At 63.7% G+C, this 56,294-nt stretch carries 57 protein-coding genes and 2 tRNA genes (1 of these 59 only partly in view); 21 read left to right on the top strand and 38 right to left on the bottom strand.

Annotated elements, in window-relative coordinates; translation table 11 throughout:
* The 5 genes from apaG to RSO41_RS10145 all read right to left on the bottom strand — a co-directional run.
* Positions 1-101, bottom strand: partial view of a Co2+/Mg2+ efflux protein ApaG gene (apaG, locus tag RSO41_RS10165; RefSeq protein WP_315618980.1) — the beginning only. 289 nt of this gene lie to the left of the window's left edge; the window shows 101 of its 390 coding nt (coding positions 1-101); its start codon is at positions 99-101; its stop codon lies off the left edge, out of view.
* Complete coding sequence (gene rsmA, locus RSO41_RS10160; protein ID WP_315618979.1) at positions 98-907, bottom strand: 16S rRNA (adenine(1518)-N(6)/adenine(1519)-N(6))-dimethyltransferase RsmA; 810 nt, start codon at positions 905-907, stop codon at positions 98-100. The genes apaG and rsmA overlap by 4 nt, the downstream gene beginning before the upstream one ends.
* A 20-nt stretch (positions 908-927) precedes the next feature.
* Positions 928-1,989 carry a 4-hydroxythreonine-4-phosphate dehydrogenase PdxA gene (gene pdxA, locus RSO41_RS10155; RefSeq protein ID WP_315618978.1) on the bottom strand — a complete coding sequence of 354 codons (1,062 nt, stop codon included), beginning with the start codon at positions 1,987-1,989 and terminating at the stop codon, positions 928-930.
* Positions 1,986-2,627, bottom strand: coding sequence for a SurA N-terminal domain-containing protein (locus tag RSO41_RS10150; protein WP_315618977.1), 642 nt, complete (start codon positions 2,625-2,627; stop codon positions 1,986-1,988). The genes pdxA and RSO41_RS10150 overlap by 4 nt, the downstream gene beginning before the upstream one ends.
* A gap of 75 nt (positions 2,628-2,702) precedes the next feature.
* On the bottom strand, positions 2,703-5,168 hold the full coding sequence (locus tag RSO41_RS10145) for an LPS-assembly protein LptD (protein WP_315618976.1): 2,466 nt from the start codon (positions 5,166-5,168) through the stop codon (positions 2,703-2,705).
* A gap of 167 nt (positions 5,169-5,335) precedes the next feature.
* Here RSO41_RS10145 and RSO41_RS10140 point away from each other — a divergent pair, with 167 nt between their 5' ends.
* The 4 genes from RSO41_RS10140 (at position 5,336) to speD (ending at position 8,591) form a co-directional block, all read left to right on the top strand.
* Positions 5,336-6,379, top strand: coding sequence for an aminoglycoside phosphotransferase family protein (locus tag RSO41_RS10140; protein WP_315618975.1), 1,044 nt, complete (start codon positions 5,336-5,338; stop codon positions 6,377-6,379).
* The gene (murU, locus tag RSO41_RS10135; RefSeq protein WP_315618974.1) at positions 6,376-7,041 is read left to right on the top strand and encodes an N-acetylmuramate alpha-1-phosphate uridylyltransferase MurU; all 666 of its coding nucleotides are present in this window, start codon (positions 6,376-6,378) and stop codon (positions 7,039-7,041) included. Before RSO41_RS10140 ends, murU begins: the two co-directional genes overlap by 4 nt.
* A 181-nt stretch (positions 7,042-7,222) precedes the next feature.
* Positions 7,223-7,642 (top strand): OsmC family protein, encoded by a 420-nt coding sequence (locus RSO41_RS10130; protein WP_315618973.1) that lies wholly within the window; start codon positions 7,223-7,225, stop codon positions 7,640-7,642.
* A gap of 154 nt (positions 7,643-7,796) precedes the next feature.
* Positions 7,797-8,591, top strand: a complete 795-nt coding sequence (gene speD / locus RSO41_RS10125) for an adenosylmethionine decarboxylase (protein ID WP_315618972.1) — start codon at positions 7,797-7,799, stop codon at positions 8,589-8,591.
* A 135-nt stretch (positions 8,592-8,726) separates the two neighbouring features.
* On the opposite strand, the gene coq7 is transcribed toward speD, so the two are convergent.
* On the bottom strand, positions 8,727-9,371 hold the full coding sequence (gene coq7, locus RSO41_RS10120) for a 2-polyprenyl-3-methyl-6-methoxy-1,4-benzoquinone monooxygenase (protein WP_315618971.1): 645 nt from the start codon (positions 9,369-9,371) through the stop codon (positions 8,727-8,729).
* Between the two features lie 153 nt (positions 9,372-9,524).
* Complete coding sequence (locus tag RSO41_RS10115; protein ID WP_315618970.1) at positions 9,525-9,866, bottom strand: histidine triad nucleotide-binding protein; 342 nt, start codon at positions 9,864-9,866, stop codon at positions 9,525-9,527.
* A gap of 404 nt (positions 9,867-10,270) precedes the next feature.
* Between RSO41_RS10115 and RSO41_RS10110 the strand changes: the two genes are divergently transcribed.
* The 7 genes from RSO41_RS10110 (at position 10,271) to tal (ending at position 18,210) form a co-directional block, all read left to right on the top strand.
* Positions 10,271-10,999 carry an SDR family oxidoreductase gene (locus RSO41_RS10110; protein ID WP_315618969.1) on the top strand — a complete coding sequence of 243 codons (729 nt, stop codon included), beginning with the start codon at positions 10,271-10,273 and terminating at the stop codon, positions 10,997-10,999.
* 425 nt (positions 11,000-11,424) lie between these two features.
* A complete protein-coding gene (locus tag RSO41_RS10105) occupies positions 11,425-12,363 on the top strand; it encodes an ABC transporter substrate-binding protein (protein ID WP_315618968.1) in 939 nt (312 codons plus the stop codon).
* A 59-nt stretch (positions 12,364-12,422) separates the two neighbouring features.
* Positions 12,423-13,925, top strand: coding sequence for a sugar ABC transporter ATP-binding protein (locus RSO41_RS10100; RefSeq protein ID WP_315618967.1), 1,503 nt, complete (start codon positions 12,423-12,425; stop codon positions 13,923-13,925).
* Positions 13,922-14,902, top strand: a complete 981-nt coding sequence (locus RSO41_RS10095; protein ID WP_315618966.1) for an ABC transporter permease subunit — start codon at positions 13,922-13,924, stop codon at positions 14,900-14,902. The genes RSO41_RS10100 and RSO41_RS10095 overlap by 4 nt, the downstream gene beginning before the upstream one ends.
* Before the next feature lie 47 nt (positions 14,903-14,949).
* Positions 14,950-16,500 carry an FGGY-family carbohydrate kinase gene (locus RSO41_RS10090; protein ID WP_315618965.1) on the top strand — a complete coding sequence of 517 codons (1,551 nt, stop codon included), beginning with the start codon at positions 14,950-14,952 and terminating at the stop codon, positions 16,498-16,500.
* Positions 16,497-17,228 (top strand): SDR family oxidoreductase, encoded by a 732-nt coding sequence (locus RSO41_RS10085; RefSeq protein WP_315618964.1) that lies wholly within the window; start codon positions 16,497-16,499, stop codon positions 17,226-17,228. Before RSO41_RS10090 ends, RSO41_RS10085 begins: the two co-directional genes overlap by 4 nt.
* Before the next feature lie 28 nt (positions 17,229-17,256).
* A complete protein-coding gene (gene tal, locus RSO41_RS10080) occupies positions 17,257-18,210 on the top strand; it encodes a transaldolase (protein ID WP_315618963.1) in 954 nt (317 codons plus the stop codon).
* A 17-nt stretch (positions 18,211-18,227) separates the two neighbouring features.
* Here the strand turns inward: tal and RSO41_RS10075 are convergent, their stop codons facing one another.
* The 5 genes from RSO41_RS10075 to phaR all read right to left on the bottom strand — a co-directional run bounded on the left by RSO41_RS10075 (position 18,228) and on the right by phaR (position 22,452).
* Positions 18,228-19,226 carry a LacI family DNA-binding transcriptional regulator gene (locus RSO41_RS10075; RefSeq protein ID WP_315618962.1) on the bottom strand — a complete coding sequence of 333 codons (999 nt, stop codon included), beginning with the start codon at positions 19,224-19,226 and terminating at the stop codon, positions 18,228-18,230.
* 33 nt (positions 19,227-19,259) lie between these two features.
* Positions 19,260-20,132 (bottom strand): phosphoribulokinase, encoded by an 873-nt coding sequence (locus RSO41_RS10070; protein WP_275288766.1) that lies wholly within the window; start codon positions 20,130-20,132, stop codon positions 19,260-19,262.
* Complete coding sequence (locus tag RSO41_RS10065; RefSeq protein WP_315618961.1) at positions 20,132-20,566, bottom strand: thioesterase family protein; 435 nt, start codon at positions 20,564-20,566, stop codon at positions 20,132-20,134. The genes RSO41_RS10070 and RSO41_RS10065 overlap by 1 nt, the downstream gene beginning before the upstream one ends.
* Positions 20,567-20,624: 58 nt before the next feature.
* On the bottom strand, positions 20,625-21,914 hold the full coding sequence (purD, locus tag RSO41_RS10060; protein ID WP_315618960.1) for a phosphoribosylamine--glycine ligase: 1,290 nt from the start codon (positions 21,912-21,914) through the stop codon (positions 20,625-20,627).
* A gap of 73 nt (positions 21,915-21,987) precedes the next feature.
* Complete coding sequence (gene phaR, locus RSO41_RS10055; RefSeq protein WP_315618959.1) at positions 21,988-22,452, bottom strand: polyhydroxyalkanoate synthesis repressor PhaR; 465 nt, start codon at positions 22,450-22,452, stop codon at positions 21,988-21,990.
* Between the two features lie 146 nt (positions 22,453-22,598).
* Between phaR and RSO41_RS10050 the strand changes: the two genes are divergently transcribed.
* A complete protein-coding gene (locus tag RSO41_RS10050; RefSeq protein ID WP_315618958.1) occupies positions 22,599-23,312 on the top strand; it encodes a 16S rRNA (uracil(1498)-N(3))-methyltransferase in 714 nt (237 codons plus the stop codon).
* 14 nt (positions 23,313-23,326) lie between these two features.
* Here RSO41_RS10050 and RSO41_RS10045 read toward each other — a convergent pair whose 3' ends face one another.
* The 9 genes from RSO41_RS10045 to RSO41_RS10005 all read right to left on the bottom strand — a co-directional run bounded on the left by RSO41_RS10045 (position 23,327) and on the right by RSO41_RS10005 (position 31,375).
* On the bottom strand, positions 23,327-23,875 hold the full coding sequence (locus tag RSO41_RS10045) for an ATP-dependent zinc protease (RefSeq protein WP_315618957.1): 549 nt from the start codon (positions 23,873-23,875) through the stop codon (positions 23,327-23,329).
* Positions 23,876-24,158: 283 nt separating this feature from the next.
* Positions 24,159-25,424, bottom strand: a complete 1,266-nt coding sequence (locus RSO41_RS10040; RefSeq protein ID WP_315618956.1) for a lytic murein transglycosylase — start codon at positions 25,422-25,424, stop codon at positions 24,159-24,161.
* 70 nt (positions 25,425-25,494) lie between these two features.
* Positions 25,495-25,896, bottom strand: coding sequence for a monovalent cation/H(+) antiporter subunit G (mnhG, locus tag RSO41_RS10035; RefSeq protein WP_315618955.1), 402 nt, complete (start codon positions 25,894-25,896; stop codon positions 25,495-25,497).
* On the bottom strand, positions 25,889-26,158 hold the full coding sequence (locus RSO41_RS10030; protein WP_315618954.1) for a monovalent cation/H+ antiporter complex subunit F: 270 nt from the start codon (positions 26,156-26,158) through the stop codon (positions 25,889-25,891). Before RSO41_RS10030 ends, mnhG begins: the two co-directional genes overlap by 8 nt.
* 111 nt (positions 26,159-26,269) lie before the next feature.
* Complete coding sequence (locus tag RSO41_RS10025; protein WP_315618953.1) at positions 26,270-26,746, bottom strand: Na+/H+ antiporter subunit E; 477 nt, start codon at positions 26,744-26,746, stop codon at positions 26,270-26,272.
* Complete coding sequence (locus RSO41_RS10020; protein ID WP_315618952.1) at positions 26,743-28,260, bottom strand: Na+/H+ antiporter subunit D; 1,518 nt, start codon at positions 28,258-28,260, stop codon at positions 26,743-26,745. Before RSO41_RS10020 ends, RSO41_RS10025 begins: the two co-directional genes overlap by 4 nt.
* Positions 28,257-28,604 carry a Na+/H+ antiporter subunit C gene (locus RSO41_RS10015; protein WP_315618951.1) on the bottom strand — a complete coding sequence of 116 codons (348 nt, stop codon included), beginning with the start codon at positions 28,602-28,604 and terminating at the stop codon, positions 28,257-28,259. Before RSO41_RS10015 ends, RSO41_RS10020 begins: the two co-directional genes overlap by 4 nt.
* A 10-nt stretch (positions 28,605-28,614) precedes the next feature.
* Positions 28,615-29,052 (bottom strand): Na+/H+ antiporter subunit B, encoded by a 438-nt coding sequence (locus RSO41_RS10010; RefSeq protein ID WP_315618950.1) that lies wholly within the window; start codon positions 29,050-29,052, stop codon positions 28,615-28,617.
* Positions 29,045-31,375: a putative monovalent cation/H+ antiporter subunit A gene (locus RSO41_RS10005; RefSeq protein ID WP_315618949.1), complete on the bottom strand. Its 2,331-nt coding sequence runs from the start codon at positions 31,373-31,375 to the stop codon at positions 29,045-29,047. Before RSO41_RS10005 ends, RSO41_RS10010 begins: the two co-directional genes overlap by 8 nt.
* Before the next feature lie 239 nt (positions 31,376-31,614).
* Here RSO41_RS10005 and RSO41_RS10000 point away from each other — a divergent pair, with 239 nt between their 5' ends.
* Genes RSO41_RS10000 through RSO41_RS09975 form a run of 6 tightly spaced genes read left to right on the top strand, consistent with a single transcriptional unit; the run spans position 31,615 to position 37,454 of the window.
* The gene (locus RSO41_RS10000) at positions 31,615-34,431 is read left to right on the top strand and encodes a monovalent cation/H+ antiporter subunit A (RefSeq protein WP_315618948.1); all 2,817 of its coding nucleotides are present in this window, start codon (positions 31,615-31,617) and stop codon (positions 34,429-34,431) included.
* Positions 34,431-34,778: a Na+/H+ antiporter subunit C gene (locus RSO41_RS09995; protein WP_315618947.1), complete on the top strand. Its 348-nt coding sequence runs from the start codon at positions 34,431-34,433 to the stop codon at positions 34,776-34,778. Before RSO41_RS10000 ends, RSO41_RS09995 begins: the two co-directional genes overlap by 1 nt.
* A complete protein-coding gene (locus RSO41_RS09990; RefSeq protein ID WP_315618946.1) occupies positions 34,775-36,286 on the top strand; it encodes a monovalent cation/H+ antiporter subunit D in 1,512 nt (503 codons plus the stop codon). The genes RSO41_RS09995 and RSO41_RS09990 overlap by 4 nt, the downstream gene beginning before the upstream one ends.
* Complete coding sequence (locus tag RSO41_RS09985; RefSeq protein WP_315618945.1) at positions 36,283-36,780, top strand: Na+/H+ antiporter subunit E; 498 nt, start codon at positions 36,283-36,285, stop codon at positions 36,778-36,780. The genes RSO41_RS09990 and RSO41_RS09985 overlap by 4 nt, the downstream gene beginning before the upstream one ends.
* Positions 36,774-37,043 carry a K+/H+ antiporter subunit F gene (locus RSO41_RS09980; RefSeq protein WP_275288748.1) on the top strand — a complete coding sequence of 90 codons (270 nt, stop codon included), beginning with the start codon at positions 36,774-36,776 and terminating at the stop codon, positions 37,041-37,043. The genes RSO41_RS09985 and RSO41_RS09980 overlap by 7 nt, the downstream gene beginning before the upstream one ends.
* Positions 37,044-37,058: 15 nt before the next feature.
* Positions 37,059-37,454 (top strand): Na+/H+ antiporter subunit G, encoded by a 396-nt coding sequence (locus RSO41_RS09975; protein WP_315618944.1) that lies wholly within the window; start codon positions 37,059-37,061, stop codon positions 37,452-37,454.
* Between the two features lie 149 nt (positions 37,455-37,603).
* On the opposite strand, the gene hemH is transcribed toward RSO41_RS09975, so the two are convergent.
* The 13 genes from hemH to yrfG all read right to left on the bottom strand — a co-directional run bounded on the left by hemH (position 37,604) and on the right by yrfG (position 48,148).
* Positions 37,604-38,641: a ferrochelatase gene (gene hemH, locus RSO41_RS09970; protein ID WP_315618988.1), complete on the bottom strand. Its 1,038-nt coding sequence runs from the start codon at positions 38,639-38,641 to the stop codon at positions 37,604-37,606.
* 320 nt (positions 38,642-38,961) lie between these two features.
* A complete protein-coding gene (locus RSO41_RS09965) occupies positions 38,962-39,264 on the bottom strand; it encodes a DUF6482 family protein (RefSeq protein WP_315618942.1) in 303 nt (100 codons plus the stop codon).
* Between the two features lie 118 nt (positions 39,265-39,382).
* Entirely contained in the window at positions 39,383-39,676 is a 294-nt protein-coding gene (locus tag RSO41_RS09960; protein WP_315618941.1) for a hypothetical protein, read from the bottom strand.
* A 70-nt stretch (positions 39,677-39,746) separates the two neighbouring features.
* Positions 39,747-41,135, bottom strand: a complete 1,389-nt coding sequence (gene dnaB, locus RSO41_RS09955) for a replicative DNA helicase (protein ID WP_315618940.1) — start codon at positions 41,133-41,135, stop codon at positions 39,747-39,749.
* Positions 41,136-41,288: 153 nt separating this feature from the next.
* Positions 41,289-41,735: a 50S ribosomal protein L9 gene (gene rplI / locus RSO41_RS09950; RefSeq protein ID WP_275288743.1), complete on the bottom strand. Its 447-nt coding sequence runs from the start codon at positions 41,733-41,735 to the stop codon at positions 41,289-41,291.
* 15 nt (positions 41,736-41,750) lie between these two features.
* Complete coding sequence (locus RSO41_RS09945; protein WP_315618939.1) at positions 41,751-42,602, bottom strand: hypothetical protein; 852 nt, start codon at positions 42,600-42,602, stop codon at positions 41,751-41,753.
* 12 nt (positions 42,603-42,614) lie between these two features.
* Positions 42,615-42,842, bottom strand: coding sequence for a 30S ribosomal protein S18 (gene rpsR / locus RSO41_RS09940; RefSeq protein WP_013333281.1), 228 nt, complete (start codon positions 42,840-42,842; stop codon positions 42,615-42,617).
* Positions 42,843-42,875: 33 nt separating this feature from the next.
* The gene (rpsF, locus tag RSO41_RS09935) at positions 42,876-43,247 is read right to left on the bottom strand and encodes a 30S ribosomal protein S6 (RefSeq protein WP_275288741.1); all 372 of its coding nucleotides are present in this window, start codon (positions 43,245-43,247) and stop codon (positions 42,876-42,878) included.
* A 256-nt stretch (positions 43,248-43,503) separates the two neighbouring features.
* Positions 43,504-44,001 carry a peptide-methionine (R)-S-oxide reductase MsrB gene (gene msrB / locus RSO41_RS09930; protein WP_315618938.1) on the bottom strand — a complete coding sequence of 166 codons (498 nt, stop codon included), beginning with the start codon at positions 43,999-44,001 and terminating at the stop codon, positions 43,504-43,506.
* Between the two features lie 156 nt (positions 44,002-44,157).
* Positions 44,158-45,738 (bottom strand): phosphoenolpyruvate carboxykinase, encoded by a 1,581-nt coding sequence (locus RSO41_RS09925; protein WP_315618937.1) that lies wholly within the window; start codon positions 45,736-45,738, stop codon positions 44,158-44,160.
* Positions 45,739-45,993: 255 nt separating this feature from the next.
* On the bottom strand, positions 45,994-46,869 hold the full coding sequence (gene hslO, locus RSO41_RS09920; protein WP_315618936.1) for an Hsp33 family molecular chaperone HslO: 876 nt from the start codon (positions 46,867-46,869) through the stop codon (positions 45,994-45,996).
* Between the two features lie 216 nt (positions 46,870-47,085).
* Positions 47,086-47,475 carry an RNA-binding S4 domain-containing protein gene (locus RSO41_RS09915; protein WP_315618935.1) on the bottom strand — a complete coding sequence of 130 codons (390 nt, stop codon included), beginning with the start codon at positions 47,473-47,475 and terminating at the stop codon, positions 47,086-47,088.
* Positions 47,468-48,148, bottom strand: coding sequence for a GMP/IMP nucleotidase (yrfG, locus tag RSO41_RS09910; protein WP_315618934.1), 681 nt, complete (start codon positions 48,146-48,148; stop codon positions 47,468-47,470). The genes RSO41_RS09915 and yrfG overlap by 8 nt, the downstream gene beginning before the upstream one ends.
* Positions 48,149-48,254: 106 nt before the next feature.
* Between yrfG and nudE the strand changes: the two genes are divergently transcribed.
* Positions 48,255-48,839, top strand: coding sequence for an ADP compounds hydrolase NudE (gene nudE / locus RSO41_RS09905; RefSeq protein ID WP_315618933.1), 585 nt, complete (start codon positions 48,255-48,257; stop codon positions 48,837-48,839).
* Between the two features lie 227 nt (positions 48,840-49,066).
* Here the strand turns inward: nudE and RSO41_RS09900 are convergent, their stop codons facing one another.
* The 4 genes from RSO41_RS09900 to rnr form a co-directional block, all read right to left on the bottom strand.
* Positions 49,067-50,176 carry an oxidoreductase gene (locus tag RSO41_RS09900; protein ID WP_315618932.1) on the bottom strand — a complete coding sequence of 370 codons (1,110 nt, stop codon included), beginning with the start codon at positions 50,174-50,176 and terminating at the stop codon, positions 49,067-49,069.
* Positions 50,177-50,248: 72 nt separating this feature from the next.
* Positions 50,249-52,093: a dihydroxy-acid dehydratase gene (gene ilvD, locus RSO41_RS09895; protein ID WP_315618931.1), complete on the bottom strand. Its 1,845-nt coding sequence runs from the start codon at positions 52,091-52,093 to the stop codon at positions 50,249-50,251.
* Between the two features lie 361 nt (positions 52,094-52,454).
* Positions 52,455-53,246 carry a 23S rRNA (guanosine(2251)-2'-O)-methyltransferase RlmB gene (rlmB, locus tag RSO41_RS09890; RefSeq protein ID WP_315618930.1) on the bottom strand — a complete coding sequence of 264 codons (792 nt, stop codon included), beginning with the start codon at positions 53,244-53,246 and terminating at the stop codon, positions 52,455-52,457.
* A gap of 35 nt (positions 53,247-53,281) precedes the next feature.
* Complete coding sequence (gene rnr / locus RSO41_RS09885; RefSeq protein WP_315618929.1) at positions 53,282-55,717, bottom strand: ribonuclease R; 2,436 nt, start codon at positions 55,715-55,717, stop codon at positions 53,282-53,284.
* 222 nt (positions 55,718-55,939) lie between these two features.
* On the opposite strand from rnr, the gene RSO41_RS09880 reads away from it, so the two are divergent.
* Both RSO41_RS09880 and RSO41_RS09875 read left to right on the top strand, forming a co-directional pair.
* A tRNA-Leu gene (locus RSO41_RS09880) sits at positions 55,940-56,026 on the top strand.
* A 63-nt stretch (positions 56,027-56,089) separates the two neighbouring features.
* Positions 56,090-56,176: transfer RNA gene (locus RSO41_RS09875), tRNA-Leu, on the top strand.
* Positions 56,177-56,294 lie beyond the last annotated feature (118 nt).

Genomic DNA, 56,294 nt, shown 5'->3' with positions numbered 1-56,294 from the left:
TAGCTGAACACATAACGCCGCTCCGCCGGTGCCGACTCGTCGGCGCAGAAGGCCGGTTCGACATCGACATGTACCTGCTCGCTCTGAGGTGCGGCATTCATCGGCTCCCCTCCTTCGTCAAGCAATCGGCGATACGCACGAATTCGGCCACCGAAAGGGTCTGGGGACGGCGTCCCGGATCGATGTCCAGCGCCGACAGCGCCTCCCCCGACAGGCGAGGCTTGAGATTGTTGCGCAGCGTCTTGCGCCGCTGGGCGAAGGCCTCGCGTACCACCTCGAACAGCAAGGCCTCGTCCAGGGCGCGATGCGGTGGCGTCTCGTGCGGCGTGAGTCGCACGATGGCCGATTCCACCCTGGGGCGAGGCACGAAGGCCTCCGGCGGCACGGTGAACAACGATTCGACACGACAGTAATACTGGGCCAGTACCGAAAGACGGCCGCGCTCGGCGCCACCGGGTTCGGCCGAAAGACGCTCGACGACCTCCTTCTGCAGCATGAAGTGCATGTCCGCCACGGCATCGCCGGCCGACAGGAGATGAGAGATCAACGGCGTGGAAATATTGTAGGGCAGGTTCCCCACCACACGCAGCGCGGGTCCGTCGCCGCGCAGCTCGCGGAAATCGAACTTGAGGGCATCGCCCTCGTGGATGATGAAGCCTGGCTTGTCGAAGAACTGCACGCGCAGCCCCGGTATCAGGTCGCGATCCAGCTCGATGACCTCGAGTCGCCCGTCCGCCGCGTCGAGCAGCGGTTCGGTCAGCGCTCCCTGGCCAGGGCCGACTTCCACGATCCGTTGACCGGCCCCGGGGCCGATAGCCCGCACAAGCCGGGAAATGATGCCGGGGTCACGCAGGAAATTCTGGCCGAAGCGCTTGCGTGCGCGATGACCCGTGGGGCGGGATGACATTCGGGGGAGTCCTTCTATCGCTATGGTCGTCTCTGCACCGCATCGCCACGCCGGACCATCTCGATGGCCAGCCTGACGGCGGTGGTCAGACTGCCCGGGTCGGCTTCGCCGCGACCGGCGAGATCCAGCGCCGTACCATGATCCACCGAGGTACGCACCAGCGGCAGTCCCAGGGTGACATTGGCGGCGCGCCCGAAACCGGCATACTTGAGCACGGGCAGGCCCTGATCATGATACATCGCCAGGACGGCGTCGGCCCGGGCCAGATGGCGCGGGGTGAACAGGGTATCCGCCGGCAGCGGACCGTCGAGCGTCAGCCCTTCGCCACGCAATGCCTCGAGGGTCGGAATGATGACATCGAGTTCCTCGCGCCCGAGGTGCCCCCCCTCGCCGGCATGGGGATTGAGCCCGCAGACCAGGAGGCGCGGTGACGGGATGCCGAAGCGGTGCCGCAACTCGGCGTCGAGGATACGCAGGATACGCGTCAGCCGCGGCCCGGTCACGGCATCGCTCACCTCACGCAATGGCAGGTGGGTGGTGGCCAGGGCGACACGCAACGCCGTCTCGCCGTGCCATGAGGGCGATGCGGCATGCAGGGCAGGGTCGGTAGCGAGCATCATCACCACCTCGTCGACCCCGCAGGCGTCACGCAGGTATTCGGTATGGCCCTGAAAACCGGCATGGCCGGCCTCGATGATCACTCCCTTGTGCAGAGGGGCCGTGACCATCCCCGCCGCCTCGCCGGCCCGGCAGGCGGCAACCGCCCGAGTCAGGGTCTCCAGCACATAAGCCGCATTGCGCGTGTCCAGCGTCCCGGGACAGCATGGTGCCCGCAGTGACACCGGCCATACCGGCAGCACACCGGCGCGTGGAGCCGGTGGCGCCTCGCCAGGCGAGAGGGCATGAACCGTGACGGAACGACCGATGGCACGGGCACGCTCCTCGAGCAACGCCGGATCGCCCACCGCCACCACCCGGGCGGGAGGCGGCGACCCGCTCGCCACCATCACGGCGAGCTCGGGGCCGATGCCGGCCGGCTCGCCGGTGGTCAGAGCTAGAACGGGTAAATCGGTGCCGCTCACGACTCCGGTCCGAGACGCTCTTCGACGAAGGCCTGGGAACGAATTTCCTGCACCCAGGCTTCCATTTCATCGCTGGCCTTGCGCTGGAACAACGCCCGACGCGCCCGCTGGGCCGTCATGCCACCGCCCTGCTGTTCGATGAAGCGGTTGACCTCGGACTCGGAAATGCTGACCCGGCTGCCGACACTGCGCTGCTGGAGCTGGCGCATCAGGAGTTCGCGGCGCACCTGGTCACGCACCACGCCGAGCGACAGGCCATCGGCCTCCAGGGCGTCGGCGAACTGCTCCAGGGTCATGTCATTGTTCTGGGCGATGGCCCGCACCTGGCGATTGAGTTCGGTGTCATCCACGCTGAGGTTGGCTTCCCGTGCCATCTGCAGCTGGATTTCCTCGACGATCAACCGATCGAGCACTTGCTGGCGCAGCGTATCGTCCGGCGGCATCTGCACGCCCTGGGCTTCCAGCTGAGCACGTGTGCGCGCGACCCTATCCTCGAGTTGAGTGTTCATGATCGCGCCCTCATTGACCACCGCCACGATGCGGTCCAGGGGCTGACGTACATCCTGGGCCATGGCGCCCAACGGTGCCAGGCCGAGGCACAGGGCCAATGTCAGGGTGGCGAGTTGTCGGCTGCGCATGTCTATCCTTCCTTTCGTCATGAATGTTGCGAGAACGTCTGAAAATGGCTGCCTGTCGACGCTTTCAGGCGCTACTCAGGGCCGACCGAGATCGGTACCGCGGTAGCCGGGAACCGATGACTCGAAAAAGCGACCGGCCTCACCGCCGACGCCACCGAGCCCCTTGAACACGAAGCGCAGGAAGAGCCCGCGATCGGTGGTGTCGTCCTCGATGGTGTTGGCGGTGTCTTCGTCGTCGATCCACTCACGCCACACCAGCTGCAGACCATAGCAGCAGTCATTCCACTGCACACCCGCCAGTTGCTCGAGCATCCGGTCGTTGGTGTTGTCGTAACGCACCCCGCCGATCAGATCCAGGCGATTCATCGCCTTGTAGGCGAAGGAAGCGGAGAATTCTTCCCGATCGTAGGTACGTGTGTCCTCGATATCCTCGGTGGGCTCGAAACCTTCGAGTTGCCAGCGATAGCCGAGGTTCACCACATGCCCGGCATCCGCCCGGTATTGCACATCGACCCCCGTGCTCTCGGTACGGCTCTTGCGGTCGTCGTAGAGCCACTCCCAGCGGGTACGCCAGTGATCGTCGATCCGCCAGTCGAGCTGCGTCACCCAGGGCGAACGTTGACGGGTGGCGCGATAGCGCTCGTCCGGGTCGGACGGCAGGGTGTCGGCATCCCCCTGCATGTCGATGTGGCGATCCTCGAAGTAGGCCGCCTGACCCAGCCCGAAGGATAGCCGTTCGCGACCGCTTCGATCCTCGAGAAACCGGCTTTTCACCCCGTAGGAAAGACGGTTGAGATCACCGACGCGGTCACCACCGCTGAAGCGATAGGGCGACCACAGCTGGTTCCAGGAAAAGGCCAGCTCCGAAGTGTCGAAATCGGGGAATTCGCCCTGGTCCCGGGCCGGTACATAGGCATAGTTGAGCCGGGGTTCCAGCGTCTGGCGATAGGCGTTGCCGCCGACGTCGAGATTCCGCTCGAAGACCAGGCCGGCATCCACGGAAGCCACCAGCAGCGTACGCGTCAGACTCTCGTCACGCTCGGTGAGGCGGTCGCCATAATCCAGCTCATAGTGGGTATGGTGCAGCTGCAGCCGCGGCTCGAGAAACCCCCAGGTCGTATCGGCCCGCCAGCCGACGGCCGGGGTCAGTTGCAAACGGGCCCCGTTGGCCGCTTCACGCAACGGTACCTGCCGCTGCCGGTCCTTGAAGTCGTAGAAGCCCTGCTCATCGCCCTCGATATCGCGCCAGAAGTAGGTGGCATTGGCATTCCACTCCTCGTAGAAGCCGACATCCTGCTCCCAGCGTGCCGCGGCGGTTAGGCTCGGCAGCCGATAGAAGGGCTTGTCGTTCTCGTTCAGAGGGTCATCCAGAACCTGGTAGCCCTGGGCCTTGCCCTCCAGGCGCCAAGTGTCGCCACGGTACTCGAGCTGAGCCAAACGTTTCATGCTCTGGGTATCGGTTTCGCCGAACGTCTGGCCGAAGTCGTCGAAATAGCGGCCATCGCTGGCAGCGCCATAGCGCAGCCGATAGCGGGTACGCTCATCGAAACGGCCGGCATGGCGGTAATCGAGATACCAGCGGGCATCGCCGTTTTCCAGCGTCGAATGACGCGAGGCTTCATCGCCGGCACGACGATCGTCGGCGATGTAGGCCCCCTCGATGGCACCGGCATCGGAGGGCAGCAGGTAACGGTACTCCCCCCCGAACAGCAGGCCTCGGTCGCTGATCACGCGCGGGGTGATGGTCGCATCCTGGTCCGGCGCGATATTCCAGTAGAACGGCTGCGCATAGTCGAGACCATCGCCGGAGACACCGAGCGTCGGCCACAGGAAGCCGGTCTGGCGGCGCTCGTCGATGGGGAAGCGTACCCAGGGCCAATAGAAGACGGGCACCTTGCCAACCTCGAGCCGGGCGTGCCGAGCGGTGCCGAAACCGCTCTGCCGATCCAGGACGATGTCATTGCCGACCAGGCGCCACAGGTCGTTTCCGGGCTCGCAGGTCGTGAAGCTGGCCTCGGTCAGCTGGTAGCGGCCTTCGGCGACACGTGCCAACTGCACGGCATCGCCACGCAACCGCTGCTCGTGGGCCACATAGTGAGCCTGGTCGATGCTCGCCGCCTCGCTGTCCAGCGAGAAGGAGGCGGCATCGCCACGCACCAGCAGATTGCGATCACGCAGTGCCAGCGGGCCCTCGGCCAGCACGCGCTCGCGGGAGGCAGGCACACGCACCTGTGGCGCTTCGAGTTGCGTATCACCACGACGCAACAGTACTTCACCACTGAGGGTCGTCTCGCCGTCCTCACCGTACTGGCCATCATCGGCTTCACTGGCGACCTTGCCTTCGGACGGCGCCGACAACCGATATGCCGGCATCCGGTAGACCCCTCGGCACACGGCACCTGCGGGGCGGTCCTCGCCCCAAGGGTGCCAGTCCAGCTGCTCGGCCGGCAACGACTCGGGGGGTGCCGCCCATAACGGGGCGGTCACCATGCTCGAGGTCACGAGGCCGGCCAGGGCCGTCCAGGAGGATCGATTGCCCATGTTCAACGATGTCCTTGGCGGAATGAATCGGTATTATACAGTCACTGTTCTACCTGTCCCGCCGACGAGCCCTCTCATCGCCGACGACATCGGGCCTCAGCATGCGGCGACGCCCCGGGGGCGTCAACCGAAGGACGCCCCGAACCCAGACGAAACATGAGGTGAAGATGCCAGAGGCCGACATGACCTCGCGCCAGACTGCCCTCCGCCATTGGGCCGCCGAACGCCATGGGGTCGCACCCGATACGTTCGACCTGCACCTGGCCGCCGACGATGCCAGCTTCCGCCGCTACTTTCGGCTGGTCCTCGCCGACGGCACCCGACGTATCCTGATGGATGCGCCGCCGGACAAGGAGGACAGCGTCCCCTTCGTGACCATCGCGCGTCGTTGGGCGGATGCCGGCCTGCCGGTCCCTCGCCTCCATGCAGCGGATCTGGACGCCGGCTTCCTGGAGCTCGAGGATCTCGGCGACACCCCGCTACAGCACTGTTTCGAGGCCTCGGAGAACTCGACCACCCTGGCCTGGCACGACCGAGCCCTGACGTTGCTCGACACGCTGCAGAACCGTGTCGAACCGGCGGGGCTACCGGCCTATGACACCGACCTGCTTGGACGAGAGCTGGATCTCTTCCCGGCCTGGTGCCTCGACCGCTGGCTGACGCTGACACCACCGCCGAGCTGGCCCACGCTGCGCCGACGACTGATCGATAACGCCCTGGCGCAGCCGGTCGTCACCGTGCATCGCGATTTCGACGCCATGAATCTGATGGTCGTCGGCGACGCGCTGCACCTGATCGACTTCCAGGACGCCGTGGCCGGTCCACTGAGCTATGACGTGATCTCGCTGCTCCACGGCCGCTACTGCCGTTTCTCGGCGCACCGGCGCCACGCCTGGATCGAAGCGTTTCGCCAGCGAGCCGTGGCCGATGGCCGCCTGAACGACACCGACCCGTCGTCCTTCCAGCGTCAGGCCGCCGGCATGGCCGTGCAACGCGCCCTCAAGGTCATCGGCATCTTCTGCCGCCTGACCCTGCGCGACGGGCGTCAGGGCTATCTGGCTCGCGTGCCCCATTTCCTCGATCACCTCGAGGATGCACTGGCGGAGCTGGACGAGCTCGCCGACTTCCGCGATTGGGTCGCCTGCACCCTCCGCCCTGCCCTGCTGGCGAAACTAGAGGCCCAGGGCATCGTCCGGGAGCGCGTGGCATGAAGGCGATGATCCTGGCGGCGGGACTCGGCACGCGCATGCGCCCGCTGACCGACCACTGCCCCAAGCCGCTGCTGGACGTGGGCGGCAAGCCGCTGATCGTCCATCACCTGGAGCGGCTCGCCCGAGCCGGCATTCGGGACCTGGTGATCAATGTCAGCTACCGCGCCGAACAGATCGTCGACGCTCTGGGCGACGGCAGCGCCTACGGCGTTTCCATCGCCTGGAGCCATGAAACGACGCCCCTGGAGACCGGTGGCGGTATCCGCCGGGCCCTGCCATTGCTGGGCGATATGCCCTTCCTGCTCATCAACGGCGATGTCTGGTGCGACCTGGACCCCGCCACGCTACCGTCATCGCTGGGCAGCGACCTGGCACGGCTGGTGCTGGTCGACAACCCCGTCCACCACCCCGAGGGCGATTTCCTCCTCGACGCCGATGGTCGCGTTCAAGAAGGACCAGGCCCTCGCCTGACGTATTCCGGCATCGCCCAGATCGACCCTTCACTGGTGGCCGAGCATACCGAGACCACCTTCGCCCTGGCACCGCTGCTGCGCTCGGCCATCGCCCATGGTCGTGTTGCCGGCCACCACCATCAGGGGCAATGGGTCGACGTGGGCACCCCGGAACGACTCGCCGCCCTGGATCAGGCCTTGCGGGGCTGAGTCGGAGACGGGCAGCTGCTATGCTGTCCACCCTCTATACGTCCTCTGAACAAGGATACCTTGCCCCATGAAAGCCAGCGTCAAGTGGACAGACGGTCGCCAGTTCGTCACCTGGGATGTGGAAAGCCGGTAGCGGCCACAGTGGAGCCGCACGTTTAATCAACAGGAAGGAATTCAGTTCATGAAAGCCAGCGTCAAGTGGACCGATGGTCGCCAGTTCGTCGCCGAGGCCGGTAGCGGCCACAGCGTGGTCATCGACGGCCCCCCCGATCACGGCGGTCGCAACACGGGGCCTCGCCCGATGGAAATGCTGCTGATGGGACTCGGCGCCTGCACCTCCTTCGACGTGCTGGAAATCCTCGAGAAATCCCGTGCCCCCGTATCGGACTGCGTGGCCAGCATCGAGGCCGAACGCGCCGACAGTGTGCCCAGTGTCTTCACCAGGATCCACGTGCACTTCACCGTCAGCGGCCAGGGCCTCAAGGAAAAACAGGTCAAGCGTGCGGTGGAGCTGTCCGCCGACAAGTACTGCAGCGCCTCGATCATGCTGGCCAACGGCGGTGTCGAGGTGACGCACTCCTTCACGATCGTCGAGCAGTGAGACACGCCACCCGGGCCATGTGGAAAAAAACATGGCGGGCCGGGTGCGCGGTCACCGGCGGCTGTGCATAATACGCGCCTTCCCATCGCCCACGCGGGTTCCGGCGCCGCACGTCGGGATGCACACCATCAGCCATATCGAAGGAGGCTCGGACGTGACCGGCAATCTCCGACTCCACGGGTTCAACAACCTGACCAGCTCCCTGAGCTTCAACATCTACGATATCTGCTACGCCAAGACCGAAGAGCAGCGGCGCGCCTATATCGAATACATCGACGAGCTCTACAACGCCGAGCGCCTCACCCAGATCCTCAAGGATGTCACCAACATCATCGGCGCTCAGGTGCTCAATATTTCCCGCCAGGACTATGAGCCCCATGGCGCCAGCGTGACCATCCTGATCGCCGAGCACGAACTGGAAGAGACCGCCCCCGAGCAGATGGAACCCGGCCCCGGGCCACTACCGGAGACCGTCGTGGCGCATCTGGACAAGAGCCACGTCACGGTCCACAGCTATCCGGAATCACACCCCGACAACGGCATCAGCACCTTTCGCCTGGACATCGACGTCTCCACCTGCGGCCATATCAGTCCGCTGAAGGCACTCAACTACCTGATCCACAGCTTCGACTCCGACATCGTGACCATGGACTACCGGGTCCGCGGCTTCACTCGGGACGTGGATGGCAAGAAGCTGTTCATCGACCACGACATCACCTCCATCCAGGACTATCTGGCCGAGGACACCAAACGGGCTTACCAGATGATCGACGTCAACGTGTATCAGGAGAACATGTTCCACACCAAGATGCTGCTCAAGGACTTCGCGCTGGACAACTACTTGTTCGGCACCTCGCGGCGCGACATCTCCTTCGAGGAAGCCCGCGACATCGAGGGACGGCTGCGCAAGGAGATGCTGGAGATCTTCTACTCGCGCAACATGGACTAGCCCGCGCGGAGCGCGGGAGCTATAAGCTGTAAGCCGTAAGCTGTAAGAACCCCGCAAAAACCGGTGCTGACCGATGGGGGGCGGGTTTTCTTACAGCTTATAGCTTACGGCTTATGGCTCGCCCCGAAGGGTCGCTTACAGTTTATAGACGGACTCGGTCATCACCTTCGACATCAGCGTCATGCCCGCCTTGACCGGGGCCGGGAAACGGGCCCCGCCGGCCTCCAGCGCCTGCTGGGCATGGTGGGCCTCGTCGATGGCCATCTGGCGGAGGACGGCCCTGGAACGACGGTCGCCTGACGGCAGCTTTTCCATATGCTCGTCGAGGTGGCGTCCCACCTGTTCTTCGGTGGCGGCCACGAAGCCCAGGCTGACACGATCGCCCACGGCACCCGCCACGGCACCGATACCGAAGGAGGCCGCATAGAACAGTGGATTCAGCAAGCTGGTACGGCCATCGAGCTCCTGCAGGCGGGCATCGCACCAGGCCAGATGGTCGACTTCCTCCTGGGCGGCTTCCTCCATCTGGCCACGGATCTCGGGCAGCTTGGCGGTCAACCCCTGGCCCTGGTACAGCGCCTGAGCACAGACCTCACCCGTGTGGTTGATTCGCATCAACCCCACGGCATGTTGACGCTCCTGCTCGTCGAGCGCCTCGTCTTCCACGTCGTCGGTGGCGGGTGAAGGACGCGAGGGCTGAGCCGCCCTGGGCACCAGGGTGCGCAATACGGTATCGAACTGGTGGATCAGATCGTCGGCGCGGGAATATTGGCGAGTCATGGCACCCCCTTATGCGGTCGGTGATGCCATTGTAACCGAGCTCCCCGCCAGGCACAGCGCCCGCGAAGCAAAACGCCGCCTCACGGGCGACGCAGATGCACCCGATGCGTCGAACGCTTGCGGTAGCACGGCCTGGTGCCGCGCGGGTTCCGGCTATCCAGCCGGCCAAGTGAAGCGACGACCGCCCATCAGGTGCATATGAATATGATAGACCGTCTGGCCGCCCTGGTCATTGCAGTTCATCACCACGCGATAGCCGTCGTCGGCGAACCCCTGCTCCCTGGCCAGGTGCGCGGCGGTGTATTGGAGGCGTCCCACCAGGGACAGGTCGTCCTCCTCGATATCGTTCAGCGTCGCGATGTGCTTCTTCGGTATCACCAGCATATGGGTCGGCGCCTTGGGGTCGATATCGTTGAAGGCCAGGACATCATCGTCCTCATAGACGATATCGGAGGGAATCTCGCGATTGATGATCTTGCAGAACAGGCAATCCATGTCGGGCTCCGATCGGGTTGAGTACTGAATGCGGCTGCCAGGTCATGAGGTTACCCCGCGTTTCTTCTCCTGTCAGTCATCATGGATGACTTGGGGGAAACACTGCACAAATGCCTGCGCGGGCAAATCACTGCGTTGCGCGGTGCTCGGAATCCTCACCTATACCCTATAGGCTCCGGTTCCTGTGCTCCGTGCGCCTTGCGATTCGCTCCGCTCGTCGATTTGTTCAGCGTTTCCTTAGACATTGGTCTTGTCTCTATTGCCCCCAGGGGAATGGCTGCCTAGCCTCTTTATGTTGACGTTAACATTAAATCCCGAATTGTCGCGCCGGGGCTCGCGACGCCTGACCCGAAGGCCCAGGCGATACCTCGCTCGGCGAAACACCATGAAAAGGAGACTACGAAATGGCGAATGAATTGACCGGCAAGGTGGCCGCGGTGACCGGCGCGGCATCAGGCATTGGACTGGCCAGTGTCGAGGCGATGATTGCCTCGGGCGCCCGGGTGGTCATGATCGACCGTGACGAAGCGGCCCTGAGAAAAGTCCACGAGACGCTGGGCGATGCCGCGATTCCACTGGTCATCGACCTGCTCGACCCGGAGGACTGCGCGACGCTGTTATCACGAGTCCTGGAAAAGACCGGGCAGCTCGACATCTTCCATGCCAATGCCGGCAGCTACATCGGCGGTGACCTGCTCGATACCGACCCGGACGCCATCGACCGGATGATCAGCCTGAACGTCAGCGTGGTGATGAAGAATGTCCATAATATCCTGCCGCACATGATCGAGCGCGGTACGGGAGACATCATGGTGACAAGCTCGGTGGCGGGGCACTTCCCCGTTCCCTGGGAGCCTGTCTATGCCTCGTCCAAGTGGGCCATGACCAACTTTGTACAGACGGTCCGGCGTCAGGTCCTGAAACACGGTATCCGAGTCGCCTCCGTCTCGCCGGGCCCCGTCAACAGCGCCCTGCTGGCCGACTGGCCCGAAGAGAACCTGCGCAAGGCGAAGGAATCCGGCAGCATCATCGAGCCCGCCGAGGTGGCCGATGCCATCATGTACATGCTGACCCGTCCTCGACATGTGACCATTCGGGACATGGTGGTCCTGCCGAGCAACTTCGATCTTTGACCCAACGTCCGACGGCATGATGCCCGGAGCAGCCTGTCGGCTGAAAGCCGCGTCATCATCGCCGGCCCGACAGTGCCCCATGGCGATGGCCCGAAGGCGTATCGGGTTCTACCGGCGAATGATCGACAGACACTAGACATTGGTCGCACGTCCATTGACCCGCTCGACAGGGCTTTCTAGTCTTCAAAATGTTGACGTTAACATTACAGCACATCAACACCGCATCATCCCTAAGGAAATGCTGAATAAATTGCCGAGCATAGTGAAGCGCAAGGCGAACGGAGCACAGAAAGCGAGACATAACAGATAGTTAGGCGAGCTTTCGACCGGGCTGGCGCACCAGCACCGCGTAACGCAGCGATTTGCATGCGCAGGCATTTATACAGTGTTTCCATAACGAGACAAGAACAAATCTGGAGCCCAACATGAAGATCAGCGAGATCGCAGCACGCTGCCGCAAGACCGCCCTCATTACCGCCTGTGCGTTCCCTCTTGGCGCAGGCACCGCCTCGGCCGACGCGTCGGACTTGACCATCGGCATGTCCTTTCAGGAGCTCAACAACGAATACTTCGTGACCATGCAGGAGGCGCTCGAAAGCGCCGCCGACAGCCTCGGCGCCGATGTCATCACGACCGATGCCCGCCATGACGTCGCCAAGCAGGTCAGCGATGTCGAAGACATGATTCAGCGCGGCATCGATATTCTTCTGCTCAACCCGGCCGACTCGGTCGGTGTCGAGACAGCGGTCCTGGCCGCCGAGGAAGCGGGCGTCACCACGATCGCCATCGATGCCCAGGCCAACGGCCCGGTGGATGGTTTCGTGGGTTCCAGGAACTACGACGCCGGCTACAAGGCCTGCGATTACCTGGCAACGCAGCTCGATGGCGAAGGCCAGGTAGCCTTGCTTGACGGTATTCCGGTCGTGCCGATCCTGCAGCGCATCGAAGGCTGCACCGCGGCACTCGATGAATATGCCGGCATCGAAGTGGTCGACAAGCAGAACGGTCGCCAGGAGCGCACCCATGCCATGACGGTGACCGAGAACATCATCCAGGCCAACCCGGAGCTCGATGGCTTGTTCAGCGTCAACGACATCGGCGCCCTGGGTTCGCTGATCGCCATCAACGCCAGCGGTCAGGACATCAAGCTGGTCAGCGTCGACGGTCACCCCGAGGCCGTTGCCGAGATCCAGAAGCCCGACTCCCCCTTCATTGCCACCTCCGCCCAGTATCCTCGCGACATGGTGCGCCTGGGGCTTGGCCTGGGGCTGGCCAAGCACTGGGGCGCCAGCACGGCACCCGCCGAGATCCCCATCGATGTGGAATTGATCGATCACGAAAAGGCTGCCGATTTCAGCTGGTAACCCTCGCTCCCAGACGCTGACAAGGTGTGCCGCCTCGGGCGGCACACGAGGATACCCCCATGACGCCACTACTCTCCCTGCGACACATCTCGAAGTCGTTCCCCGGGGTGAAGGCCTTGCAGGATGTATCGCTCGATGTCCACGCCGGAGAGGTGCATGCCCTGCTCGGCGAGAACGGGGCCGGCAAGTCGACCCTGATGAAGATCCTCTGCGGCATCTACCGACAGGACGCGGGCGACATCGTCATCGATGGCCAGACGCGCGACTTCCATGGTTACCAGGACGCCCTCGACGCCGGGATCGGCATCATCTTCCAGGAGTTCAGCCTGATTCCCGACCTGGATGCCGTGGACAACATCTTCCTCGGCCGCGAGAAACGCAACCGTTTCGGACTGCGCGATCGGGCCGGCATGATCCGTGAGGCCCGGCGCCTGTTCGACCGCCTCAAGGTCTCGATTCCCCTCGACCTTCCCACCGCCGAGCTGAGCATTGCCGATCAGCAGTTCATCGAGATCGCCAAGGCCCTGTCGCTGGATGCCCGCCTGCTGGTCCTTGACGAGCCGACCGCAACCCTGACGCCCAGCGAAGCCGACCACTTGTTCACCATCATGCGCGAATTGCGTCAGCAGGGTGTCGGGATGGTGTTCATTTCGCATCACATGGAGGAGATCTTCACCATCTGCGATCGCGTCACCGTGATGCGCGATGGTGAGAAGGTCGACGACTGCGATACCCACGCGACCACGCCTGACGACCTGATCGAAAAGATGGTCGGCCGGCGCGTCGAGAACATTTTCCCCGACTACCGTTGCGATGCCGACCAGGACGACATCGTGCTGGATATTCAGGCCCTACGACTCGAGGCAGGCGGCCCCGACCATTCATTGAAGCTCCGCCGTGGCGAAATCCTGGGCTTCGCCGGCCTGGTGGGCTCGGGGCGCACCGAGCTGGCCAGGGGGCTGATCGGCGCGACTCGCCCCGTCCATGCCAGCGTTCGTATCGAGGGCCAGACGGTCAAGCTTCGTCACCCCGCCGCCGCCCTCAAGCACGGCATCGGTCTGCTGCCGGAAAGTCGCAAGACACAGGGCCTGATCCTGCCGTTCTCATGCCGTGACAACATTTCATTGAACAACCTGACCCAGTTCAAGGGAAGCCTGCCGCTGCTTCGGCGCCGCCAGGAATCGCGTACCACTGCTGACTTGATGGCAGCGGTACGCGTCAAGGCCCCCGGTCCCGAAACCCCCGTCGGCGACCTCAGCGGTGGCAACCAGCAGAAGGTCGTCATCGCGCGCTGGCTGGGCCACCAATGCAAGGTGCTGATCTTCGATGAGCCGACACGAGGAATCGACGTCGGTGCCAAGGCGGAGATCTACGCCCTGATGAAGGAGCTTACCGCTCAGGGGGTATCCATCATCATGATTTCCTCGGAACTTCCCGAAGTGCTCGGCCTGTGCGACCGCGCCGCGGTCTTCTATCAAGGGCGGATCGCCGCCGAACTCGAAGGCAGTGCACTCGACTCGCAATCCATCATGCATCATGCCACGGGGGGACTCAGCCCATGAGCCAGCTCGCCTCAACACCCGGTACGGCCCGTCAGTCCCTCACCGCACGACTGGCCCGCTGGCGCCGCACCCCGGTCTTCTACCCGCTGATCGGTTTCATCGTCGTCTTTTTCGCCATGGCGATGATCAACGACAACTTCCTGACCTCGAGCAACCTCGCCAACCTGACGCGTCAGGCATCCATCATCGCCATCATCGCGGTAGGCATGAGTCTGGCCATTCTCACCGGCGGCATCGATCTGTCGGTCGGCCCGGTGATGGCCCTGTCGGGTACCATCATGGCCGGCCTGATGGTCGCTGGCGTGCCCCCGGCACTGGCCATCATCCTCGGCCTGCTGGTCGGCGCCGCCTTCGGTGCCTTCAATGGCATCTTCGTGGCCTTCGCCGGCATGCCACCGATCATCGTCACCCTCGCCACCATGGGGATCGCCCGCGGGCTCGGTCTGATCTATACCGGCGGCTACCCGATTTCCGGCCTGCCACCGGAATTCGCCTTTTTCGGGCGCGGCACGCTGGCAGGCATCGAGATGCCGATCCTGATCATGATCGCCGTCTATGCGCTCGGGTATGTGCTGCTCGGCCATACCGCGACCGGGCGCTACCTGTATGCCATCGGCGGCAACGAAGAAGCGACCCGGCTATCCGGTATCCGCGTCTCGCGCTACAAGCTGCTGGTCTACACCCTGAGCGGAACGACCGCCGCCATCGCCGGCCTGATCCTGACGTCACGCCTGATGAGCGGCCAGCCCAACGCCGGCGTCGGCTTCGAACTGGATGCCATCGCCGCCGTGGTGCTTGGCGGTGCCGCCATCACCGGCGGACGCGGCATGATCCTCGGCACCCTGGTCGGCGCCATGCTGCTCGGCGTGCTCAACAACGGCCTCAACCTGATGGGGGTCTCGCCCTACCTCCAGAATGTCATCAAGGGTCTGATCATCCTCCTGGCGATCTACATCAGCCGCAAACGCACCCTCTGACCGACGGCACGAACCGGATCAGCCCTGGCCGAAAGCAGGAGAATCGTATGGACACCGTCATCGGTATCGATATCGGTACCCAGAGCACCAAGGCACTGGTGATCGACCGCCATGGCCGAATCCTGGCCGAGCATAGCCAGGGCTACCGCGTCGACACTCCCCGCCCTCTCTGGGCCGAGCAATGGCCGGACGTATGGTGGGAGGCCGTGCTTGCCTGCCTCCGCGCCTGCCTCGATGTCCCGGAGGTGGATCCCCGGGGCGTTCAGGGACTATGCGTAAGCAGCCTCTACGGCGGGTCGGGCGTCCCGGTCGACGCCGATATAAGGCCCGTGCACCCTTGCCTGATCTGGATGGACCGTCGGGCCGAACCCCAGGTCCAGTGGGTAAGGGAAAATCTCGACATGGCCCGCCTGGAGACCATCACCGGCAATGGCGTGGACAGCTATTACGGTTTCACCAAGATGATGTGGCTCAAGGCCGAACGCCCCGATGTCTGGCATCAGACGCGTTACCTGCTACCCCCCAACAGCTACATCAACTATCGCCTGAGCGGCGAGATTGCCATCGATCACAGTTCGGCCGGCAACATCGGCGGCATCTACGACCTGGCGGCACGTCGCTGGTCGACGGAAATGCTCGATGCCCTGGGCCTCGACCAGGACAAGCTGCCGACCCGGCTGGTGGCCTCGGGAGCCGCGATCGGCGGCCTGCTGCCGTCGCTGGCCGACTCGCTTGGCCTGGCGGCCGATATCCCCGTGGTCGCCGGCGGCGTCGATGCGGCAATGGCCACCCTGGCCGCCGGCGCGACCCGCCCCGGCAATCACGTCGCCATGATCGGCACCAGCATGTGCTGGGGCGTGATCAACCAGAGCGTCGAGGCCAGCCAGGGGCTGATCAGCATGCCCCACGTGCTGAACAGCGACCGTGACCTCTATACCTTCGGCGGCGCCCTGACCGCCGGAGCGTCGGTCAGCTGGTTCGTCGACATGCTGGGTAGCGATAGCTCGACCGCCGATGAACATGGCAGCGTCCACGACCGGCTCGAGCCTCCCGCCCGAGCACTTCCCCCGGGTGCCGAAGGCCTGCTGTTCCTGCCCTACCTGATGGGGGAGCGCAGCCCGGTGTGGGATGCCCGGGCCAGTGCCGGCTTCATCGGTCTCAGCCTCTATCATCGTCGACATCATCTGTATCGCGCCGTACTGGAAGGTGTGACCTTCGCCCTGCGTCACAACATGGAAGCCGGCAAGCGCCAGGGCGGCGCCCTCGACTCCCACTTGATCGTGGTCGGCGGGGCCACCCGCTCTGACCTGTGGATGCAGATCATCGCCGATGTGACCCGAATGCCGGTCTACACCTACCGCGAAAACGTGGAAGCCGCTCTGGGAGCTGCCCTGCTGGCCGGACAGGCAACCGGCGTGATCGATCTCGACCAGCCGATGCAGCATAGCACCCTGCTCGAACGCGCCGCGCCGTCCGAAACGGCGGCACGCCAATACGACGCGCTGTTCTCTCTTTACTGCCAGCTCTATCCAGCGCTCAAGCCCATCATGCACCGGCTCAACATCAACGACGCCCTCACGGATGATGCCTTCTCATGAATTTCGAACTCCAGAATCAACGCATTCTCGTCACCGGAGCGACCAGCGGCATCGGCCTCGATATCGCCCGGACCCTCGCCGAGCTCGGCGCCGATCTGGTGCTGCTCGGCCGAAACCGGGACAGGCTTGACGACCTCCAGCATGAACTGGGGGCCCGCACCCTGATCGTCGATATTACCGATGAGGCTGCGGTCTCGAAGGCTTTTATCGAGATGCCCGCCCTGGATGGTCTGGTCAACTGTGCCGGGATCTCGATTCTCGACAGTGTCCTGGACGTCGGGGCCGAGGATCTCGAGCGAATCATGGCCACCAACGTCACTGCCAGTGCCGTGATGGCACGGGAAACGGCACGCAACATGCTGGAACACGGCCGCCAGGGCAGCATCGTCAACGTCTCCAGCCAGGCCGCAATGGCGGCTCTGCCCGACCACCTCGGCTACTGCGCCTCCAAGGCGGCGATGGATGCCATGACCCGAGTGCTGTGTCTCGAACTCGGTCCCAAGGGAATTCGCGTCAACAGCGTCAATCCGACGGTGACCCTGACGCCCATGGCCGAACGTGCTTGGTCGGACCCCGCCAAGCGCGACCCGATGCTGGCTGCCATCCCGCTGGGCCGCTTCGCCACCCCGCGGGACGTCGCCCTGCCGGTGGCGTTCCTGTTGAGCCGGGCAGCGTCGATGGTCAGCGGCACCTGCCTGCCGGTCGATGGCGGTTTCACGTCGCACTAGATCCACCCTTCACTCGAGAGCCCCCTCCATGACCCATCGACTCGACGCACTTCGTCAGCACTCCCTGGTGGTCGCCGACACTGGCGACCTGGATGCCATTCGGCGCTACCGGCCCCATGACGCCACCACCAATCCCTCGCTGATCCTCAAGGCCTTCGAGCTGCCGGGGTATCAGGCACTGATCGATCGCGAGCTGGCCGACGTCCAGGCCGAAGCCGGCCATCGTCGGGAAGAGCATGCCGTGGACCGCCTCGCCGTGGCCATGGGAAGCGAGATCGCCAGGATCGTGCCCGGTCGCGTGTCCACCGAAGTGGCCGCCAGGCTCTCCTTCGACACCCAGGCCAGCATCCGCAAGGCCTTTGAACTGATCGCACTCTACGAGCGACATGGTGTGTCCAGGGACCGGGTGCTGATCAAGCTGGCCTCGACCTGGGAAGGCATCCGCGCTGCCGAGATCCTGGAAAGAGAAGGCATCAACTGCAACCTGACCCTGTTGTTCAGCGATGCCCAGGCCCAGGCCTGCTTCGATGCCGGCGTCTTCCTGATCTCGCCCTTCGTCGGCCGCGTCACGGACTGGTACAAGAAGGAAACCGGCCAGGATTTCACGCCCGATACCGACCCCGGGGTACAGTTCGTGCGTGGCGTCTGCCAACGGGTTAGCCAGGGCGGCTACGACACCGTGGTGATGGGCGCCAGCTTCCGCAACACCGGTCAGGTATTGGCGCTGGCCGGGTGCCCGCGGTTGACCATCTCACCACAGCTGCTCGAGGAGCTCGCCACCACGACGGGCGATGTCAGGCCCAGGATGCTCCTGGCACACGGTGGCGGGCCCCGGCCGTCTCCGCTCACCGAGCCTGCCTTTCGCTGGAACCATAATCACGATGCCATGGCCAATGATAAGCTCGCCGAAGGCATTCGACGCTTCGCCGAGGATCAGGAGCACCTCGAGGCGCGCATTGCCGACCGCCTGGCATCCCTCTGAGACGGCGTCTCAGAGGGTCAATGCATCAGAGAAGCGGAGACGACGACCTCCCGGCCTGCCACCGAGGGGTCCTCGATCTGCTCGAAAAGCAGGCGAAAGGCCTCATGGCCGGCCCGGTATGTGTCGTGCACCGCACAGGGCACCGACACCTCGAAGATATCGGCGTAGGGCAAACGATCGACCCCGGCCACGACGACATCGTCACGGGACACATGGGCATCGTGCAGGGCTCGCATGGCACCCAGCGTGATCAACTGATTGAAGCCGAACACGGCCTCCGGAGGCCTGCGCTGGCGCAGGAAATCGGCCATGTCGCGATAGGCCGGTTGCAGGGTATAGTCGCCCGGTCGCTGCTCCAGGCTCAATGAGATGCCGGTGGTGCCATAGGCTTCCTTGAGACCTGCCAATCGATGCTGCGTGATGCGTGACCCTCTCGGTCCCGTCAGTGCCAGCACGTGACCGACCCCCGCTTTCACCAGCGCCTCTCCCACCAGCCGGCCGGCAAGGTGATTATCCAGCACCACTCGGCTGAAATCCGCCACGTCCAGGGTCCGGTCGAGCATGACGACCGGCAGCCTGGCGGCTCGCAGCCGGTCGAGATAGGCAGGCTGATAGGTGGTGTCGTCGGAGACCGGGGAGAGAATGACACCGGCCACCTGATAGCTGAGCAGGGTCTCGATCGCCACCTCTTCACGCGCCGGCGACCCGTCGGTATCGATCAGCATGATGGTATAGTCATGCTGATCGGCCGCGCGGGAAATCGCCTTGATGACTTCACTGTAGAAGGGGTTGTCGACACTGGCCGTCACCAGGCCGATCAAACGATTCTTGCGGCTCCTGAGATGACTGGCAAAGGCATTGGGGACGTAGCCCAGCTCCTGTGCCGCGGCCAGAATCTTCTCGCGTGTCTGCGGTTTGACCTTGTCGGGATTCTGGAAGGCACGCGACACCGTCATGTTGGTCATGCCCACATGCCGGGCGATGTCGTTGATGGTTACCTTGCTACGTCTGGCCATGTTGCTTACCCGGCTTCGGAGATTCGACGCCGCTCAACGGAAACGTCGCTGGGCCAGCAGGTGACGCACCAGAGGGCCCAGGATCAATTCCATGGCCAGCGACAGGCGTGACCCTGGCACCACCAGGGTATGAGGGCGACTCATGAAGGAGTCCTGAATCATCGCCAGCAGATACGGAAAGTCCACGGTGGCGGGGTCGCGAAAGCGAATCACCACGAAGGACTCGGCATCGGTGGGAATATCCTGCACCTCGAAGGGATTGGAGGTATCCACCGTGGGGACGCGCTGGAAATTGATATGGGTCCGCGAGAACTGAGGCAGGATATAGCGGACATAGTCATCCATGCGCCCCAGGATGGTGTCGATCACTGCCTCCTGAGTATACCCCCTGGCCTGGATGTCTCGGTCGATCTTCTGGATCCATTCCAGGTTCATGGTCGGCGCCACGCCCACCAGTAGATCGACGTGCCGGGCGATATCGTGCTCGGCGGTGACCAGCCCCCCGTGCAAGCCTTCGTAGAACAGCAGATCAGTGCCCGAGGGCAAGGACTGCCATTCGGTGAAGGTGCCGACCTGGTAGCCGGCCTCGATCATCGACTTGTCTTCGGCATGGATGTAATGCCGATAAGTGCCGATGCCATTGTCGCCATATTCCAGGAAGAGCTCTTCGAGCTTGTCGAGCAGGTTGGCTTCCACCGCGAAGTGCGAGAGCTCGTCCTTGCGCTCTGGCTCCTCGCGGAACATGCGTGCCAGCTCTTGCCGGGTATAGCGATGGAAGGCATCGCCGTCGACGAAGGCCGCATGCACATCCTCGCGGGCGAACATGCGCTCGAAGGTACGCTTCACGGTGGTCGTGCCCGCCCCGGATGAACCGGTGACGGCAATGATCGGATACTCCCGGGACATCAGCCGCCCTCCATCAGACGATCTGCCAGAGCGGCGGGAACCGGCACGGGGCGGCCGGCATCGGGATCGACCAGCATCAGGTTGAGACGCGCGGTCGCCACGGTGCGAACGTCCGACTCGCGACGGAGACGGTGATAGACGGTAATCGCCTTGCGCGATGGCACCGGAATGGCGGTATCGACCACCAGGGCATCCGGCCATCGCGACTCGGCCTGATACTGAACGGCGAGATCCGCTGCCACGCAGAGATAGCCGCCCATGTCACCCTCCGAGAGCCCCAGGCTGGCCAGCGCCTGAACACGGGCCTCGTGCATCAAGGACACCACGGCGTCATGGCCGAGATGACGCCCATAATTCATGTCGGTGATACGCACCGACAAGGGGTGGCGATGGCAGATATCCGCCTCGGGAAACTCGAGCCTGACGCGTTCCATGTTGCGGGCCTCCTGAATGTTCTCGCGAACGGAATGTCACGCGCGATGGAAGGGAGCCTCAGCCGTTGCCACGATCGATGGCACGATGAGCAATATCACGACGATAGGCGACATCGGGCCAGGTGATCTCGGCCAGGCCTCGATAGGCCAGGTCCCTGGCCGCCGACACCCCCTCGCCCAACGCCGTCACGCACAGTACTCGACCACCGGCGGTGACGACCGCATCGTCCGCGCCGAACCGGGTGCCAGCATGAAACACCTTGCAGCCGGTCGCTTCGGCGGCCTCCAGGCCGGTGATGGCATCGCCCTTGCGGTACTCGCCGGGATAACCGCCGGCCGCCATCACCACCCCGACGGCATCGCGCTCATCCCAGTCACAGGCGAGTCCTTCGAGCCCCCCCCGCGCGCCGGCCAGGCACAGCTCGGCGAGATCCGACGTCAGACGCATCATGATCGGCTGGGTCTCGGGATCACCGAAGCGACAGTTGTACTCGATCACCTTGGGGTTGCCGTCGGCGTCGATCATCAGGCCCGCATAGAGAAAACCGGTGTAGGGATGGCCCTCCTCGGCCATGCCCCGCACCGTGGGCTCGATGACTCGGGCCATGATCCGTTCATGAATCTCTCGAGTGACCACCGGCGCCGGCGAGTAGGCGCCCATGCCACCGGTATTGGGACCGGCATCCCCGTCGAGGGCACGCTTATGGTCCTGGCTGGTGGCCATGGGCAGCACCGTGTCGCCATCGACCATGACGATGAAGCTGGCCTCTTCACCCTCGAGGAATTCCTCGATCACCACCCGGGCCCCGGCATCGCCGAAGGCGTTGTCCTCGAGCATGTCGCGAATCGCTGCCTCGGCCTCGGCCTGGGTCATGGCCACGATGACACCCTTGCCGGCGGCCAGGCCATCGGCCTTGATGACGATCGGCGCCCCTTTCTCGGCGAGATAGTCGAGCGCCGGCTCCACCGTGATGAAAGTGCGATACTCGGCAGACGGGATGGCATGGCGCGCCAGGAAGTCCTTGGTGAAGGCCTTGGAACCCTCCAACTGGGCCGCACCGGCGGTAGGGCCGAAGATCGTCAGGCCAGCCTCGCGGAAGCGATCCACCACGCCGTCGACGAGCGGCGCCTCGGGGCCGACGATCGTCAATTCGATACCCTCGTCACGCGCGAAGGCCACCAGGCCCTCCAGGTCGTCGACGCCGATCGCCACGTTCTCGAGCCCTGGTTCACGGGCAGTACCGGCATTACCCGGCGCCACATGGACCGTCTCGACCCGGGGGGACTGGGCGACCTTCCAGGCCAGGGCATGTTCGCGGCCACCGCCGCCGATGATCAGAACCTTCATCCGGTGCTCTACCTCAATACCTCGGGAAAACGTCGCGGTATTATGTCAGAAACTCGCCTCGACCGCCGCCTGATCAGGACTTGTCGTTGTCATCATCGTCCTGCGAGTTGCGGCCGCCTCCACCGAGGTTCTGCTGCCAGAAGCGCATGTTCTCCTCGGCCAGCTCACGCATCAGTTCCATGGGAGTGTGCCGCATGGCCTGCTGCCACTGATCCTGCATGTGCTTCTGCTGCTCCATCATCAGGCGGGTACCCTGCTCCAGATAACGCGCCAGAGGCAGCGGCTTGGCCATGTCGTAGACCCGGATGAACTGGGCCAGCAGATCGTTGGAGAAGACCTCGGCCTCGCCATCGGCCTGCTCCTGTTCGATGATGATCGACAGCAGGATGGTACGGGTCAGGTCCTCGCCGGACTTGGCGTCCTCGACCCGGAAGGGCACCTCGTCGAGCACCAGGCTGCGCAGGTCCTCGAGGGTTACATAACGGCTCTGTTCGGTATCATAGAGCCGACGATTGGCATACTTGCGTATCACGCGCACGGCGCTGCTCCTTGTCATTGTCGACTGGGCGATCGCCCTTCATCCACGTATTGTGCACCGCGCCACCCACCATGCAAGGCAACCGGGGAAATCGAGGCCGATGCCCGGAGGTCCCTTCCATCTTCCACAAGGTATCACGAGACACCATGAACCTGATCCTGCTCTCGCCCGAGGATATCGAGGACGGACGCCTGGCCCGAGTCCGCGATCCACGACGCCTGGCACACCTCAAGGACGTCCACCGAGCGCGTGCCGGCGACACCATGACACTGGGCATCGAAGACGGTCTCCTGGGACGCGGCACTCTGCTCGAGTATCGCGACGACGAAGCACTGTTCGACATCAGCGGTCTCGAGGAGGCACCGCCACCGGCCTTGCCGGTTCACCTGGTTCTGGCCCTGCCGCGCCCGCGCATGCTGGCACGCAGCCTCGAGCACGCCACGGCCCTGGGCGTGAAGTCCCTGACCCTGCTCAATACCCGCCGGGTGGAGAAGAGTTACTGGCAGTCGCCGGAACTCGGCGCGGACAGGATCCGCCGTCACCTGGTGCTCGGCCTCGAACAGGCCCGGGACACCCGGCTCCCCGAAGTGACGCTGGCCAAGGGCTTCCGCCCCTTCGTCGAGGACCGCTTGCCGGCGCTGCTGTCAACCAGCCGCGGGCTGCTGGCACACCCCGGCATGCCGGAGGCCTGTCCACGCGGCGTCGACGAACCGATCACCCTGGTGATCGGGCCCGAAGGGGGCTTCATTCCCTGGGAGGTCGACACGCTGCTCGAGGCAGGTTGCCGAGGCGTGCACCTGGGACCGCGCATTCTGCGGGTGGAAACCGCCGTTACCGCCCTTCTGGCACGCCTCGCCTGAAAGACGTCGGGGCCTCACTCCTCATCGGGGTCAAAAGACACCAGCGGCGAGTCGGCATCGCAATCCGGCTCGGTGGTGAAGGTCTCGCGCACGTCCAGCACGCCAAGATGGCCGATGGAGCGCCGCCCCAGCAACATCGGGTAGTTCATCTCCTCGCGATTGCGCAGGCTGAACTGCTCCTCGTAACGCGTATCCCCCACGCAAACCTCGAGCAGCACCACCGGCCGCTCGTCCCGGCCGCCCGCACCGCGTACCGTCAGGTCGCGGTAGAGCGGGCGCTCCAGGCGTTCGGAGAATCGCTCGCCATTGGCCTCGTTCTCGAGCTTGAGCCGAAAGCTCACCCACTCCTCGTCGTTCTTCTCGAAGATCTCGATGTCACGGGCATCCAGCGACGAGGTCAGGGCGCCGCTGTCCAGCTTGGCCTTGATCTCCACATTCCCGGGCTCGAGCGTGACCTTCTCCACCCAGCCGAGCGGCCGATTCGACGCGATATCATCGTCGGCCAGCGCCCACGACGAACACAGCACAAGGCTCAACAACAGGGGACGAAGAATGACATCCATTAAGGGCTCTCCTTGATCATACCGGCGATGTACGGTCGCCCCGGCAGGAAGGCGTGCCGGGGCGATCATCATGCAATGTTTCCCTTGCTCAGAGGGTGTTTACAAAACAGGCGAACGAAGGCAAGGGCTAGGCCCGCTCCCGACGGGCCAACGCATTTCCCACATCCATGTGGGTCACAAGGCGAAATTGAGTGAAAAAGCGCAGTTTACGATGGGTAAATGAGCATTTTGAGGTCAATTTCAACGCCGTATTGCCGAGTGTAGGCATTTTGTAGACACCCTCTCAGGGACGCAGGCGCTCGAGCAGCCCCCTGGTCGCGAAACCATCGGGCGTCACGCCGAGGGCACGCTGAAAGGCGCGCAGCCCACGACGGGTATTCGGCCCCAGGATGCCGTCGGGAGTTCCCGTATCGAAGCCTCGATCGTTCAAACGCTGCTGCATCTCCCGCACCTCACTGCGTTTCAAGGGCGGCTGCTCGCGCGGCCAATCACCCTGGATACCCTCGCGCCCGGCGATGACATCGCTCAGCGTCGCCACTGCCAGGGCATAACTGGTGGCGTTGTTGTAACGCAGGATGACCCGAAAATTGGGGCCGACCAGGAATGCCGGCCCCTGGGCACCGGCCGGCGTGATCACTGACGCCGAAGCGAAGTCGGGTAATCCACGGCCATCCCGGGCACGCACGCCGGCTACCGACCATTCGGCACTGGAACGACGGATATCGGGCTCGGTCAGGGTATAATCGAAGTCTTCCGGCAGGCGGACCTCGGTTCCCCAGGGCTCGCCTTCCCGCCAGCCGGCTTCATCGAGATAGTTCGCGGTGGAAGCCAGCACGTCGGCAATGCTGTTCCAGATATCCCGGCGCCCGTCACCATCGCCGTCCACGGCATGGGCCAGGAAGCTCGAGGGAATGAACTGGGTATGCCCCATGGCGCCAGCCCAGGAGCCTTTCATGCGTGCCGGGGAAATATCGCCGGCCTCGATGATACGAAGGGCGGCAATCAGCTCGCCGCGGGCGAAGTCGCGGCGGCGACCGTCATGGGCCAGCGTGGCCAGCGCCTCCAGCGTCGAGAAGTCGCCGAGATAGTCGCCATAGCTGCTCTCGATGCCCCAGATGGCCACCAGCACCTCGCTGGGCACTCCATATCGCTCGGCCATCTGCCGGGCCGTATCACGATATTCGGCCAGACGCTCGCGTCCCTTGCGGACGCGCGAGGCCGACACGGCACTGTCGAGATACTCCCAGACCGGTCTCACGAATTCCGGCTGGGCACCGTCCAGCTCGATGACCCGAGGCCGATAGCGCAGCCCGTCAAGGGCTCGATCGAGGGTTGCCTCGGCGATGCCTTCGGCACGGGCCCGGCGCCGAAAGCTCGCCAGCCAGGTCTCGAAGGAGACCTCCTCGGCCTCGGAAACGGGCGCCTCTTCGGTCGGCGCGGCGGTATCTGCCGCCGCAGGGGACTCGGCCCGGGCATCCCGGGGCTGGGCGCTCTGGCAGCCGACCAGGGCGGCGCACAGGACGGCGAGAGGGAGCAGCTTGAGTGTCATGGCATCGCATTCCTTGGCGGTGTCGGCCCCGATCATCGCCTACAACGACGTCGGGTGCCAGCCCATTCCATCACGCGTCGCGGTCGTGCTCATCGGCCTTGTCACACCGTTCGCGTTCCAGCCCGCTGTCCAGGCGGTGGCTCAACGGGTCGTAATGCGGCTTGAGTTCATCCTTCAGGGTTCCATCCCATAACCGGGCACCCACGAAATAGCCGGCGCGCCCGATGATATGCGCCGCCACCGGCGCCGTCATCATGATGAACAGGATGATCCCGAAGGCTCTGGCCACCACCGCCTCCTCGGCGAAGTGAATGGCCACCCCCAGCATGACCAGGGAAATGCCCAGGGTCGCCGCCTTGGTCGTGGCGTGCATGCGCGTCAACAGGTCGGGCAGGCGCAGTACACCGAGAGCCGCCAGGCACATGAAGAGCGATCCTACCAGCACCAGACCCGCAACGAGCCACTCAGTCATCACGAGGTCCTCCGCGCTCGAGGAAACGCGCGAAACCGATCGTGGCCATGAACCCCATCAACGCTACGACGATGGCAACATCCAGCAACAGGGCCACATCGGAGGCAATGGCCACCACCCCGATGATACCGACGAGGATCGACGAGAACAGCTCCATGGCCACTACCCGATCGGGCAGGCTGGGGCCGCGAAACAGGCGAATGAAGGTCAGGCACAACGCCAGCGCCATCACCGCCAGGCTGATCAGGAATACGGTCGACATGCATGCCCCCTCTCGCGATTAACCTGGCAATCCAATAGATCGTCCTGATCTATTGAATTGTCGGCGGCACCTCCCTGTGCCGCGATCAACCCGACATAAAAGCTTGCCGGGTTAATATCGGAAAAGCGCCAAAGCTCGACGCTCCAGCTCGGCCAGGCTGCGTCGCAGCGCCGGTTCGTCATCGAGAAACATGGCGTGGATGTACAGCACCCTTCGGTCATCGGACACGTCCAGGCTCAGGGTCCCCGGCGTCAAGGAAATCAAGTTGGCCACGAAAGCGATCTCGAGCTCCGTCCGGGCCTCCAGGGGCATGGCAATGACCCCCGGCTTCATGTACCAGGGCGGCGTGATGATGTCGTATGACACCTTGCAGTTGGCCACCACGAGTTCCTTGATAAAGAAGCCGACGAAACGTACCAGACGAGGCAACCGCTGGGCATAGCCCGCCAATGCCGGCACCTGAGGCTGAATCAACGCTAGCACCAGGTAGCCGAAGACCATGCCCGCCAGCAGATTGCCACCGCTGAAGTCCCCGGTCAGCACGACCCAGGCGAGTCCCAGCAACAGATTCCAGGCCGCTCCGATCATCGTGCTTCCCCTCCGGCATCGCCGAGCACGGCTTCGATGTAACGCTCTGGCGCCAGCAACTGGCTGGCCGATGTCTCGGCGAGGGCATACAGCGGCCCGGCATTGAGCCCGATGAACAGAGTGCAGAGCGCCAGCCCGGCCACCGGGGTCACCATCAGCCAGAGCTCACCTCGCTTGATCGCGGAACGCGGCGCGTCATCGTGCTCGCCGGGATCGGCCTTCCAGAAGACCTCGGACCAGAGCTTGATCATCGAGTACAGCGTCAACAGCCCCACCAGCAGCGCAATGAAGGTCACGCCATAGGCCTCGGCCTGGAGCCCCGCGCGGATCACGATGAACTTGGCGAAAAAGCCCGACAAGGGAGGCATGCCGGCCAGGGAAAGGGCCGAAATCAGGAACAATACCGCCAACCACGGATGCCGGCGATATACGCCTCCCAGGGCCTCGAGCCGATAGCTCCCGTACAGCCGATGCACGATACCGCTGATCAGAAACAGGTTCGCCTTCACGATGATATGGTGCGCGATATAGAAGACGCCGCCGATGACCGCCAGGGGCGTGAAGAGCGCCAGCCCCAGGATCATGTAGCCGATCTGGCTGACGATATGAAACGACAGGACTCGCCGAAACTCGTACTGTGCCGCGGCCCCCAGCACCCCGGAGAGCATGGTCAGTCCGGCTCCCCATAGCAGTACCTCATGGGTATACCCCGGACTGTGATGAAAGATCAGCGTGAAGACACGATAGAGCGCATAGACCCCTACCTTGGTGAGCAGACCGGCGAACAGTGCCGATACCGCCACCGGCGGCGTGTGATAGGACGCCGGCAACCAGAAGAACAGGGGAAACGCCGCCGCCTTGATGCCGAAGGCGACCAGGAACATCATCGCCAGCGCATCGACCATGCCGTTATCGTCCAGCCGGGGCAGACGCTGGGCAATGTCGGCCATGCTGAGGGTTCCGACCATGCTGTACAGCAACCCCACCGCGATCAGGAAGATCACCGACGACACCAGGTTGAGCGTGACGTACTTGATCGCCCCTTCCATCTGCGGCTTCTCGCTGCCCAGGATCAGCAGTGCGAAGGACGCCACCAGCATGACTTCGAACCAGACATAGAGGTTGAAGATATCCCCGGTGAGAAAGGCGCCTGTCACCCCGGCCAGCAACAGGTGCATCAGCGGGAAATAGCCGAAGGCCTCATGACCGCGCCCCGTGGTGGCCAGCGAGTACAACGCCACCGCAAATCCGATGATCCCGGTCAACACCACCATGATAGCGCCCAGCATGTCGGCCACCAGGCTGATGCCGAAGGGTGCCGGCCACCCCCCCATCTGCATCACCAGGATGCCGTCGCGATGCACCGTGGCCAGCAGCCAGATACTGGTGGCCAGCAACCCGGCAGTACCGAGCACGGCGATGAGACGCTGCATGCCCCGGGAACGCCAGAACACCAGCGACACGGCGCCGGCCAACAGCGGAATCAAGATGGGTAGCGCAATCTGAGGGTTCACGTATCGGTATCCTTCATCCGATCGAGATCATCGGCACGCACGACTTCCCAGGCCCGACGCACCAGCACCACGGCAAAGGACAAGACACCGAAGGCAATGACGATGGCCGTGAGGACCAATGCCTGCGGCAACGGATCGGCCACCACACCCGGTGGTGCCGACAGCCCTTCGGGCACCAGCGGTGGAGCCCCTCGCACCATCCCCGCCATGGAGAAGATCAACAGGTTGGCGGCATTGGAAAGCAGCATCAGGCCGATCACCAGTTTGACGATGGAGCGGCGCAGCATCATGTAGATCGCTGCGGCGAAGAGTACGCCGATCGTGACGGCCATCAACGATTCCATGATCCCCTCCTCAGTCTCGTGACTCGCCGGCGTGATCCGTATCGACCAGGGCAGTGATCGCCGTCAGCACCGAGCCGACGACAGCCAGATAAACCCCGATGTCGAAGACCAGTGGAGTGGATGCCTTGAAGCCAATCACCGGGATCGTCCACCACTGGGCGGTAAAGAAGGGCTCGCCGACCCACCAGGCCGGCAGGGTCGAGAACACCCCGAGCAGCAGCCCCATGGCCACCAGATCGCGAGGTGACACCTTGAGCATCTCGCTCAAGGCGCTGCGGCCATAGGCGAAGAAGTAGAGTGTGAAGGCACCGGAGGCCACCAGGCCGGCGATGAAACCGCCCCCCGGCTCGTCATGACCACGCAACAGCAGGAACACGGAGAACAACAGCTGCAGGGGCAACAGCAAGCGTGCCGCCACATTGAGGATCAGGGTGCCCGATCTAACCATTGCCGTCCCTCCCCCCGGTCAGGCCGCGACTCGCATCATGCTCGGCGGCGTGAAAACGCAGCATCGCGTGAACCCCGACCGCGGCCAGCGCCAGCACGAACATCTCGCCCAGCGTGTCGAGCGCCCGGAAATCCACCAGGATGACGTTGACGATATTGTGGCCGTGACCCAGTGGCTGGCTATTGGCCACCATGTAATCGGAGATGCGCGGCAGGCGCTGCCCATTCAGCACCGACAGCATCAACAGCGTCATCAGCGTGCCGAAGCTGCCCGCCACCACCAGGTCGCGCCATCGCTCCCGCGGTGTCGACAACCTCGCGAAGCGGGGCAGCCGGAAGAGCACCAGTACCAGCAGCACCACGGTCAGGGTTTCCACCAGCAATTGCGTGATCGCCAGATCCGGGGCGCTGAACAGCACGAAGATCAGGGCGATGGAAAACCCCATGATGCCGACGGCCGCCACGGCGGCCAGACGCGAACGCATCACGCAGGCCGTCAAGGCACCGGCCACCATCAGCCCCGCCACCACCATTTCATGGAAATAGGCATCGACCGAAAAGTCGATCGCCAGGGGGTGTCGAATCAGCAACGCATGTCCCACCAATCCCAGCAGGACCAGCAGCGTCATCACCAGATAATTGCGGACATGACCGTTCTGCAGAATGCGGGTCTGCCACTCGGCGACATGCACCATACCGGCCATCAGCAACTCGTAGCCACGTTCGGGGCCGTGGCGGATGACCGGGTCGAGATAGGCGAGCCGATGCCGAACCGCATCCCAGTGTCGGAAGACCAGCGCACCCAGCACCAGGCTCGCCACCGACAGTAACAATGGCAGATTGATGCCATGCCAGAGCGTCAGATGCACCGCCGGATCGACGGCACCCAGGCCATTCACGGTGGACTGCACCAGTGCGTCGAGCGTCCCGGGTGCCAGACCGAACAGCAAGGACAGCGCGGCCAGCAGTGCCGGACCGACGAGCATGCCGACAGGGGCTTCGTGGGGCGTTTCGGGGGTCTCACGCCGCTGCCCGAAGAACGGTCTCAGCGACACGACGGCCGCCACCGCCAACGTCAGAAAGGCCCCGGTGAAGGCCAGCAGCAGCATCAACCCGCCATGGTGATCGGCGGCAAGGACCGACTTCAGCATCAGTTCCTTGCCGAGAAACCCCAGCAGCGGCGGCATGCCCGCCAGCGACAGCGACGCGACACAGGCCACCACCGCGGTTTTCGGCATCACACGACGCAGGCCCCCCATGGTAGTGACATCCTGGGTACCGGTCGCGTGATCGAGGATACCCGCCACCATGAACAAGGCGCCCTTGTACAGCGAATGGGCCAGCAGAAAGGTCACGAAGGCGACCAGGGCCCCTTCGGTACCGATGCCCAGCAGCATGGTCAGGGTGCCCAACGCCATCACCGTCGAATAGGCGAGGAGTTTCTTGAGGTTGGTATGACGAATGGCCAGGAAGGCCCCCGTCGCCATGGTCAGTGCCCCCACCAACGAAAGCGTCGTCTCCCAGAGCCCGGTCCCGCCCAGGGCCGGATGCAGGCGCGCCAGCAGGTAAATCCCGGCCTTGACCATGGTGGCGGAGTGCAGATAGGCGGAAACCGGCGTGGGCGCGGCCATGGCATTGGGCAGCCAGAAATGGAAGGGAAACTGGGCCGACTTGGTGAAGGTACCGATCAAGACGCAGACCAGCAGCGGCGTATAGAGGTCATGCCCGACGAGTTGCGCGCCACGCTCATTGAGCACGGACAGTGACCAGCTATCGCCTGCCTGGGCCAGCATGACGATGCCCGCCAGCAGTGCCAGCCCGCCCCCGACGGTAACGAAGAGCCCCTGCTGAGCCGATTTCCGGGCCACGGGATCGGTATGATGAAAGCCGATCAAGAGGTAGGAGGTGATGCTGGTGAGTTCCCAGAAGACGAACAGCGCCACCAGGTTATCGGCCAGCACCAGGCCCAGCATCGACATCATGAAAGCGATGATCACCACCAGGAAGCGAGGGAGATCTCGCTCTCCCTTCAGATACCCCCCCGTGTAGACCAGGATCAACGCCCCGATCACGGTGATCAGCATGGCAAACAGCCAGGCCAGGCCATCGATCAGGAAGGTCAGGGTGATATCCAGTCCCGGCACCCAGGCCCACTCCAGCAGCAGGGTGTCACCCGCCGCAATGACCGGCCATTGAGCAAGCAGCCACACCGCAATACCTGCCGGCAGCAAGGCCATCACGAGCGGTGTCCGCGCACCAAGCCAGTGATGCAGCAATGGCGCCAATCCCGCCAGCACGAATCCTGCCAGTATTGCGAGCTGCATGAGATGCCCTCTCCTGCCGACCGGGATTCCCCCATGGCCCGCTCGACTCTAAAGAGTTTCATCACTTGAAGGCAAGAGAGGGGGCGAGACGCGTCCATTTTGCGTTAGAGTAGAAAACAAATGCCATTGATGGGCCTGTTCACCCCAGGGACGGACGCGCCGCCCGGCGCCTGTCGTCGACCGCTCCCATGGCGGGACAGCACCCTTGGCCACACGCACACGCGAAGGATGACCGGTCGATGACATTGCTCTGGATAGCATTGCTGCCCCTTGCCGGGGTGCTGGTGCCGGCACTCGGCGCACGCCTCGAGCGCCCCACCTGCTCACTGATCACGGCACTATTGCCAGCCGTGGCCCTGCTGCTCACCCTGGCGCAGGTTCCCGCCCTCGTCGAAGGCGAGTCGCTTCGCTTCGCTGTCGACTGGGTGCCGTCGCTGGGGCTCGAGCTGGCCTTCCGGCTGGATGGCCTTTCGGTGCTCTTCAATCTGCTGATCCTGGGCATCGGCCTGCTGATCCTGCTCTATGCCCATTACTATCTGGCGCCCGAGGAACCCTACGGGCGTTTCTATGCCTACCTGATTCTCTTCATGTCCTCCATGGTCGGCATCGCCATGGCCGACAACCTGCTGTTGCTGTGGATGTTCTGGGAACTCACCAGCCTGTCGTCCTTCCTGCTGATCGGTTTCTGGTCACATCGCAGCGACGCCCGCAAGGGCGCGCGCATGGCGCTGGCGGTCACCGGCGCCGGTGGCCTCGCCCTGCTCGCCGGGTTTCTGCTGCTCGGCGACATCGTCGGCAGCTTCGACATGAACCGGGTCCTGGCCGGTAGTGATGCCATCCTGGCCGATGACCGCTACCCCCTGGTACTCGGCCTGGTCCTGCTCGGCGCCTTCGCCAAGTCGGCCCAGTTTCCCTTCCATTTCTGGCTACCCCATGCCATGGCCGCGCCCACGCCGGTCTCGGCCTACTTGCACTCCGCCACCATGGTCAAGGCCGGGATCCTGTTGATGGCCCGCCTCCACCCGGCCATTGCCGGCAGCGAACTGTGGACCCTGGTGGTCACCCTGGTCGGCATGACAACCCTGCTCTACGGTGCCTGGTTCGCGCTGATGAAGACCGACCTCAAGGGCATCCTGGCCTTTTCCACGGTCAGCCATCTGGGCCTGATCACCGCTCTGCTGGGGATCGGTACGCCCATGGCAGTGCTGGCCGCACTGTTCCATATTCTCAATCACGCCACCTTCAAGGCGGCGCTGTTCATGAGCGCAGGGATCATCGATCACGAAACCGGCACCCGTGACCTATCGCGCCTCGGCGGCCTGCGCCGGGCCATGCCGGTCACCGCCCTGCTGACGTCGATCGTCGCGGCGGCCATGGCCGGCGTCCCCCTGCTCAATGGCTTCATCTCCAAGGAGATGTTCTTCACCAGCGCCACCGAGGCCAACATGCTCGGCGGCATCAGCTGGCTCTTGCCGGTACTGGCCACCCTGGGCGGCGTCCTGTCGGTCGCCTACTCGCTACGCCTGGTATATGCCGTCTTCTTCAAGCCTGCGCGGGAAGCGCCCCCCAGGTCGCCCCACGAACCGCCTCGCCTGATGCGGGCGCCGGTCGAACTGCTGGCCGTACTCTGCATCCTGGTCGGACTGCTCCCCTCCCCGCTGGCCGGAGGCCTGCTCGACCTGGCCACTCAGTCGGTGCTCGGCGAACCCATGGAGTTTCATCTGGCCATCTGGCATGGCGTCAACCTGCCGCTGCTGATGAGCCTGATCGCCCTGCTTGCCGGGGTCGGCACCTATCTGGGGCATCGCTACCTCCGGCGCTTCCTCAAGGGCTTCAAGCCGGTGGATGCCCGCCTGGTGTTCGAAGGCGCGGTACAGCGCACCGGCCGTTATGCCGAGACACTGCTGGGACGCTTCGACAACGCTTCTCTCCAGCGCTACATGAGCCTGCTGCTGCTCACCGCGCTGGTACTCGCCGGCCTGGGCCTGTTCATGATGCCGAGTCTGGCCGGGGACAAGCCGCCCAGCGATATCGACGGTGTACTGCTGAGCGGCGCCCTCCTGTTGATGTTCAGCGGCATCGCCACCGTGGCCACACATCGCTACCGTCTGATCTCGCTGCTCATGCTGTCGATGGTGGGGCTGCTGGTCTCGTTGACGTTCGCCCGCTTCTCCGCTCCCGACCTGGCCCTGACCCAGCTATCGGTGGAAGTGGTGACCATGATTCTGTTGATGCTCGCGCTGTTCTTCCTGCCCCAGAAGACGCCTCGCGAATCCTCGATGCCACGCAACCTGCGTGATGTCGTGCTGGCCTCCGCACTGGGCATGGTCATCGCCAGCCTCAACTACGCCGTTCTGACCCGCGACAATGCGAGCATCTCCGGCTTTTTCATCGACAATAGCGTGCCCGGCGGCGGCGGCCACAATGTGGTCAACGTCATTCTGGTCGACTTCCGTGGCTTCGATACCCTGGGCGAGATCACCGTGCTGGCGATCGCTGGCCTGGCGATCTTCAAGCTGCTCAACCGCTTGCGCCTGTTCATGCCGCACAGTGATGTCGAAGGCCGACTCTGGTCACCGGATCGTTATCCGATGATCCTGACCACCATCTCCCAGGCATTGCTGCCCCTGGCCCTGCTGGTCTCCGTCTTCATCTTCCTGCGCGGCCACAACCTGCCCGGCGGTGGCTTCATCGCCGGCCTGATTACCGCCGTGGCCCTGATCCTGCTCTACATGGCCCGGGGCGTGGAGTGGGCCCAGTCCCGCCTGGACTTCCAGTATCAGCCCGTCGCCATTGCCGGGGTCGGCCTGGCCACGCTGACCGGCATCGGCAGCTGGCTGTTCGGCCATCCCTTCCTGACGTCGTCCTTCGGCCACTTCCACCTGCCGGTGATCGGCGACTTCGAACTGGCCACTGCCATGATCTTCGACCTCGGCGTCTACCTGGCCGTGGTCGGCGCAACGCTGATGATCCTGGCCAACCTCGGCAAGCTGACCACGCCCCACCGGCCGAGCAAGGAAAGCGATACCGCGACCCCCAGCGAGGAGACGAGCTGATGGAAAGCCTGTATGCCATCACCACCGGCGTGCTCAGCGCCTGTGGCCTCTATCTGACACTACGGGGCAGGACTTTCCCCGTGGTGGTCGGCCTGACCCTGTTGTCCTATGCGGTCAACCTCTTCCTGTTCTCCATGGGGGGACTGACCACCGATGGCGCGGTCGTCGTCAACGGTGATGCCGATTACGCCGACCCGCTTCCCCAGGCTCTGGTGCTGACTGCCATCGTCATCGGCTTCGCCATGACCGCCTTCGCGGTCATCCTCGCCATGCGTGCTCGGGGCGACATGGGCAACGACCATGTCGATGGCCGGAAACACGAGGATCGTGAGGAGTCACACCGGTGATACAGCATCTGATCGTCCTGCCCATTGTTCTGCCACTCGTCATGGGCGTCATCCTGCTGCGCTCGCGGTTCGGCAGCACGCGCTTCAAGCGCATCGCAAGCGTCGTTGCCACTCTGGCACTGACCGTCATCAGCCTGGCGCTGCTGCTGCGCGCCGCCGATGGCGAGATCGCCTACTATGCCCTCGGCGGCTGGCAGCCCCCCTTCGGCATCGTGCTGGTGCTGGATCGGCTCTCGGCCCTGATGGTGATGCTCACCTCGGTTCTGGCAATCGGCTGCGTGGTCTTCGCCTGCGGTGGCGACGACGAGCGAGGCAGCAACTTCCATGGGCTCTTCCAGCTCCAGTTGATGGGCATCAACGGTGCCTTCCTGACCGGCGACCTGTTCAACCTCTTCGTCTTCTTCGAGGTGCTGTTGCTGGCCTCCTATGCCCTGCTGCTGCATGGCGGCGGCAAGTCACGCATCCAGTCGGCCGTGCACTACGTGGTGCTCAACCTGGCCGGTTCGGCGCTGTTCCTGATCGCCGTGGGGGTCCTCTATGGCGCCACCGGCACCCTCAACATGGCCGACATGGCAGTACGGCTCGGCGAACTGCCTGCCGAACGCAGTGGCCTGGTCACCGCCGGCGCCCTGCTGCTGCTGGTCGTCTTCGGACTCAAGGCCGCCATCCTGCCGCTCTACTTCTGGCTGCCTCGGGCCTATGCCGCCGCGCCGGCACCGGTTGCAGCATTGTTCGCCATCATGACCAAGGTCGGCGTCTACGCCATCCTGCGCGTCTACTCCCTGGTCTTCGGCCAGAATGCCGGTGAACTCACCTCACTCGATCAGCCCTGGGTGTGGTGGATGGCGCTCGCCACCCTGGTCGCCGCGACCATCGGCGTTCTTGCCGCACGGGATCTGCGCCTGCTGGTCGCCTACCTCGTCCTGGTGTCCGCCGGCACCCTGCTCGCTGGCGTCGGCATGGATACGCCGGAGGCCACTGCTTCACTGCTCTATTATCTCGTGCATACCACCCTGGTGACCGGGGGGCTCTTCCTGCTGGCGGACATGATCGGCCAGCAGCGCGGCAAGGCCGGTACCCGCATCGTCAAGGGCCGACCGCTGACGCAGGGGGGCGCCCTGGCGGGTCTGTTCTTCCTCGGCGCGGCAGCCGTTGCCGGCCTGCCTCCCCTCTCCGGCGCCATCGGCAAGGCATTGTTGCTGCATGCCGCCGACGCCGGGCAACGCCCCTGGCTCTGGCCCATTCTGCTGATCAGTGGCCTGTGCGCCATCATTGCCCTGTCTCGTGCAGGGTCGACACTGTTCTGGCGCAGCCATGAAGGCGAACGAGGGGGCGAGCGCCTGCCTCGTCAACAATGGGCCGGCGTGAGTCTGCTGCTCGCCACCTCGCCGCTGCTGGTGGCCCTGGCAGGGCCGGTCAGCGACTATACGCGAGCCACCGCCGACCAGTTGAGCAACCCCGATGCCCTGGTGAGCGCGTTACTGTCCGATAACGGAGGCGCCCCATGATCAAGCCCCGACGCTGGCTTCCCATTCCCCTGCTGTCGTTGCTGCTGCTGGCGGTATGGTTGCTGATGGTACGCAGCCTGTCACCGGGCCATATCCTGCTGGGCAGTGTCCTGGCATTGGTCATTCCGCTGTATACCTACCGCTTCTGGGACGTCCAGCCGAGCGTCCGCCGGCCAGGCCTGCTGCTGCGCTTCGTGTTCCGTGTACTGGGCGACATCATCGTCGCCAATTTCCAGGTCGCCTGGTTGATCATCAACCCCTGGCGACGCACACGCCCCCACTTCGTGGAATATCCGCTGATGCTGCAGGAACGCTTCACCATCACCCTGCTGGCCAACACCATCAGCCTGACGCCAGGCACGGTATCGGCCAACCTGCGGATGGATGGCGATACTCTGCTGATCCATGCCCTGGACGTGGAGGATGACGAAGCGCTCATCGAACAGATCCGCGAGCGCTATGAGCGGCCGCTCAAGGAGATCTACGAATGCTAGATATCGCGCTGAAGATCAGCCTGGCCCTGGTGCTGATCGCCATCGTGCTCAACACCTATCGCCTGTCGGTCGGTCCCGACATGCCGGACCGTATCCTGGCACTGGATACCATGTACGTGAACTCCATCGCACTGATCGTGCTGATGGGGCTATGGCTCAACACCAAGACATACTTCGAGGCCGCATTGCTGATCGCCATGCTCGGTTTCATCAGTACCGTGGCCGTGTGCAAATACCTGTTGCGCGGCGATATCATCGAATAGCGGGAGCAAGCCACCATGTCGATCTATGTCCTTCTGGAAGGCGTGATTTCATTCTTCCTGATCGCCGGCGGCGCCTTCATCTTCATCGGCTCGCTGGGCATGACCCACCTGCGGGACTTCTACATGCGCCTGCATGGTCCCACCAAGGCCACCACCATGGGCATCGGCTGCATCCTGGTCGCCTCGATGCTCTACTTCGGCATCATCGACAGCTACCCCGTGATCCAGGAGCTGCTGATCGCCCTGTTCCTGTTCATCACCGCCCCCGTCAGTGCCCACCTGCTCGCCAAGACAGGGCTCCACCAGCAGCTCAAGCGCGTGGAAAAGACCCAGGGGCAACCCGCCGAGTTACGGGACGAGGAAGTCGGGAAAACGCCGGTGCCTCACCACTCCGAAGCCGGACACGACTAAGGAGAAGCCGCTTACATGCTGTGCGTGCAAATCGCTGTGTATAGCCGCCATTCCTGGCGGCTACCCTGCGGATCCGTCTGAAGACGGTTCAAATTCGTTCCTGGCGAATTTGTGCGCGGTGCTTGAAAGCTCGCCTAACGACCTCCGACTTATAGCCAGCCGGCGAGCTCCCGTTCGACGATGGCCGTCAGGGCCTGGATGTGATCGTCGCGGGCGTTGAGACACGGCACGTAGGTGAAGGTCTCGCCACCGGCATCGAGAAAGGCGCCGCGAATTTCCTCTTCGATCTCCTCCAGGGTCTCCACGCAGTCGGCGGAAAAGGCCGGCGACACCACGGCGATGTGCCGTTTCCCCTGCCGGGCAAGCTCGGCGACATGCTCCACGGTGGCAGGCCCCACCCACTGCTCGGGGCCGAACTTCGACTGGAAGGTGGTGACGATGGCATCGTCATCCAGCCCCAGTTGTTCCTGCAGCAACCGTGTCGTCTTGCGGCAGTGGCAATAATAGGGGTCGCCCTCGTCGAGAAAGCGCTTGGGAACGCCATGGTAGGAGGCCACCAGCACCTCGGGCCGGGTGCCGGCGGCGGCATAGGCCTCGCGTACTGAAGCACTCAATGCCTCGAGATAGGCCGGATGCTCGAAATAGGCCGGCACGGTCCGAATCGCCGGCTGCCACTTGAGTTTCATCAAGGTCCGGAAAGCCTGGTCGTTGGCCGTCGCGGTCGTCGGCGAGCCGTACTGCGGGTACAGCGGAAAGAACAGGATTCGTTCACAACCATTGGCCTGCAGTCGCTTCAGGACACTCTCGACCGATGGGTTGCCGTAGCGCATGCAGAACGCCACCTCGAGGCGATCTCCATAGGTACGTTCGAGTTGCGTCGCGAGCTTGTCGGTCTGTTCGCGCGTGATGGTCAACAGGGGGCTTTCGTCCCTTTCCCGATTCCAGATGCCACGATAGGCCTTTCCGGAGGCGAAGGGACGGCGACTGAGAATCACCAGTTGCAACAGCGGCTGCCACAGCCAGGGAGAATAGTCGACGACACGGCGGTCGGAGAGAAATTCGCTGAGGTAACGCCGCACCGACCAGTAGTCGGTCGCGTCCGGGGTCCCGAGGTTGGCCAGAACCACGCCGACCTTGCCCCCCACCGTCTCGGGATGCCCATCAGGCGTCTGCGAAGAGGGTGCCATGTCCGCGGGGTGTGCCATGTCGAGGTCTCCTGTGATGCGGGGCGATGCGCGTCCCACAAGGATATCATCGACGGTTCAGGCGACAGAATAGCGTTATACTATCAAGGTAATTTGTACAAGAATCGATCAAGAATGGACACGGCGCGATGGGAAGCAACTTCGGGCCGGCTGCCAGCGCAAACCGTATACCGCAGCACCGAAGGTCGATGACGCTGTTCATGAGGAGAGTCGAAGGGGGCATATCGGCTCGCCAGTACCGGAGCCGAATGTCGTGGTCGGGATATCAGTGGGAAGGGGTCATACAGGGGACGCTGTGCCGTTCAGAAGACCAGGGGCATGCGCGCGTTCAGGGGGTCCTGATAACGAGCTCGGTGACCGATCATCTCGTCCTCGGGCACCTGTTCCACCAGGTAGGCGCGATGAATGTCGGCCCGCTTGAGCTCCAGATAGACGTCGTCCAGGGAACGGAACAGTACCGGCTTGCCGGCACGGGTCAGCATGTGACGCTGGCCTTCCACATCCTCGAGTTCCACCTGGTAGAACCGGTTGCCAGCATGACCGATCACGCGGATTTCGAAATTGTCGTGCCGGGCCACGAAGCCCTTGAGTTCGTTGAGGTCCATGAGTCCCTCCATCAGAGAGTCGGGTTGGGTGGATCGGCTCCAGCGTGGCGATAGCGCATGACACTCGGATGACCGATCCATGTCGTCTCTATGACTGATGACGGGACCCCGGGGTTCCTTACTGGTATTCCGAGGGATCGATGGCCTTGCCAAGGGAGTTGCGGTCAACCCAGTTGCCGGCCTTGGTCTCCTTGTAACGCAGCACGACCCGGTCACCGATCGAAACGGGCAACTCGGCATCCTCGGTCTGGTAGCTGTAACTCTCGCCATCAACGACCAGCTGGTAGCGGTACAGGTCCGGCATACCCAGCCATTCCTTGAACGGCCCTTCCCGCTCGACCGATTGCAGTTCGCCGCGGGCCTCGAGCTTAGGGGCGCGGCGACGATTGCCGCGCCGGAATCCGCCTGCCATGATGCTTCTCCAGTCTGTTGTCGGGGAGTCGGATTATACGGGGCTCGTCCGTCGGCTCAAGCGTCGCGGCTCACTCGCCGAAGCCTCCCCCGTAGCTGTCCGGCGCGAGATCCTCGAAGCGCGTGTACTTGCCGATGAAAGCCATGTGCACCGTGCCGATGGGGCCATTACGCTGCTTGCCGATAATGACTTCAGCCAACCCCTGATTGTCCGGGTTATCCGGATTGTAGACCTCATCACGATAGACGAAGCCGATGATATCGGCATCCTGCTCGATGGCGCCGGACTCGCGCAGGTCCGACATCACCGGACGCTTGTTGGGCCGCTGCTCCAGGGAGCGGTTGAGCTGCGACAGCGCCACCACCGGACAGCCGAACTCCTTGGCCAGCCCTTTCAGCGAGCGTGATATTTCCGAGATCTCACCGGTACGGTTCTCGGAGAAGCCGGGGATCTGCATCAACTGCAGATAGTCGATCATGATCAACGATAGGTTGCCGTGTTCACGCACCACCCGCCGGACGCGCGAACGCATCTCGTTGGGCGACAGAGCCGCCGTATCGTCGATGAAGAGCTGCTTGTCCTTGAGCAGGTTCACCGCCGAGGTGAGCCGCGGCCAGTCTTCGTCCTCGAGCTGGCCGGTGCGCACCCGCGTCTGATCGATGCGACCGAGCGACGACAGCATCCTCAGCATCAAGGCCTCCGCCGGCATTTCCATGGAAAACACCATCACCGGCTTGTCGCTGGAAATCACCGCATGCTCGACCAGGTTCATGGCGAAGGTGGTCTTGCCCATCGAGGGTCGTCCGGCAACGATCACCAGGTCCGAAGGCTGCAGGCCGGACGTCATGTCGTCGAGATCCCGGAAGCCGGTAGAGAGCCCGGTCATCTCGCCCTGCATGTTGAACAGTTCGTCGATGCGATCCACGGCCTTGGCCAGCAGATCGCTCATGCCGATGGGGCCACCGGACTTGGGTCGCTCTTCGCTTATCTGAAAGACCAGTCGCTCGGCTTCGTTGACGAGCTCGTCGGCAGGACGCCCCTGGGGGGCAAAGGCGCTTTCCGCCACCTGGTTGGCGGCACGGATCAACTTGCGAAGCGTGGCCCGTTCGCGAACGATATCGGCGTAGGCGCGAATATTGCTCGCCGAGGGGGTATTGCGCGCCAGCTCCGCCAGATAGGCCAGCCCCCCTACGGTGTCCAGTTGATCGCGCCCCTCCAGCGCTTCCGACATCGTCACCACGTCCATGGGGCGCGCTTCCTCGGCGAGCTGGCCCATGACGTTGAAGATCAGGCGATGCTCATAGCGGTAGAAATCATCCGCCACCAGCCGGTCGGCCACATTGTCCCAGGCCGGGTTGTCGAGCATCAGCCCACCGAGTACCGACTGTTCGGCCTCCAGCGAGTGAGGGGGCACCTTGAGCGCCGCGGTTTCCTTGTCGAACTCGAGGGGTTCATTCATGACGGCGAGGCCTTTGGCGAAATCGGCGCCACCATTCTACCCGAAGGGGAAAGATGACCCCATGCCTGGGTGGTGGCGATCCAGCGATCAAAAAAGGGGCGCGAGGTTACCCCTCGCGCCCCTGGACATCAACGTGGACGTCGCTGGTCGGGGTTACTCGCCCACGACCACCACGCGCACGGTGGCGTCGACTTCGGCATGCAGGTGCAGGTCGATGTCATACTCGCCGGTCTGGCGAATCGGTCCCTGCGGCATGCGGACTTCGCTCTTGGCCACCTCGATGCCGGCAGAGGAAATCGCCTCGGCCAGATCACGCGGACCAATGGAACCGAACAGCTTGCCTTCGTCGCCGCTCTTGGCGACCAGCGACAGCTCGATGTCGTTGAGCTGTTCGGCGCGAGCCTCGGCCTCGGCCTTGCGCTCGGCCGCTTCGGCCTCGAGCTCGGCGCGCTGGGCCTCGAATGCCTCGATGTTGTCCTTGGTGGCCGGTACGGCGAGACCGTAAGGCACCAGGTAGTTACGGCCATAACCGGGCTTGACGTTGACCTGGTCACCCAGACCGCCCAGCTTGCCAATCTTGTCGAGCAGAATGACTTCCATCTCGTTAACCTCTTGTCAGTGGCCTCGGCCGAGTCGTGCACGGAAATCCGCGAACGAATCCAGCAGGGCCACGAGCAGCACGATGAGAATCATGGGCCAGGTGAAGATCAGCAGGACATAGAAGATGCCCAGCCACACCCCATGCATTCCCTTCAATCCAATAAAACCGTGTACCAGCGCGATGCCGGCCACCAGCAGCGGAACCCAGACCAGCATGCCCAACCCGGGCAGGTCGAGCACCACGCCGACAAGGCCAACCCCGAACAGCACCAGCAGTTCACGAGGCGCCAGGCGCAGGGCATGAAACTCCTCGCGAAAGCCCCCGGGATTATAGAGCCCGGCCTGCCAGCCCCTGGCCAGCGCCAGGCATCCTACCGCCACCAGCAGTACCACCAGGCCGGTAACACCGCCGATCAGCAGATTGGCGAGTTGCCTGGTATCCACGCCCTGACTGGCCAGATCGTCGAGCATCGTCGCGATCTCGGGCGCGCCCTGGCGTAGTTGCTCCAGCAGAGGCTCGACGCCACCGGGTGGCAGGAAGACCCCCAACTGGATCATCAGTGCCCCTCCCAGGGCACCGACGATCAGGGCTTCGCTCCAACGCATGCGGGAGCGCAGCACTACCGCCATCAGGGTCACCAGCAGGACGCTGGCCAGGGGGATCACATCCCCCTGGCTCCACCACCAGCCCGCCGGCAAGGCGGCGGCGACGATCACCGGTAGCGCCGATGACAGCCCTCTCCGCAAGGTGACCAGGGCGGCGATGGCCGCCCCCAACCAGAACAGCCAAGGCACCAGAGTGCCCACGGCTGCGCCGATCGTCGCCTGGGGCAACCCCTGCATCAGCCATCGAGCGACAGGCAGCATCGGGTCGCCAGCTTACTGGTGGCTATCGGTGTAAGGCAGCAGCGCCAGGTAGCGTGCCCGCTTGATGGCGGTGGACAGCTGACGCTGGTAGCGAGCCTTGGTACCGGTAATACGGCTGGGAACGATCTTGCCGGTCTCGGTGACGTAGGCCTTGAGCGTGTCCAGATCCTTGTAGTCGATCTGCTTCACGCCTTCGGCGGTGAAACGGCAAAACTTGCGGCGACGGAAAAAGCGTGCCATGTGAAGACTCCTTCAGACGTGCGATGGTTGGGCTCAGGCAGACTCGGCGGCGCGCGGCTTTTCGTCGCGACGCGCACGCTTGTCCTCGGCCGGCTTCATCATCGGTGAAGCTTCGGTGATGGCTTCCTTGCAGCGCACCACCAGGCTGCGAATGATGGCATCGTTGAAGCGGAAGATGTTCTCGATCTCATCGAGAGTCTCGCCGCTGCACTCGACGTTCATCAGCACGTAGTGAGCCTTGTGGATCTTGTTGATCGGGTAGGCCATGTGACGGCGCCCCCAATCCTCGAGACGATGCACGGTTCCGCCGTTCTCGGTGACGATGCCGGTATAGCGCTCGACCATCGCCGGGACCTGCTCGCTCTGGTCCGGGTGGACCATGAAGACGATCTCGTAATGACGCATGGATTCTCCTTGCGGTTTGGCAGCTTCCGGTGGAGGCGTTGTGCACCCCAGGGGAAGCAAGGAGGTGATTCTCGGAATATACGACGCCCGCTCGCTGGACGAACGGGCGCAAGTATTCTATAGACTGCGCGGAATGCACGCAAGCCAAAGGCCCGCACTCAAGGAGTATCGCCGTTAAGCGTTGTCGCTCGGGCTGATTCCTCGCCAGATCCAACTGCGATAGCCCGGCTCGCCGCTCGTAGCTCGTCGCTCGTGACTAAGCCGGTACAAAGGTCAGCGCCAGCCCATTGTTGCACCAGCGCAGCCCGGTGGGCTCGGGCCCATCCTCGAACACATGGCCCTGATGGCCGCCACAACGGGCACAGTGGTACTCGGTACGCGGTATCAGCAGCACCAGGTCCAGCTTGGAGAGCAGGTGTCCCTCGATGTGGGTGAAGAAACTCGGCCAGCCGGTTCCGGAATCATACTTCATGCCGCTTTCGAACAACGGTAGGTCACAACCGGCGCAGTGGTAGGTCCCGTCTCGGGTCTCCTTGTCCAGCGGACTGGAAAAGGCCGGCTCGGTGCCCGCTTCCCGCAGCACCTCGAACTGCTCCTCGGTAAGCCGCTCCCGCCACTCGGCCTCGCTGAGTTCGAGCGTCTCGAGGCCAGGCGCCGGGGACAGATCCGGCTTGGGGCGGGCACTGGCCAGGCTCGGGGCCAGACCAGCCAGGCCCCCGAGTCCCAACAGGCCGAGAAAGTGACGACGCTGCATGGCACGACTCCTCTTTCAGAGAGTGGTCCACCGGCTCGTGACAGACCCGCCGACGCCAGCCGTCACGAAAAAGCGGAAAGGGTTTCCCCTCTCCGCTTTCGACCTTTCGGAAGCGCCGTCGTTCGGCGTCGTCCATGACGGCGCCGTCGGAACGGCTCAATCGAGACAGGGACCTGCCTTGACGATTGCCTCGCTGACCCCGTCGAACTTCTTGAAGTTATCGACGAACTTGGCGGCCAGCTCCTCGAGATGGCGGTCATAGGCCGCCTGGTCGGACCAGGTCTCGCGCGGGTCGAGCAGACGGGAGTCGACGCCCGGCACGGCCGTCGGCACGTCCAGATTGAGGCCCTCGATGCGCTTGGTTTCCACATCGCGCAGCACACCGGACTGGATGGCATGGATGATAGCGCGGGTGGTGGGGATGGAGAAGCGAGCGCCGCCCTCTCCATAGGCACCACCGGTCCAGCCGGTGTTGACCAGATAGACCTGGGCATCCTTCTCGGCCACTCGCTTGATCAGCAGGTCGGCATACTCCCGGGCCGGACGCGGGAAGAAGGGAGCACCGAAGCAAGTGGAGAAGGTGGCCGCCAGCCCCTCGGAGGACCCCATTTCGGTGGACCCGACCTTGGCGGTATAGCCGGACAGGAAGTGGTAGGCCGCCGCTTCCTTGGAGAGCACGGAGACCGGTGGCAGCACACCGCTCATGTCGCAGGTCAGAAAGACGATGGCATTCGGTTCGCCGGCACGATTCTCGACGACTCGTTTCTCGACGTGCTCGAGCGGATAGGCGGCTCGCGAGTTCTGGGTCAGGCTGTCATCGGCATAATCCGGCTGACGGCGATCGTCGAGGACCACATTCTCGAGCACGGTACCGAACTGAATGGCATTCCAGATCACCGGCTCGTTCTTTTCGGAAAGGTCGATGCACTTGGCATAGCACCCACCCTCGACGTTGAAGACGGTCCCCACGCCCCAGCCATGCTCGTCGTCACCGATCAGAAAGCGCGACGGATCGGCGGACAGGGTCGTCTTGCCGGTCCCGGAAAGGCCGAAGAACAAGGTGGTCTCGCCATCTTCGCCGACGTTGGCACTGCAATGCATGGGCAGCACATCGGACGCCGGCAACAGGAAGTTCTGCACCGAAAACATCGCCTTCTTCATCTCGCCGGCGTAGCGCATGCCGGCAATCAACACCTTCTTCCGGGCGAAGTTGATGATCACGGTGCCATCGGAGTTGGTGCCGTCTCGCGCCGGATCGCACTCGAAGAAGGGCGCATTGAGGATGGTCCATTCATCCTTGGCCGATGGATTATAGGGCTCGGGGCGCACGAACATGGTACGACCGAACAGGTTGTGCCAGGCCGTTTCGGTGGTCACGCGGACCGGCAGGTAGTGGACCGGATCGCTGCCCACGTGCAGTTCGGAGACATAGCGCTCACCGGTCCCCAGATAAGCCTCGACACGGCCCCACAGGGCATCGAACTTGTCGGCATCGAACGGGCGGTTGACACTGCCCCAGTCGATCTGGCCGCTGGTGGACGGCTCATCGACGATGAAACGATCCTTGGGCGAGCGACCGGTGCGCTGACCGGTATTCACCACCAAGGCGCCATTGGCCGCGAGACGGCCTTCGCCATTGGCCACGGCACGCTCGATCAACTCGGCGCTGCTGAGGTTGACGTGGGCGGTGGCGGACTGCGCACTGGCAGCCTGTGGAACGGCTTGAGTCGTGGTCATGTCGGTTCCTGGGCCTTGCGGCCAATTCTCTCTCGTTTGCCGGGCGTCCTGGACGCGTGTCTCCCCACCCTTCGAACGCCGCATGCGGTTACCCGTCTCGTGTTCGGCGACGCCCGAGTCGAGGGTGAGTGGCGCGCATTATGGCAAAAACCCGGCCTGCGGGAAACGCCGACGTTGACCGACGTTCTTGTAGTTTTACTACTACATCAAGACCGATAACCTCACGATCCAGCCCGGCGAGATTGTCCCCAGGACTCAGTGAACCGTCGGCGGAGGCCCATCCGGATCGTCGAGCATCGCCTCCACCTCGGCAACGGTAAACTGGTAGCGGGTATGACAGAAGTGGCACTGGGTCGCGATACCGCCCTGTTCGGCCAGGATGTCACGCAGCTCCTCGTCGCCAAGGCTCAGCAGGGCCCCGGCGATGCGCTCACGGGAACAGCTGCAACCGAAATACAGCGCCTTGGGATCGAATACCCGCACCTGTTCCTCGTGGAAGAGGCGGTGCAGCAAATCGCGCTGTTCCAGCGACAAGAGTTCGTCGGCGGTGAGCGTGGCGGCCAGGTGCACCATGCGCTCCCAGGCATCCTCGTCCTGCCCTCGGGACTCGTCAGGCAAGCGCTGCAGCAGCAATCCGCCACAGCGCTGTCGGTCGGCGGCCAGCCAGAGTCGCGTGGGCAGTTGCTCGGAGCGACTGAAGTAATCTTCCAGACATCCGGCCAGACTGTCCCGCTCCAGCGTGACGATCCCTTGGTAGCGATGACCTTCTCGGGGGTCCAGGGTGATGGTGATCTGGCCTTCACCGAGCAATTCGGTAAAGCCGGCATCATCATCTGGAATCGCGGCTTCCTCGTCCAGCTGGGCGATGGCGCGCAGCTCGCCCCCGGGGTTCGATTCGGCCATCAGCAACGACAGCGCCCCCTTGCCCCGAACTTCGATGCTCATGGTGCCATCGAGCTTGACGGTCTCGGTGAGCAGCGCCACGGCAGCCAGCAGCTCGCCGAGCTGGCGAGTGACCGCCGGTGGATAATCGTGCCGCTCGAGAACCTCGGCATGCGCCTTCTCGAGGGAAACGATTTCACCACGGACATTGGTGTGGTCAAAGAGAAAACGTTGTATCTGGTCGGTCATGAATACTGCCTGATATGTATATCTGGACTTCGAGCTTCGAGCTTCGAGCTTCGAGCTTCGAGCTTCGAGCTTCGAGATTCGAGATTCGAGATTCGAGATTCGAGATTCGAGATTCGAGATTCGAGATTCGAGCAGCATACCTCTTGCTCCGATACGCTCAAGCTTACACCTCACCGCTCGCATCCCGTATCTCGGAGCTCGTTTCCCCCGAAGCGGCTATTCCCCGCCCTGCCCTCGCATGAAGCGCTTGATCTCGCGCCGCTCGCGCTTGTCGGGTCGCTTGAAGGGGTGTTGCATGGCCTGGTTGGCCTGTCGACGCCGCTCGGCTTCGCTTGTCCGGCGCGCCTCACTGGCGGATGTCTCGCGATACAGCAGACGTGCCTCGGGGGCACCGCGTCGCTGGTCCGACAACGCCACCACTTCGACTTCCCAGATGTCCCACCCCTGCGGCACCTTGATCAGCGCACCGATGTCGACATTCTTGCTGGTCTTGGCACGGCCGCCGTTGTAGTGCACCTTGCCGCCTTCGATGGCTTTCTTGGCAAGCGCCCGGGTCTTGAAGAAGCGTGCCGCCCAGAGCCACTTGTCGAGCCTGACGTTATCCATGCGCATCTCCCTCTGGCGGTAGATCCTCGGGCAACAGCGCCGCGAAACGATCCAGGGCGATGAAGGACTCGAGCTCGCGGCCCGGCCGCTGACTATCGGGTTGCAGGATGCCCAGCAGGTGACGAATACCGAACTCGCGGGCGCTCTCCAGCACCGAGGGATTGTCGTCGATGAACAGGGTACGGGCCGGGTCGAAGGGTTCCTCCTCCTGAAGCGCGAACCAGAACGCCTGCTCTTCCTTGGGCACCCCCAGATCGGCGGAGGAGACGATGGCATCGAGATACTCCTCGAGGCCGGTCAGCGGCAGTTTCAAGGCCAGGCTCTCGCGGTCGGCGTTGGTGGCCAGGACCACTCGGGGGTGGGCCTGCTTGAGCCAGGACAGGAAATCCAGGGCATCGCCGCGCAGGCCGATCAGGTGCTGGACCTCGCGCTTGAGCGCCAGGATGTCGACCCCGAGCTCACGGCGCCAATAAGCCAGGCTGTACCAGTTCAAGGTGCCCTGCTCGCGGATGATGCGCGCACGGACGTCCTCCTGGGTGGCCTCATCGAGTCGATGCAACTCCACGTAGCGCCGAGGCAGATGCTCGAGCCAGAAGTGGCTGTCGAAATGCAGGTCCAGCAGTGTGCCGTCCATGTCCAGCAGGACGGTATCAATGGCACGCCAGTCGATCATGAGCTCCTCGTGGGCGGCGCGATGGCGTCTCGCGAGTGTTGGACGTGATAGTGTAACCAATCGACATTGACGACGCATTTCGATGCCTCCATCGACTGGAGCCCCCATGACCGACCGCTACGCTAAACCCCATGTCCTGTCGCGACGCAGCGTCGCCACCAGCCGCCTGTTCAACATCGAGGAAATGGAGCTACGCTTCGCCAATGGCGCCGAGCGCACCTTCGAGCGGCTGGGCGGCAATGCCAGGGGCGGCGGCGCCGTGATGATCGTCGCCATGCCCGACCCCGAACATGTATTGCTGATTCGCGAGTACGCCGCCGGCCTCGAGGAATACGCCCTGACACTGCCCAAGGGCCTGGTGGACCCCGGCGAAGATGTCGTAACCGCCGCCAATCGCGAACTGATGGAAGAATGCGGGTTCGGCGCCCACCGCCTCGAGCCCCTGGTGGAACTGACCCTTGCCCCCAATTACATGCGCCACCGCATGCAGGTCATGCTTGCCACCGACCTCTATCCCAGGCGCCTGCCCGGCGACGAGCCCGAGCCGCTGATCGTGGAAACCCATGCCATCGACGAAATCGGCGCCCTGCTGACGAGGGACGACTTCCACGAGGCCCGGGCCATTGCGGCGCTTTTCATCGCCAGGGACAAGCTGCGCGCCGAGTATGCTGCCCCTTCTTCCCTGTGGTGAGAGCGCGCCGTCTCAGAGGGTGTTGACAAACTACTGCACTTGCCCATGCGGCGTTGAAATCAGCCTCAAAATGCTCATTTACCAGCTCGTAAACTCCGCTTTCTGACTCGTGACATCCTTGTCACTCGCTCTTCGAGCAGCAGAGCTGCCCAAATCGTCAGTCCTGACGATTTGTCGGCTGATTTCGCCTGGCCTGGCCGTCGCTCGTGACTTTTGTAAACACCCTCTCAGGTGCCGTTTCCACCGCCCTTGGTGTGAAGGAGTCGACGACGGACGCCATTGCCTTCCTTGAGCTTGACCCAGCGCCCCTGTCGATAACTGTCCAGCCCGGCCTCGAGCAGCGACATCGTGTCCAGGGCTTCTTCGGCCGTCACCGGCGGTGGTGTACCGCGCAGCAGCGTTTCGGCGATGCCGTCATAGTAGGCCCGGTAGTCCCCTGCCTCGCCGGGCAGTTCATGCTTGACCAGCGAGACTTCGCCACCCTGCCCTTCGTCGAGTGTCAGGCGACCGGGGCTATCATCCATGCCCCAGCCCACGTCCGGGGTGTCGCCGGCCTTGAGCCAGGCCTCCTGAGGGTCGAGACCATATTTCACGAAACTTCCCCGGGTGCCATAAACGGCAAAACGTGGTGTCGGTTCGGCCACCAGGGAGCTGGCACCGAGAATGACCCGTGTCCCCTCGTAATCCAGCACCGCCAGGAAGTCATCGTCGATCTCGGCCCCATCCCGCGCGGTCGACAACTCCAGCAGGATGGCACGAGGCATGCCGAACAGCTCTCGCGCCTGATCGAGCAAGTGAGGGCCCAGATCGAACCAGATCCCGCTGCCGGGCCGGTGATGATCCCGCCAACGATCGCCGACATGGGGCCGGAACCGGTCGAACCGCGACTCCAGGGCGGCGATCCGCCCCAGCCTGCCCTCAGTCAGCAACGACTTGAGCGTCAGGAAGTCGCTGTCCCAGCGACGGTTGTGGAAGACGCTGAGCAAGCGATCCACGTTGTCGGCATGCGATTTCAGTTGACGGGCCTCGGCCAGGGACACCGACATGGGCTTGTCGATCACCACATGCTTGCCGGCCGACAACGCCGACTTGGCCAGCGGAAAATGCGACTCATTGGGGGTGGCAATGACCACCAGGTCGATATCCGTGTCGGCAAACAAGGACTGGGGCTTGGCGTGCACGGTCACATGAGGATACACCGCCTGAACCTTGGCCGCGTCGCCGCTGACCACGGCGGACAATTCAAGGCCCGGCGCCGCCTGTATCAGCGGCGCATGAAAGGTTCTGCCGGCCATGCCGAAGCCGATCAGGCCAACGTTGAGGGTCTGAGTCTTCATACCAGGGCGTCCTAGCAACAACGATGGAGATCCCCCCGACAACGGGCCGGGGGAATCCGGGAGAACAGGATGTCAATCGAGCCTGGTCAGGTCGCGCACCGCCCCCTTGTCGGCGGATGTCGCCAGCAGGGCATAAGCCTTGAGCGCTGCGGAGACCTTACGCACGCGCTGGATGGACGGCTTCCAGGCATCACGGCCGCGGGCCTCCTGGGCCTGGCGACGCGCTTCCAGCTCGGCGTCGGAGAGCTGGACGTCAATGGTACGGCTGGGGATGTCAATGCGGATGACGTCACCACTCTCGACCAGGCCGATGGCGCCGCCGGCGGCGGCCTCCGGGGAGACGTGGCCGATCGACAGCCCCGAGGTGCCACCGGAGAAACGGCCGTCGGTGAGCAGCGCGCAGGCCTTGCCCAGCCCCTTGGACTTGAGGTACGAAGTCGGGTAGAGCATCTCCTGCATGCCGGGGCCGCCCTTGGGACCCTCGTAGCGGATCACTACCACCTCGCCTTCCTTCACCTCGCCGTCGAGAATGTGCTCCACCGCCTGGTCCTGGGACTCCACCACATGGGCCGGGCCCTCGAAGACCAGGATCGACTCGTCGACCCCGGCGGTCTTCACCACACAGCCATCCAGGGCGATATTGCCCTTGAGCACGGCCAGGCCACCCTCCCGCGAGAAGGCATGCTCGAGGTCACGGATGCAACCGGTGGCACGGTCGCCATCGAGGCTCGGCCAGCGAGCGCTCTGGGAGAAGGCTGTCTGGGTAGGAATGCCGCCGGGCCCGGCCCGATAGAATTCCACCACCTCGGGGCTCGGCGTGCGCATGATGTCCCATTCCTCGAGGGCCTCGGCCAGGCTGTCGCCGTAGACCGTCGGTACTCGGGTGTCCAGCACGCCCGCCCGGTCCAGTTCGCCGAGAATGGCCATGATGCCACCAGCGCGATGCACGTCCTCGATATGGTACTTCTGGGTGTTGGGCGCCACCTTGCACAGCTGCGGCACTTCCCGGGACAGGCGGTCGATATCGCTCATGTCGAAATCGATCTCGGCCTCCTGAGCGGCGGCCAGCAGGTGCAGGATCGTATTGGTGGAGCCGCCCATGGCGATGTCGAGGGTCATGGCGTTCTTGAACGCCGCCTTGGCGCCGATGGCCCGGGGCAGCAGGTGCGCCTCGTCGCCCTCGTAGTAGCGCCTGGCCAGCTCGACGATGCGATGGCCGGCGGTCTCGAACAGCCGTCGGCGGTCGGCGTGGGTGGCCACCACGGTGCCGTTGCCGGGCAGCGCCAGGCCCAGGGCTTCCATCAGGCAATTCATGGAGTTGGCGGTGAACATGCCCGAGCAGCTGCCACAGGTCGGGCAGGCGCTGCGCTCTACCTCGTTGAGGGTCTCGTCGTCCACCGAGTCGTCGGCGGCCATGACCATGGCATCGACCAGGTCCAGGCCATGGTCCAGCAGCTTGGTCTTGCCGGCCTCCATGGGGCCGCCGGAGACGAAGATCACGGGCACATTGAGGCGCATCGCGGCCATCAGCATCCCCGGCGTGATCTTGTCGCAGTTGGAGATGCACACCAGGGCATCGGCGCAGTGGGCATTGACCATGTACTCGACGGAGTCGGCGATGATGTCGCGACTCGGCAGCGAATAAAGCATGCCGTCGTGGCCCATGGCGATACCATCGTCCACGGCGATGGTATTGAACTCCTTGGCCACCCCGCCGGCCTGCTCGATTTCCCGGGCCACCAGTTGCCCCATGTCCTTCAGGTGCACATGCCCCGGCACGAACTGGGTGAAGGAGTTAGCCACGGCGATGATCGGCTTGTGAAAATCGTCGTCTTTCATGCCGGTGGCGCGCCACAGCGCGCGGGCACCGGCCATGTTGCGGCCGGCGGTGGTGGTTCGGGAACGATACTCGGGCATGGTGTCCTCTTGCTCAGTCACGCCGCCTCGGGCGGGCGACGTGCCGCCTGACGGTCTCGGTGTCCAGGTTGGACCTCGATTCTGGCATGAGAGGCGCGGGCATGCCAGATGGCGGGAACATACCGCGAGCCGCGGGGTGACGCCTCCCTCGGCGCTTTCAAGCTGGTTGCTCGGCACTCGACACTCGCGGCTCTACTTAACCCGGCAAGTTTTTATGTCGGGTGAATCGCGGCACAGGAACGTGCCGCCGCCGGCCGTCAGGCCGGCGCGAGCCCGCGCCACACCAGAAGATCCACGCATCTGCGTCAGCGTGGTGCGGGCGACACTCCAATAGATCAGGACGATCTATTGGATTGCCTGATTAATAGCGACCCAGCCCCCGCTGCCGCACCGCCTCGAACAGGCAAATACCGGTCGCCACCGAGACATTGAGGCTGGCCACCTGCCCCGCCATGGGCAGCTTGACCAGGCTATCGCAGGCTTCCCGGGTCAGCCGGCGCATGCCCTTGCCTTCGGCGCCCATCACCAGTGCCGTGGCCCCGGTGAAATCGGCGTCATGGATGTGCGCTTCGGCCTCGCCGGCGGTCCCGGTCACCCAGACGCCCAGCTCCTTCATCCGCGCGATCGAGCGCGCCAGGTTAGTCACGCGATAGACCGGCACACTCTCGGCGGCACCACAGGCCACCTTGCGTACCGTGGCATTGAGGGGGGCGGCCCGGTCCTTGGGCACCACGACCCCATGAGCCCCGGCGGCATCCGCGCTGCGCAGGCAAGCGCCGAAGTTGTGTACATCGGTGATGCCGTCGAGCACCAGCAGCAGCGGTGCAACCTCGGCCGACCAGCCCTGAAGGCGATGCCAGAGCGACGCCTCGGCCTCGAAAGCCAGGGGAGGACAAAAGGCCACCACGCCCTGGTGCACGGCACCCTGAGCGAGCCGGTCGAGACTCTCGCGCGTCTGTGTCACCACCCTGACGCCGCCGTCATGGGCAATCGCGACCAGCTCGGACAAGCGACCGGCGGCGTCTCCGTCCTGTACCCAGAGTTCTCGCGGCATCTCGCCGCGCTCGATCAGGGCGCGCACGGCGTGAACACCATATACCGCATCGAGTCCGCCGGGGGCCTTGGGCCCTCGGCGGTGGGACTGCTTGTTCATCGGGAAGATCTCATCACGGAAAGAAGCATTGCCGGTCAGCGGCGACGCGGGCCACGGCGGCGGCGCTTCTTGCCGCCCTCTTCACCACTGCCGCCCTTGTCACCATTGCCGGCCTTTCCACCATCGCTGTTCTTGACGCCATCGGTACCCTTGGGGCCCTTGGCATGCGACGAGGTCTTCGGCTTGTCGGCGGGCCTGGAGCGACGCTTGGGCGCGCGGCGCGGTCGCGGTTTTTCGTCGGCAAGTTCGAAGTCGATCTTGCGGTCGTCCAGGTCGACCCGAGCTACCTGAACGGTCACGCCGTCGCCGAGACGGTAGCTCATGCCGCTGCGTTCGCCCTTGAGGCGGTGCTTCTCCGGCTCATAATGATAGTAGTCGGAAGGCAGCGAGGTAACGTGCACCAGCCCCTCGACGTAGACCTCATCGAGGCGCACGAAGATGCCAAACCCTGTCACCGAGGCGATGGTGCCGTCATAGACCTCGCCGAGCTTGTCGGACATGAACTCGCACTTCAGCCACCCCTCCACATCGCGCGTAGCGTCATCGGCACGGCGCTCGGTCATCGAGCAGTGCTCGCCCAGCTCGAGCATCTGCTCGAAGGTGTAGGGGCACCACTTGCTGGGTGGTTCCACCGGTGGATTCTCGGCACGCAACACCGTGTTGGTCTGGCGCGGCCCGCGGATGACCGAGCGGATCGCACGGTGCACGATCAGGTCCGGGTAGCGGCGAATCGGCGACGTGAAGTGCGCATAGGCCTGGTATGCCAGACCGAAGTGCCCTTCATTCTGCGGCGAATAGACCGCCTGATTCATGGAGCGCAGCATCACCGTCTGGATAATATCCGCATCGTCACGCCCCTTGATGACCTCGGAGAGGTCGCGATAATCCTGGGGTGTCGGTTCGTCGCCACCGCCCAGCGTCAGGCCGAGTTCGTTGAGGAACAGGCGCAGCTTGTCGAGACGCTCCGGCGAAGGACGTTCGTGAATCCGGTACAGTGCCGGCAGGTCATGCTTGTCGAGGAAGCGCGCCGTGGCCACGTTGGCCGCCAGCATGCACTCTTCGATGATCTTGTGAGCGTCGTTGCGGGAGCGTGGCTCGATCTTCTCGATCTTGCGCTCGTCGTTGAAGACGATGGCCGTCTCGGTGGTTTCGAAATCGATGGCCCCGCGCTCTTCGCGCGACTGGCGCAGCAGTCCATAGAGCGAATGCAGGTTCTGCAACGACGGCACCAGTTCGCGATACTGTTCGCGCAAGGCGTCGGCTTCCTCGCCCTCGTCCTCGAGGATCGCGGCAACCTTGTTATAGGTCAGTCGGGCATGGGAGCGGAAGACCGCCTCGAAGAAGCGATACCGGCTGATGGCACCACTCTTCGAGATATTCATCTCGCAGACCAGTGCCAGACGGTCGACGTCGGGATTCAGTGAGCACAGGCCATTGGACAGCAGCTCCGGCAGCATGGGAACCACCTGCCCCGGGAAGTATACCGAGTTGCCCCGGGCCATGGCTTCCTGGTCCAGGGCACTGCCCGGACGCACATAGTGGGAAACATCGGCGATGGCCACCAGCAGTTTCCAGCTACCGGACTTGGTCTTCCAGGCACAGACGGCATCATCGAAATCCTTGGCGGACTCATCATCGATGGTTACCAGTGGATAGTCGCGCAGGTCGATCCGCTGCTGCTTGTCGTCTTCGGCCACCTCGTCGGACATGCTGGCGATCTGGTCCAGCACTTCCGGCGGAAACTCCGAAGGAATCTCGTAGCTGCGCAAGGCGATGTCGATTTCCATGCCTGGGTCCATGCGCTCACCGAGCACTTCGCTGACCTCGCCCACCGGTTGCACCCGGGTGGCCGGCTGCTTGACGATGTTCGCCGAGATCACCTGCCCATCCTGCGCACCGCCACTGGCGTTGTGCGGAATGATGACTTCCTGGGTGATCCGCGAGTTCTCCGGAATCAACACGCCGAACTCGGGGGTGTTCTGACGATAGACCCCCACGATGGTCTGAGTATTGCGCGCCAGCACTTCGACAATGGTGGCTTCGTCACGCCCACGACGATCACGACCGCTGACTCTCACCAGAACGTGGTCGCCATGAAAGACGCGCCGCATCTGGCGCGGCGGTATCACCAGGTCGGGTTTCTTGCCGTCATCGCGCAGCAGGAAGCCGAAGCCGTCCCGGTGACCGAGCACCTTGCCCTTGATCAGGTCCAGCTTGTCGATCAGTGCATAGGCGCCACGGCGGTTGCGAAGCACCTGTCCATCGCGCTCCATGGCCGACAACCGCCGACGCACGGCTTCCTGAAGGTCCTCGTCCTCGAGGCCCAGCATCTGGCTCATGGCCTCGTGGGTGATGGGTTTGCCGTGGTCTTCCAGACGCGCCAACAGATATTCGCGGCTGGGAGCGGGTTTATCGTACTTGTGGGCCTCGCGACTGGCGTGCGCGTCGTCTTCGAGCGTCCAGTGGGTCATGCGGAGAGCATCCTTGGCAGGGTCGGGGACGGCATGCGTGACGTGACGCGCGGGTGCCGCGGGCAATCGTTGTTGCGATCGAAGTATGGTGTCATGGGCGGCAGTATAGCGCTGCCATGTCCATCACCCAACCATACCGACGCGTCGGTTCGACCGAAGAGGGTCCGTCGACGCACAAGGGGCTTGCATTATCGCCAGAATTCGGTACTATACGCGCCACTTGCCCAGATGGCGGAATTGGTAGACGCGCTAGCTTCAGGTGCTAGTGTCCTTACGGACGTGGAGGTTCAAGTCCTCTTCTGGGCACCATTGATACTCCTCCGGCCAGGAGTCGGGTATCAGGCTCTTTATCAGCTCGACTCGCTCGTGTTCGCCCAGGTGGCGGAATTGGTAGACGCGCTAGCTTCAGGTGCTAGTGTCCTTACGGACGTGGAGGTTCAAGTCCTCTCCTGGGCACCAATCGCGACAAGCGATGCCCGGAACACGACGATGCATGATGCGCCCAGGTGGCGGAATTGGTAGACGCGCTAGCTTCAGGTGCTAGTGTCCTTACGGACGTGGAGGTTCAAGTCCTCTC

The sequence above is a fragment of the Halomonas sp. I1 genome, assembly GCF_032334135.1.
Taxonomy (GTDB): domain Bacteria; phylum Pseudomonadota; class Gammaproteobacteria; order Pseudomonadales; family Halomonadaceae; genus Halomonas.
Note: the sequence above shows the minus strand (reverse complement) of the source record. Positions and strands in the feature narration are given on the sequence as shown.

Coding starts and splice junctions, on each gene's coding strand:
- rsmA (WP_315618979.1), bottom strand. CDS start 907: ATGTCATCCCGCCCCACGGGTCATCGCGCACGCAAGCGCTTCGGCCAG.
- RSO41_RS10150 (WP_315618977.1), bottom strand. CDS start 2,627: ATGCGCAGCCGACAACTCGCCACCCTGACATTGGCCCTGTGCCTCGGC.
- RSO41_RS10145 (WP_315618976.1), bottom strand. CDS start 5,168: ATGGGCAATCGATCCTCCTGGACGGCCCTGGCCGGCCTCGTGACCTCG.
- RSO41_RS10140 (WP_315618975.1), top strand. CDS start 5,336: ATGCCAGAGGCCGACATGACCTCGCGCCAGACTGCCCTCCGCCATTGG.
- murU (WP_315618974.1), top strand. CDS start 6,376: ATGAAGGCGATGATCCTGGCGGCGGGACTCGGCACGCGCATGCGCCCG.
- RSO41_RS10130 (WP_315618973.1), top strand. CDS start 7,223: ATGAAAGCCAGCGTCAAGTGGACCGATGGTCGCCAGTTCGTCGCCGAG.
- coq7 (WP_315618971.1), bottom strand. CDS start 9,371: ATGACTCGCCAATATTCCCGCGCCGACGATCTGATCCACCAGTTCGAT.
- RSO41_RS10115 (WP_315618970.1), bottom strand. CDS start 9,866: ATGGATTGCCTGTTCTGCAAGATCATCAATCGCGAGATTCCCTCCGAT.
- RSO41_RS10110 (WP_315618969.1), top strand. CDS start 10,271: ATGGCGAATGAATTGACCGGCAAGGTGGCCGCGGTGACCGGCGCGGCA.
- RSO41_RS10105 (WP_315618968.1), top strand. CDS start 11,425: ATGAAGATCAGCGAGATCGCAGCACGCTGCCGCAAGACCGCCCTCATT.
- RSO41_RS10100 (WP_315618967.1), top strand. CDS start 12,423: ATGACGCCACTACTCTCCCTGCGACACATCTCGAAGTCGTTCCCCGGG.
- RSO41_RS10095 (WP_315618966.1), top strand. CDS start 13,922: ATGAGCCAGCTCGCCTCAACACCCGGTACGGCCCGTCAGTCCCTCACC.
- RSO41_RS10090 (WP_315618965.1), top strand. CDS start 14,950: ATGGACACCGTCATCGGTATCGATATCGGTACCCAGAGCACCAAGGCA.
- RSO41_RS10085 (WP_315618964.1), top strand. CDS start 16,497: ATGAATTTCGAACTCCAGAATCAACGCATTCTCGTCACCGGAGCGACC.
- tal (WP_315618963.1), top strand. CDS start 17,257: ATGACCCATCGACTCGACGCACTTCGTCAGCACTCCCTGGTGGTCGCC.
- RSO41_RS10075 (WP_315618962.1), bottom strand. CDS start 19,226: ATGGCCAGACGTAGCAAGGTAACCATCAACGACATCGCCCGGCATGTG.
- RSO41_RS10070 (WP_275288766.1), bottom strand. CDS start 20,132: ATGTCCCGGGAGTATCCGATCATTGCCGTCACCGGTTCATCCGGGGCG.
- RSO41_RS10065 (WP_315618961.1), bottom strand. CDS start 20,566: ATGGAACGCGTCAGGCTCGAGTTTCCCGAGGCGGATATCTGCCATCGC.
- purD (WP_315618960.1), bottom strand. CDS start 21,914: ATGAAGGTTCTGATCATCGGCGGCGGTGGCCGCGAACATGCCCTGGCC.
- RSO41_RS10050 (WP_315618958.1), top strand. CDS start 22,599: ATGAACCTGATCCTGCTCTCGCCCGAGGATATCGAGGACGGACGCCTG.
- RSO41_RS10045 (WP_315618957.1), bottom strand. CDS start 23,875: ATGGATGTCATTCTTCGTCCCCTGTTGTTGAGCCTTGTGCTGTGTTCG.
- RSO41_RS10040 (WP_315618956.1), bottom strand. CDS start 25,424: ATGACACTCAAGCTGCTCCCTCTCGCCGTCCTGTGCGCCGCCCTGGTC.
- mnhG (WP_315618955.1), bottom strand. CDS start 25,896: ATGACTGAGTGGCTCGTTGCGGGTCTGGTGCTGGTAGGATCGCTCTTC.
- RSO41_RS10030 (WP_315618954.1), bottom strand. CDS start 26,158: ATGTCGACCGTATTCCTGATCAGCCTGGCGGTGATGGCGCTGGCGTTG.
- RSO41_RS10025 (WP_315618953.1), bottom strand. CDS start 26,746: ATGATCGGAGCGGCCTGGAATCTGTTGCTGGGACTCGCCTGGGTCGTG.
- RSO41_RS10015 (WP_315618951.1), bottom strand. CDS start 28,604: ATGGAATCGTTGATGGCCGTCACGATCGGCGTACTCTTCGCCGCAGCG.
- RSO41_RS10010 (WP_315618950.1), bottom strand. CDS start 29,052: ATGGTTAGATCGGGCACCCTGATCCTCAATGTGGCGGCACGCTTGCTG.
- RSO41_RS10005 (WP_315618949.1), bottom strand. CDS start 31,375: ATGCAGCTCGCAATACTGGCAGGATTCGTGCTGGCGGGATTGGCGCCA.
- RSO41_RS10000 (WP_315618948.1), top strand. CDS start 31,615: ATGACATTGCTCTGGATAGCATTGCTGCCCCTTGCCGGGGTGCTGGTG.
- RSO41_RS09995 (WP_315618947.1), top strand. CDS start 34,431: ATGGAAAGCCTGTATGCCATCACCACCGGCGTGCTCAGCGCCTGTGGC.
- RSO41_RS09985 (WP_315618945.1), top strand. CDS start 36,283: ATGATCAAGCCCCGACGCTGGCTTCCCATTCCCCTGCTGTCGTTGCTG.
- RSO41_RS09980 (WP_275288748.1), top strand. CDS start 36,774: ATGCTAGATATCGCGCTGAAGATCAGCCTGGCCCTGGTGCTGATCGCC.
- RSO41_RS09975 (WP_315618944.1), top strand. CDS start 37,059: ATGTCGATCTATGTCCTTCTGGAAGGCGTGATTTCATTCTTCCTGATC.
- hemH (WP_315618988.1), bottom strand. CDS start 38,641: ATGGCACCCTCTTCGCAGACGCCTGATGGGCATCCCGAGACGGTGGGG.
- RSO41_RS09965 (WP_315618942.1), bottom strand. CDS start 39,264: ATGGACCTCAACGAACTCAAGGGCTTCGTGGCCCGGCACGACAATTTC.
- RSO41_RS09960 (WP_315618941.1), bottom strand. CDS start 39,676: ATGGCAGGCGGATTCCGGCGCGGCAATCGTCGCCGCGCCCCTAAGCTC.
- dnaB (WP_315618940.1), bottom strand. CDS start 41,135: ATGAATGAACCCCTCGAGTTCGACAAGGAAACCGCGGCGCTCAAGGTG.
- rplI (WP_275288743.1), bottom strand. CDS start 41,735: ATGGAAGTCATTCTGCTCGACAAGATTGGCAAGCTGGGCGGTCTGGGT.
- RSO41_RS09945 (WP_315618939.1), bottom strand. CDS start 42,602: ATGCTGCCTGTCGCTCGATGGCTGATGCAGGGGTTGCCCCAGGCGACG.
- rpsR (WP_013333281.1), bottom strand. CDS start 42,842: ATGGCACGCTTTTTCCGTCGCCGCAAGTTTTGCCGTTTCACCGCCGAA.
- rpsF (WP_275288741.1), bottom strand. CDS start 43,247: ATGCGTCATTACGAGATCGTCTTCATGGTCCACCCGGACCAGAGCGAG.
- msrB (WP_315618938.1), bottom strand. CDS start 44,001: ATGCAGCGTCGTCACTTTCTCGGCCTGTTGGGACTCGGGGGCCTGGCT.
- RSO41_RS09925 (WP_315618937.1), bottom strand. CDS start 45,738: ATGACCACGACTCAAGCCGTTCCACAGGCTGCCAGTGCGCAGTCCGCC.
- hslO (WP_315618936.1), bottom strand. CDS start 46,869: ATGACCGACCAGATACAACGTTTTCTCTTTGACCACACCAATGTCCGT.
- RSO41_RS09915 (WP_315618935.1), bottom strand. CDS start 47,475: ATGGATAACGTCAGGCTCGACAAGTGGCTCTGGGCGGCACGCTTCTTC.
- yrfG (WP_315618934.1), bottom strand. CDS start 48,148: ATGATCGACTGGCGTGCCATTGATACCGTCCTGCTGGACATGGACGGC.
- nudE (WP_315618933.1), top strand. CDS start 48,255: ATGACCGACCGCTACGCTAAACCCCATGTCCTGTCGCGACGCAGCGTC.
- RSO41_RS09900 (WP_315618932.1), bottom strand. CDS start 50,176: ATGAAGACTCAGACCCTCAACGTTGGCCTGATCGGCTTCGGCATGGCC.
- ilvD (WP_315618931.1), bottom strand. CDS start 52,093: ATGCCCGAGTATCGTTCCCGAACCACCACCGCCGGCCGCAACATGGCC.
- rlmB (WP_315618930.1), bottom strand. CDS start 53,246: ATGAACAAGCAGTCCCACCGCCGAGGGCCCAAGGCCCCCGGCGGACTC.
- rnr (WP_315618929.1), bottom strand. CDS start 55,717: ATGACCCACTGGACGCTCGAAGACGACGCGCACGCCAGTCGCGAGGCC.